Source organism: Streptomyces sp. NPDC041108, assembly GCF_055592645.1.
This window is the reverse complement of sequence record NZ_JBVIYK010000006.1, coordinates 115344-173014: the sequence shown is the minus strand read 5'-3', so window position 1 is coordinate 173014 and position 57671 is coordinate 115344. Positions and strand designations below refer to the sequence as shown.

The following is a 57671-nucleotide window of genomic DNA, read 5'->3' as shown; positions in this document are numbered from 1 at the left end:
CCGTTGTCAGTGGCCGGGGCTAGTCTCCGGGCATCTGACCGTTTGCTCCGCTTCAGGAGCTTCCGAGTCCCTTCAGGAGGTTCTCGTGGTCTCGCGACTCAACCCGTATCTCAGCTTCGACGGCGACGCCCGGCAGGCGCTGGAGTTCTACCAGGAGGTCTTCGGCGGCGATCTGACGCTGAACACCTTCGGTGAGTTCGGCCGGCCGGACGCACCCGGGGCCGACAAGATCATGCACGGCATGCTGGAGACGCCGAGCGGTTTCACCCTCATGGGCGCCGACACCCCGCCCGGCATGGAGTACGCCCCCGGATCCAGCTTCTCCGTCAGCCTCAGCGGCGACGACGACACCGAACTGCGCGGCTACTGGGAGAAGCTCTCCGCCGGCGCCACCGTCTCCGTCCCCCTCGACAAACAGATGTGGGGCGACGTCTTCGGCATGTGCACGGACCGCTTCGGCGTGCCGTGGATGGTGAACATCGGCGAGCCGCGGGGCTGAGCAGGCGTCACAGTGCCGCAGGCGACGCGTGGTCGTTGAAGTCCACAGCACCACCCACCAGTGGACCGACGAACGAGGAGACCGGGCGTGCCAAGGGCCGAGGCGAACGGCGTCGAACTCTTCTACGAGGTGGCCGGGACCGGCGACCCGCTGGTCCTGGTGCACGGCTCCTGGGGCGACCACCACACCTGGCTGCCGGTCCTCCCCGCCCTCACCGGACGCTTCCGTGTCCTGGTCTACGACCGCCGCGGCCACAGCCGCAGCGAACGCCCGCCGGGACAGGGCGCACGGCACGAGGACGAGGAGGATCTGGCGGCCCTGATGGAGACGTTGGGCTTCGCCCCCGCCTACGTCGCCGGCAACTCCTTCGGCGCCTCGACCGCCCTCGGTCTGGCCGCCCGCCGCCCCGACCTCTTCCGGGGCCTCGTCGCGCACGATCCCCCGCTCACGGGCATCGTCCCCGACGACCCCCGCCTACGGCCGCTGATGACGGCGGTCGAGGAGAGGTTCGCATCCGTCCTCGCCCACCTCCGCGCACACGAACCCCTGGCTGCGGCCCGCCGGTTCACCGACGAGATCGCCCTCCGCCCCGGCACCTGGGACCGGTTGCCCGCCCCGGTCCGGCAGACCTTCCTCGCCAACGCCTCCACGTTCCTCGACGAACACGGCGACCCCCACTGGGCGGACCTGGACCTGGCCGGACTGTCCGCCTGCACCGGCCCGGTCCTGCTGACCCGGGGCACGGACAGCCCGCCGTGGTTCGCCGCGATCACCGGCCGCCTCGTCGAGGCCCTCCCCCAGGCCGACACCCTCACCTTCGAGGGCGCGGGCCACATCCCGCACGTGACCCATCCGGAGGCGTACGCGCGGGCGGTGACGGCCTTCGCGGACGGGGCGGGGGCCAGGGCGAGGCGGGGGTGACGACTATCCGAAGGTGACCTTCAGGCTGCCGTCGCCGCCGAGCTTGCGGATTGGTACGTGGGTTGTGTTCACATGGATGAAACGGAGAGAGATGGCGGAGTGACGCCTAGGAGGTGCGGAAATCTGCTGTTCAGGTGGATCGTGGCGGCCGCGGAGAGGGCGGATGCGGGCGTGTTTGAGGTCGCCGAGATGGCGTCGCGAGCAGCCTTCCATCCGAGGTTGTGAACGAGCGAGGCCGCCTTGCTCTCTTCTCAGTGGGTCCGGGGGGGCGGAGTACACCCGGCCCAGGCTGCCGAGATCCAGCACGGGGATGTACGCCTCCGGGCGAAGCGTGAAGGTGGTGACGCGCGCCGGGGGGTGCTTCACGAAGAGCCCGGCCCATACCCCGCTGCGCGTGTGCCCCGAGCTGATCAGATGGAAGTCGCCTCGGACGACCGCGAAGAACACCGGGTCATCGCTGGCTCTGGTGCCCGGGTACAGCAGGGCATGAGCGGCGTCGCGCGTGGTCGCCACGATCCTGATGTCGCGAGGGCTGGGCTCATGACATCGCGTCGCCGACCATGCGCGGATCTCGGCGGCGACTTCACGGAGGACGGGGCCGGGAATGGCGTCCGGCATGCTTGGCGTACTCCCTCGGCCTCCCCGTCGGGGTTCGCCGTCGGGGTTCGCCGTCGGGGTTCGCCGTCGCGCGACTGGCGGACGGGCGCCCTCGCCGTCCGGGCAAAAGCAAAGGCAAGGACGTCACACTCTCCTTGCCACTCTCAACCTATAGCGCACCGGGGGGCTTGCGGCAAGGCCCCCGTGGTGACGCAGAATCTCCGGGCCGAGCCAGTGCCGACGGGAATCGCGGCGCGCCACCCGTCACGTACGACCGAGCGCGCACCGCCGACCGCGCACCATCGACCACGCGGACCCGTCCAGCAGATTCATCCAGCCGATTCATCCAGCAGATTCATCCAGCAGGCCCCGTCCGACATGCGCCACCCAGGAGGACCAGTAACACCGCAGGCAGGACACCCAGCAGAACCCATGGCCGCAAGCGACCCCGCATTCGGAGCGTTCGGAGCGATTGACATGAACCCCCCGACCACCAGCCCCAGCGCGTTCGACCTTCCCGCCCGTCTCTCCGCCAAGGCCGACCCGGCGCTGATCGCGGCCGACGAGCGGTACTTCGAGGCGCTCGCCGCCTGCCTAGCCCAGTCGATCGCCGAGGTGTCCGCCCAGCTGGACGCCGCACGCAGGGCTCCCGGCGGTATGGGCCGGCACGCGATGGACCGGGACACGGAGGTCCACCGTCTGACCGCCCGCCTGCGCACCCTGCGCCGCTTCGGCCTGGACCTGTGCCTCGGCCACATGGTGAACCCGGACGACCCCGACCCCGTCTACATCGGCCGCCTCGGTCTCACGGACAGCGCGACCGGCCGCCGTCTGCTGATCGACTGGCGCTCCCCGGCCGCCGAGCCGTTCTTCGGCGCGACCCACGCCAACCCGATGGGCCTGACGAGCCGCCGCCGCTACCGCTGGACGAACGGCCGGATCAGCGACTACTGGGACGAGGTCTTCTCCCGCGAGGAGCTGGACGGACTCACCGACCACCACGCCGCCGCCCTCGACGACCAGTCGGCCTTCATCGCCAGCCTCGGCACCAACCGGTCGGAGCGCATGCGGGACGTCCTCGGCACCATCCAGGCCGACCAGGACGCCATCATCCGCGCGAGTTCCCGGGGCGCGCTGGTCGTGGACGGCGGCCCCGGCACCGGCAAGACCGTCGTCGCCCTGCACCGCTCGGCGTACCTGCTGCACTCCGACCCCCGGCTGGGCCACCGCCGGGGCGGCGTCCTCTTCGTGGGCCCGCACCGCCCGTACCTCTCCTACGTCGCCGACGTGCTCCCGAGCCTCGGCGAGGAGGGCGTACAGACGTGCATCCTGCGCGACCTGGTCGCCGAGGGGGCGGCGGCCGGTACGGAGAGCGACCCGGAGGTGGCGCGCCTGAAGTCGTCGGCGGCGCTGGTGGGCGGCATCGAGAAGGCCGTCCGCTTCTACGAGGAACCCCCCACCGAGGGCATGACGGTCACCACCCCCTGGTCCGACATCCGGCTGAGCCCCGAGGACTGGACCGCCGCCTTCGACGCGGCGGAACCCGGCACCCCGCACAACGAGGCCCGGCACCAGGTCTGGGAGGAACTCCTGACGATCCTGACGGACAGGCACGAGGCCGAGGCCGACCCCGATCCCGACCCGGAGACCACCGCCGCCCCCTCCCCCGCCCTGCTGCGCCGGGCCCTCCTGCAGAACCGGGACCTGGTCACGACCTTCAACCGTGCCTGGCCCCTGCTGGAAGCGGCGGACCTGGTCGGGGACCTGTGGTCGGTGCCGGCGTACCTCCGGTTGTGCGCGCCCTGGCTGAGCCGCGAGGAGGTGCGGCTTCTCCAGCGCGACGAGCCCCATGCCTGGACGACGTCCGACCTGCCCCTCCTCGACGCGGCCCGTCAGCGCCTCGGCGACCCGGAGACGGCCCGCCGCAAGCGCCGGCAGGCGGCGACCCTCGCCGCGCAGCGCGAGCGCATGAGCCAGGTCGTCGACAACCTGATCGAGGCCGTGGCCAATTCCGGCGCCGACGGGGACGAGGGCATCGGCCTGGTGAACATGCTCCGGGGCGAGGACGCGCAGGTCAGCCTGGTGGACGACGCCGAGCTGGCCGTCGCCGACCCCGACCTGCTCGCGGGGCCGTTCGCCCACGTCGTCGTGGACGAGGCGCAGGAGCTGACGGACGCGGAGTGGCAGATGCTGCTGCGGCGCTGCCCGTCGCGGAGCTTCACGATCGTCGGCGACCGTGCCCAGGCCCGGCACGGGTTCACGGAGTCCTGGCAGGAGCGTCTGAAGCGGGTGGGCCTCGACCGCGTCGACCTGGCGTCCCTGACGATCAACTACCGGACGCCGGAGGAGATCATGACGGAGGCGGAGCCGGTGATCCGGGCGGTGCTTCCGGACGCGAACGTCCCGACCTCGATCCGCAGCGGGGGCGTCCCGGTCGTCCACGGCCCGGTCTCGGCCCTGGACGAGACCCTGCGGACGTGGCTGGCCGCCAACGCCGACGGCATCGCCTGTGTCATCGCGACCGCGGGGCCGCCCCGTACGACCCCTACGACGCCCCGGGTCCGCACCCTGACCCCCGAACTGTCCAAGGGCCTCGAATTCGACCTGGTGGTCCTCATCGACCCGGAGGACTTCGGGGAGGGCATCGAGGGGGCGGTGGACCACTATGTCGCGATGACGCGGGCGACCCAGCGGCTGGTCGTGCTGACGACGAACGCCTGAGCCGTACGCCGGAGCCGTACGCCGGGGCGGTGGTCTCAGGCCACGGTCCTGGCCTCGGCCAGCCGGTGGAACGCCCGGGTGGTACCGGGGTGCACCATCTCGTCCAGCAGATGCCGCCATTCGGGGTCGGTGACGGGAGCGGGGTGCGCCCGGTCCCACGCGGCGAGGAACGGACCGAAACCTCCTTCGTCCCGCGCCTCGCCGGCCTGCGCGTCCGAAGGCCGCGTCGACTTCATGGGGTTCTCCTTCCCGTCCGGGATCCGTGCGCTCGCGGAACCCGCCTCACTCCACGGTCCCGCACGGCCATGCGGTCCGGCGGCACACCTCAGCCGCGTCGGGCGGCCCCGTCCGGCCACACCACGTCCACGGGGACGCCGGCGGCCCGCGCGTCGAGGACGGCGTCGGCGGTGCCGCCGCCGTTGCCGGTGGGCGGTGCGCCGTCCCAGACGGCGACGAGACGATCGGCTCGCTCGACGAGTACCGCGTTGGCGGCCTCGTACGCCTGCCGTCCGGCCGTTTCGTAGGGAAGCGCGACCACCTCCGCGGCGGCCTCGACGAGCCTGTCGTAGGACGGCCTGTGCTCGGCCTCGACGGTGTCGCGACGGTAGTCCCGCGACGGGGTGACGACGACCAGCCGCCCACCGAGCGCGAGCACGGCCTCGGCGAACAGGGTGTCGGCCCCCTTGGCCACGCAGGACACCCCGACGAGCCGCCCGTCGGCGGCGTAGGGCCTGAGCAACGCGTCCAGGGCCGCCCGCACGAGAGGGACGGTGCCGTCGGTCAGGTCCAGGTGGCCGGTCACCGCGATGGTCGTCACAGGGCCCGCATCTCCCTCAAGTCGGCTTCAGGGCGCGGATGTTATCGCGGGTGACGCGTGTGCGTGAGGTACGCGGCCCACTCGACCGAGATCTCGTGGACAGTCTCCCAGCGCACGTCCGGCACGACTCGGGTGACCCGTGCGAGGGCGTGGAGCGGCTGCCCGGTCGCACCACCCCTATGGCGGGCAGTGCGTTGATCTGGCCGGGTGCTGGTGGGTTCCGGACGCGCGAGGTGGGTTGATCAACGGAAGTCCGGCGCATGGAATAGCCCGCCTGTGCTCCGGAAACCGGGCACACGCCGTCCGACTCCCGGGAGGATCCATGCCCGCTGCCCATGCTCGTCGCGCCGTGACCGCCGCTGCCCTGACCGCCGTCTTCGCCCTTTCGTCCGTGTCCGTGTCCGCGCAGGCTGTGGCGGATGCCGGGGACGCGGACATCGTGCGGGTCCAGCTCACGGGGATCGTCTCCGGCGACACACGTCCCTGGTTCGTCCAAGACGGCGACAGCTGGGTCACCTACCTGAATCTGTACGACAAGAAGAAGCGGTTCGCGGGGGACGCCGGCGCGCGGTGCAGCGCCGTCAGGGCGAATCGGCAGCAGGTGACCACACAGTGCACGCGTGTGCTGCGCCTGAAGAAGGGGGAGATCACCCTCCACGACGTGATCACCCGCGTGGGCGACTCACCCATCACCGCCAAGACGGCCATCGCGGGAGGCACCGGCATCTACAACGACGCCGAGGGCGAGGGTTACATCACCCTGGAGCGCGACCGGGTCCACTTCGACCTCCACGTCGATGACTGACGTCGAGTGCGCTCCCTCACCCCATCGCAGGCCGGTCGTCCTCCTGGAGATTCCGTGAGCAGTTCAGTTACCCGTGGCGCCGTCGTCGCCGCCCTCACCACCGTGTTGGCCCTGCTTCCCGCCGCGGCCGCACAGGCCGAGCAGTCCGACAAGGACAACGACATCGAGAAGGTCGTGCTGACCGGCGTCAGCGTGGTGGACACGACCCCCGAACACATCCACACCGGCGACAGCTGGGTGACCCGTCTGAACCTGTACACGGCGAAGGGGAAGACGAAGGGGAAGGGGAAGGGCAGGCCCGCGTTGGCCGGTGACGGCGAGTCGGAGTGCAGCGCGGTAAGGGTGGAGCACGGCGAAGTGACCACCCAGTGCACGCGTGTGCTGCGGCTGAAGAAGGGGACGCTGACCCTCAGCGACATGATCACCTACAGGCCGCACGAGCCGGTGACCTCGAAGACCGGCATCATCGGCGGCACCGGCCACTACCGGTCCGCCTACGGTGACGGCTACATCACCCTGCACGGCCCGCGCACCCACCTGGAACTGAACGTCGACGAGTGAGGGCGGGGGCTCCCGGCGTGGCCACCGTTCACGGTGCCGTGCCGGGAGCCTTTCCATCGCCCTCAATCACTGATGTTCGCGGTCTTCTCGACGAGGCGCGTGAACACGATGAGAACTCCCATGGCGGGAGGGAGACTGGCGAGCGTCCACAGGACGAAGAATCCCGCCACCGCGGCGGCGGTCATGCGAATTTCGTCCGGGGCTTCCTCGGAGACTCCGGCCAGCACCAGCAGTGCGGTCGTGGCAAGGATGCCCATGGCGACGATGGTGAAGAACGGCCACAGGTAGTCGGCCATGGGGAGGATACGCGCCCTCTTCGCTTTCTTCAGGAAAGCCGTGTCACAGGCCCTGGTGATCATCGCCAGCACGGCGAACACGGACCCGACGATGACACCGATCATGGAGGCGGCGACCCCGAGCACCGGCTCCACCGGAAGGTCGTCGTCATGGCCGAGCCAGGCGCCGCCCATGGCGCCCAGGACGGCACCCAGTGGCTCCCCCCACCAAAAACTTCTCAGGCTCACATGCACCAGCCTCGCGAACTCCACGAAGTACTTGTCGCCCAGGGTCCGCCCTCGGGGTTCCTCGGGGTACGCGTCCGACGGCCCCGGCTCCGTGTCGATCACGGCCGCCCCCGCTCAACGGCGGCCACTCTCATCGAGCCGTGGCCCCGCGTCGCCGCACCGGCCGCCTTCACCCTTCCCGCGGGTTGCGCACGAGACCGCCACCGTCATGCCGCCGCCTTCTCTCTCCGACCGCCGATTCGTACCCGTGCATGTCCCGTATCGCGTCGTACAGCGACGCGCGCCGGACAGCCGAACAACGCAGCGGCGTCTTCGCTTTTGACGTCTCGGTGACTCCGTCGAGGTTCGTGAGAATAACTTTCGGACCGCGCTCGATCGCGCGCTTGAGTTCCTGCCCATCGACCTCGTACTCGGCGATCCGTCGAACATGGTCGTCCATCCGGTCGTGCCGCCCTTCATGGTGCGTACCCGACGGTGCCCTCGGGTATTGGACCTGACACATGGGCTCACGGTAAGCCGGTCACGTACACGGGGCCTCTCCTCAGCGACATTCCGGTGAAACGCCGGCCCGCCCGGCCCTGCGCTGACGCCCGGTACGCGACACAGGCCCGCGCGAGGCCGACCCGCATGAGCCGGCCCGGGGCCTCGCAGCAGCGCGGACTCATTCGTCGTTCGAGTCCGAGGAGGTGTCGCCGTTCTTTCCCGTGTCACCCGGACCCTGGAAGTGCAGAAGGGCCCAGAAAGCTCCGCTCACGATCACTGCGGCCAGCAGTACTCCCCAGTCGATCCACTGGACGAGCGCCGTCACGAGGACCAGCCCGACCGCTGCGACGACGAGGCAACCGGCACACCCCTTGGACGCCGTGACGAACCCGGGTTCCTGACTCACCCTGACCCCCTTTACCCGAGGAAGCCCCAGGGTCATCCCTGGGGCTTCCTCGTCGGCCGTGCGGCCTCAGTCGTTCCGTCGGGGACGGATGTCCGCCCCGCGCGCGGCCTGCGTCATGAACCCTTCGCCGACTTCGCGGCCGCGGCCGGCGTCACGTCCGTCAGCTTCCAGCGCTGGTTGGAGCCCGAGTTGGGGATCCACAGGCCCACGCCCGCGCCGTCGTTCGTGGACTGGCCGCCGACGTCGGCGAGCTGCCCGGTGGCCGTGTTGACCAGGGTCCAGGTGGAGTCGCCCGTGGTGGAGAGGATCCACTGGGTGGCGGTGTCGCGGGCGCCCGTGTCCGGCTCGGCGACCAGGGAGCCGCCCCGGACCGCCAGGCGCTTGTGGGAGGCCGCCTCGGTCAGTACGTAGCGGGCGCGGTTGCCCGTCGGGCCGGTGCCGACGCGGTCCAGGGTCCACCGCTGGGCGGCGGTGGCCGCGTTCGGGTTCTTGATGACCAGGCTCTTGCCGTCGGCGGCGAGGGCGAGGTTCTTGCTGCTCTGGACGCCGGTCAGGGTGTAGGTGTGGTCGTCCTGCAGCTCGGCGGCGGAGGCGGCCACACCCGAGACGTGGCTGATCAGGAACGACGTCACCGACTGGGCCGGGACCGTGATCGTGGCCTTCTTGTCCCTGACGTCCACGGCCTTCTGGCGGACCAGCTTGCCGGAGGCGTCCGTCACCACCGGGGTGACCCTCGCATGCTTGCCGACGTCACCGAAGCGGGAGAGGTCGAGCGTCACCGCGCGCGGTGCCGTCGTGCTGTTGACGTGGACGACCGTCGCCTTCTTGCCCTTCTTCGCGACCGCGGCCGTGCTGGAGGTGTCGTCGGTCTTGATGAGGCGGTCGCCCGGCTTGATGTAGTGCGTGAAGTTGCGGGCCGTGTCGAACTTGGTGTTCGTGTAGATGGGGCACGACTTCAGCGTGTCCGACGACTTGCAGGAGAACGACAGCTGGATGGAGCCCCAGTTGCCGCCCTTCGCGGACTCGCCGCCCGGCTTCATGTTGTCGTAGTCCTCGACCGGCTGCCAGAACACCCATGCCTGGGGCTCCAGTTCGCGCAGGTCGTTGACGATCTGCTGGGCGAGGCCCAGGCCGGGGCGCATGTCGGTGAAGCTCTGGCCGTCGCCCCAGTCGCCCTCGACCTCGCTCATCCACAGCGGCTTGTCGGCGGCCTTGGCGAGGTCACGGACCATGGTGCGCTGGCCGGTGCCGTAGGTGTGGACGTTCATCTGGCCGACGAGGTCGCGGACCTCCTGGGGGTAGGAGTTCCAGTTCGTGGCGAAGATGCTCGGGTTGGTCTCGTCCATCGCGGAGATCTCCGCGTCCGAACGGGACTTGTCCAGGACCGGGGCGAGCGCCTTGAGGACCTTCTGCTGCAGCTCCGGGCCGATGTGGGCGCCCTCCTGGCGGCCGCCGGTGGGCTGGCCGTCCGCGCCGAGCTTGGTGCCCCAGTAGGTGGTGTTGGGCTCGTTGAAGGGGTCGAGGGTGTCGACCTTGATGTGGTGCGCCTTCTCCAGGCGCTCGGTGGCTCCGACCAGGTACTTGGCGAAGTCGTCGACCGAGTCGGCCTTCAGCTGGTCCTTGGAGGAGTCGAAGCCGCCGGAGACGTAGCCGCTCTCCGTCATGAACCACGGCGGGGAGTTGCTGAACGTCTCCCAGTGGTCGATGTCGTTCTTGATGCGGTCGACCCACCAGCGCTGGGTGGCGTCGGCGTCGTTGTTCCAGTCGTTCTTGTCGTCGGCGCTCCACCAGTCGACGTCCGTGCGGGTGGTGCCCGCCGGGGCCTTCCACCAGCCCTCGACCGCGCCGCCAGCCCGCAGGTAGTCCTTGACGTCGGGGGCGTTGCCGCCGCCGATGTTGTAGCGGGCGATGTTGAGGTCGAGGCCGTCCTTGCCGAAGAGCAGGTCGGCGAGCTTCTCGCGGACCGCCGGGGGGTAGTCGCCGGTGGCGTTGGCGAACCACACCAGGCTGGTGCCCCAGCCCTCGAAGCCGTCGGCCTTGTAGGAGGGGTCGGGGCGGACCGTGACCGAGGCGACGGCGGCCGACGTGTCGGCGTGCGCCATCGGCAGGGAGGTCGTGGCCATGACCGTTCCGGTGGCCAGGGCCGTGACGCCGATGGCCCCGAAGAGCCGTCTCGTACGGGTGCGGTGTGCCATTCGAGTACTCCAACTCTTCCGTGTGTCACGTCCCGGCGAGACACGGAGAAAGGGGCCGGCGTTCAGCGTGGTGCGGTTCCTGCGACGCGTGGTGGTGCGGTTCGGGCTGGTACGGGTTCAGACTGGTACGGAGCAGTTCGATGCGCTCTCGTAGGGTTTGTCGCGATGCATGTTTACGTAAACATCCACTGAGGCGGATGTCTACACTGTCCGAATCGCGGCGGTCAAGGATTCGTAAGAGATCAACACGTCGTTCCGGAAGTGCCGGAAGTGGCACAAGGGCCGGACCAGCAGGGAGAGTCGGGGGAATCAGGTGGACGCGACCGACGGTCGTAGCACGACGAGGAGACGCTCCGCCCGGCCCCGGCAGGGGCCCTCCATGGGTGACGTCGCACGGCTCGCCGGTGTCTCGTCCCAGACCGTGTCCCGGGTGTCCAACGGGTTCGCCGGGGTCAACGAGGACACCCGGCGCCAGGTCCTGGCCGCCATGCGGGAGCTGGGGTACCGGCCCAACAGTGCGGCTCGGGCGCTGCGGCGCGGGGAGTTCCGGACGCTCGGCGTGATCACCTTCTCCCTCTCCACCCTGGGCAACATCCGCACCCTCGACGCGATCGCCACCTCCGCCGCGCGCGAGGGGTACGCGGTCACGCTGCTGCCCGTCGCCGTGCCGACGCAGGACGAGGTGAACGGGGCGTTCTCACGGCTCGGGGAGCTGGCCGTGGACGCCGTCATCGTCATCATGGAGGTCCATCTGCTCGACGCGGCGACCGTGTCGGTGCCGCCCGGGGTGCAGGTCGTGGTGGCGGACTCGGACGCCGGGGACCGGTACACCGTCGTCGACACCGACCAGGCGGGCGGCGCGCGGGACGCCGTACGGCATCTGCTGGAGCTGGGGCACGGGACGGTGTGGCATCTGGCCGGGCCCGAGGACTCCTTCGCGGCGCAGCGGCGGGCCAACGCCTGGCGCGCCACGCTCGACGAGGCCGGGCGCCCGGCGCCGCCGCTGGTGCGGGGCGACTGGTCGGCGGAGTCGGGGTACCGGGCCGGGCTGCGGATCGCCGAACAGGCGGACTGCACGGCCGTGTTCGTCGCCAACGACCAGATGGCCCTCGGGCTGCTGCGCGCCCTGGACGAGCGCGGGCGCCGGGTCCCCGAGGACGTCAGCGTCGTCGGCTTCGACGACATCCCGGAGGCCGCGTCCTTCCTGCCGCCCCTCACCACCGTCCACCAGGACTTCGCCGAGGTGGGGCGGCTGTGTGTGCGGGGCGTGCTCAGCAAGATGCGGGAGGGCGCGGAGGAAGGGGCGGCCGAGCACGGGACGACGCTCGTGCCCACGCGGCTCGTACGGCGGCGCAGTACGGCACCGGCGCCGGCGTCCGCCTCCTGACCCCGTTCAGCGGCCGCCCGTCACGGTCCGCTGCCGGGGTTCCTGCCGCTGCCCCCGCCGGTGCTGCTCGTTCCAGAGGCGGGCGAGTTCGTCGAGCGCGCGGTGCGTGCGGGCCAGTTCCCAGAGCAGATAGCCGGCGGCGCCGGCGAACGGGAACCAGGCGCCCCGGTGGAAGACGAGCACCGGCATGGTCAGCAGGCCCACCAGGACGACGAACCTGAGCAGCACGGCCGCGTAGGGCTGGTCTCGTTCGACCCTGACGTGCCCTTCCCGGCCGGGGACCCACCGTAAGCGCGACCTCATGCCTACCCCCTCGCCTCATGGGGCCCCCACGGGCTCCTCGGGCTCCGGACCATCCTCGCGTTCGCCGTCGCGGGAGGGCCAGTGCGCGGTTGTACAGGTTTCTTCACACAGCGCGCGCTCCCTGGGGGGAGGCGGCGCCGGCCGGTGCGTCGTGCGTCGGGAGCGCCGTTACGGTGTGGGGTCGTGACGGGGTTACGGGGTGTGCGCGGGGCGCGCGGGTGGTGGGAGCGGGGGCGGGCGCTCGGGGAGACTCACCCGTGGGTGGTCGACGGCGGGGTCACGCTGCTGGTGCAGGCGGCGGTGACGATGCCGTTCGTGGTGCCGCGGGCGAGCGGGCTGCCGGCGCCGACCTGGGCGGCGTACGGGCTGACGACGCTGACGGTGGTGCCGCTGGTGTGGCGGCGGCGGGCCCCACTCGCCGTACTGCTGGCGATCATGGTGACCAGCCTGGTCTACCGGCTGACTCTGGACGGGCCCGGACAGCCGCTGCCGTACAGCGGGCTGGTGATCGTCTACACGGTCGCCGTGCTCTCGCCGCCCTGGAAGCGGCTGGCCACCGGGGTGCTGCTGCTGGTCGCGGTGCCGGTGGGGGTGGGTCTCAACAGCCGCTCGGCGCGTGAACTGACCTTCTCCGCCTTCGTGTTCGCGGCGGCCTATGTCTTCGGACGGCTGACCGACGCCCGTCAGCGGGCGCACCGCGTGGAGGCCGAGCGCGCCGCCGCGCGGGAGCGGGCCCGCATCGCCCGCGAGATGCACGACATCCTGTCCCATGCCGTGAGCCTGATGATCGTGCAGGCGGAGGCCGGGCCGGTGGCGGTGCGGACGGCGCCGGAGCGGGCCGAGGCCGCCTTCGACGCGATCTCCGAGGCCGGCCGGGACGCCATGGTCCAGCTGCGGCGGATGCTGGGCGTGCTGCGCGAGGGGGCCGGGGAGGCGGCCGAGGAGGAGCGCGTGTCCCGTGCGCCGCAGCCGGGAGCCGGGGATCTGGCCGGGCTGCTCGACCGGGTGCGGGGCAGTGGGCTCGACGTCGTGCACGAGGTGGTGGGGCGGGAGCGGCCGCTGCCGGCGGCCGCCGGGGCGTCGGTGTTCCGGATCGTGCAGGAGGCGCTGACGAACACGGTCAGGCACGCGGACGCCCGTACCGTCCGCGTGCGGCTGGCGTACGGGGACGACGAGGTGCGCGTGGAGGTGGCGGACGACGGGCGCGGGCCGCGCGCCGGGCATGTCGGCGGGCACGGGCTCGTCGGCGTGCGGGAGCGGGCGGCCGCGCACGGGGGTACGGCGGAGACCGGGGCGGGGCCCGGCGGGCGGGGGTTCGTGGTGCGGGTGCGGATACCGGTGGCGCCCCTCGCGGGCACGACGGCCAAGGCGGAGGCGGGGAGATGACGATCCGGGTGGTCGTGGCCGACGACCAGGAGCTGGTGCGCAGCGGCTTCGCGCTGATCCTCGACGTCCAGCCGGACATCGAGGTGGTCGCCGAGGTGGGTGACGGGGCGGCGGCGGTGGAGGCGGTGCGGCGGCACCGCGCCGACGTGGCGCTGCTCGACATCCGGATGCCCCGCATGGACGGGATCGAGGCATGCCGGGCGATCAAGGAGAGCGGGGGCGCGGGCGGCGGGGGCGGGGACGGTGGCGCGGGCGGCGGGGACGGTGGCTGCCGGGTCGTGATGCTGACGACCTTCGACTCCGACGAGTACGTGTACGAGGCGCTGCACGCGGGCGCGAGCGGGTTCCTGCTGAAGGACGTCCGGCGGGACGATCTCGTGCACGCCGTACGGGTCGTGGCGCGCGGCGACTCGCTGCTCGCCCCGTCCGTGGCACGGCGGCTGGTGGAGCAGTACACGCGGCCGACCGCCGCCCGGGCCCCGCGGCCCGACCCCAGGCTCGGCCTGCTGACCGGGAGGGAGCGGGAGACGCTGTTGCTGCTGGCGCGGGGGCTGTCGAACGCCGAGATCGCCGCCGAGCTGGTCGTCAGCGACCACACGGTCAAGACGCATGTCGGCAACGTGCTCGCCAAGCTCGGGCTGCGGGACCGCGTCCAGGCGGTGATCTGCGCGTACGAGACGGGTCTGATCGCGGCGGGGGACGCGCGCGCCCAGGTCGCGGGTCCCCCGCCCGGGGGAGTTCTCCGGCCCGGGTCCTCCCCCGCGTCGGCGAGGAGGTGACCGGAACCGCCCCCCGAAGACCCCCGGCGCGGGCGAGGCGCGCAGGGCCGCGGGTCAGCAGGATGGAGCCGTCGAGAGCGACCCGTGCGGTCGCGAACACCGGCTCACATCAACGGAGTTGCTCATGAAGCGCGCCACCCGCACCCTGCTCGTCGCCGCCTGCGTCCTGGGGACGGTGACGGGTCCGGCGGCCCTGCCGGCAGCCGCGTCGCCCTCACCCGGCGGAACGACGAACATGACCGCGCCGCCGCATGGGAACCCCCGCACGGCGCGGATCGACCCCGCGACGACCGCCGCCCTGGAGGCCGCCGTCGCCGGACTGCCCGCCGCCGACGCCACGGCCGCGCTCGTCCGGGTCGGGGGCACCGACGGGGTGTGGCGGGGCAGTTCGGGGGTGCACGACCTGGCGAGCGGGCGCGCGGCCGATCCGCGCGCCCGTTTCCGGGTGGGGTCGGTGACCAAGGTGTTCACGGCGGCCGTGGTGCTGGACCTGGCGGCGGAGGGGAAGGTCGACCTGGACCGGAGCGTGCGCGCCTATCTGCCGGACCTGATGCCGGCGTCGTACGGCGGTGTCACCGTCCGGCAGTTGCTCGACCACACGCACGGGATCCCGGCGGCCGACTTCCCGGGGTCGACGGTCGAGGAGTGGTACGCGAACCGGTTCCTGGTCCACGACCCGGAGGCGATGGTGCGGTCGGCCACGGCGAAGGAGCGGGAGTTCGCGCCGGGTGAGCGGCAGCACTACCTCAACATCGGCTACACGATCGCCGGGCTGCTGGTGGAGCGGGTGACGGGGGACTCCTACGAGCGGCAGCTGGCCCGGCGGGTGCTGGGCCCGCTGAAGCTGCGGGACACGTACGCCCCGGGCACCGACCCGCGGATCGTCGGCCCGCACAACCACGGATACCAGCGGATGACGCTGGACGACGGGACGACCGGGCTGCGGGACGTGACCGTGTGGGGGGTGACCGACGGCTGGGCGGCCGGGGACCTCGTCTCCACCGCGGCGGATCTGGAGCGGTTCACCGACGCGCTGTTCCAGGGGCGGATCGTGCCGCGCGGGCCGCTGCTGGAGGCGATGTTCACGGTGCCGGAGGTGACGGCCTTCCCGAGCGGCAGACCGGCCGAGTACGCCGTCGGGCTCGCCAGGAAGGTGCTCGGCGGGCGGGAGGTGTGGGGCAAGACGGGCGGCCGCTGGGGCTACAACGCGGCCATCGCCTCCACGCGGGACGGCTCCCGCACCCTCGTCTACAGCGTCAACTCCACGGATGCCAAGGGCCGGGACGTGAGCCGGGTGGCCCTCGGTGTGATGGTCGCGGCCTACGGGTCGCCGTCGTGACCGACCTGCCGACCCGCCGCCCCGATCCGTATGCGCCAAATTCCTTGAATACAGGACCAGTTCTGGGCCGGAGATCACGACCGCCACTAGCATCGCCCTCATGCGACTTCGTCGGAGCCATGACAAGAGCATCCTCGATCCGGCCGCCCTGCCCCGTGATCCGCGGGCCGACGAGTATCCGATGCCGAGCGTGCCCCACGGGTGGTACGCGGTGCTGCGCAGCGGGGAGTTGCGGGCGGGGAGGGTCGTCAGCCTGCACTACTTCGGGCGGGCGCTGATCGCGTTCCGCGGGTCGGACGGACGGGCGGCCGTGCGGGACGCGCACTGTCCGCACTACGGCGCGCACCTGGGTGTCGGCGGGAAGGTCGTGGACGGGGCGGTGCAGTGCCCGTTCCACGGGTGGCGGTTCGGGACGGACGGGCGGTGCGTGGAGGCGCCGTTCGCCGCGCGGACGCCCAGGGTGTCGATCGGCGGCTTTCCGGTGCGGGAGCACAGCGGGCTCGTGTTCGTGTACGCCGGGCCGGGCGAGCCTGCGTGGGAGGTGCCGGAGATCGAGGAGACAAGGTCCCGGCGGTTCGCCTCACCGATCGACGACACGTGCCGGGCGCGGATCCATGTCCAGGAGATGCGCGAGAACATCGTCGACGAGTCCCATTTCCACTTCATCCACGGGCAGAGCGAGCCGCCGGTCCAGGAGTGGCGGGAGGACGGGCCGTTCGCCGAGGCGCGGGGGACGATCAGCAGGCGGGTGTTCGGCTGGGACATCAACAACACTTTCGACTCGTACATGTACGGGCCGGGGGTGATGGTCGTGCGGGTCCACGGGCCGGTGCTGTCGGTGACGGCGGTCGCGCTCACCACGCCCGTGGACGACCGCACCAGCGAGCTGCGGATGCTGTACTACCTCCGCAAGCCGGCCTGGCTCCCCTTCCTCACCCCGCTGTTCAAGCTGGTCTTCCGGGCCGAGGCGCTGGGCGAGGTACGGGAGGAGGTCCAGATCTGGGACCACAAGATCCACCAGGCCCGGCCGGTCCTGCTGCCGCACGAGAAGGGCATCAGGGCGCTGCGGCGGTGGTACGCGCAGTTCTATCCGGGGCAGGGGGAAGGGGCGGACGCGGGCTCCGGGGAGGGCGCGATCGGGGGTTCGGGGCAGGGTTCGGCCGAGCACGCGACGGGCGGAACGGACGGCGACACGCCCGCCGAGTCGCCCAGGGGCACGACCGGCGGACCGGCGGACGGCACGGGCGGGGGCCCGGTCGACCACCCGGCCGGGGGCAGCACCGAGGGCCCGGCGGAAGGCGCGTCGCGAGAAGCGGCCTAGCTGAAGCCGGTCGTTTTGGATCATGCCTGGGGCGCGGGCTCACCGGCGGTCGTCAGACGGTCGTGGGCCGACCGGTGTGCCGATGTCCGGGCGGGGACTCAGCAGACATGGCCCGGCACCCCGACTCAGGTCGAGGGGAGGATACGGCGCGTTTCGTAGGCCCACATCGCGATCTCGACCCGGTTGCGGGCGCCGAGTTTGGCCATCAGGCTGGCCAGATGCGTCTTCACCGTGCTGAGGCTGATGTGCAGTGCATCGGCGATCTCGGTGTTGGTCAGCCCGCGAGCGACGGCGAGGAGCACCTGCTCCTCGCGGGCGGTGACGGGGGAGACGGGCTGGGCCACGGGCCGGCCGGCGGGCAGGTCCGCGAACGTCTGGAGCAGGCGGACGGTGACGCTGGGCGCGATGAGCGCCTCACCGTCGGACGCCGACCGTACGGCCTGGGCCAGAAGGTCCGGTCCCGTGTCCTTGAGGAGGAATCCGCGGGCGCCGGCACGCAGTGAGCCGTAGACGTACTCGTCGAGGTCGAACGTGGTGATGACGACCACGACCAGCGGGTCGGCGACGCCCGGGCCGGCGACCAGCCGGGTGGCCTCGAGCCCGTCGAGTTCAGGCATGCGGATGTCGAACAGGCAGACGTCGGGGCGTAGTTCGCGGGCCAGACGTACCGCTTCCCGCCCGTCGGCGGCCTCACCGACCACCTCGATGCCGGGCTGGGCGTTCAGCATGATCCGCAACCCGTAGCGGATGATCGCCTGGTCGTCAGCGACGAGGACGCGAATGGACACCGCTCTCGCTCCTCGCTCTCGGCAGTTCGGCTTCGACATGCCAGCCCCGGTCGGTACCCGGGCCGGCTCGTAGTGTGCCGCCGAGCAGGGTCGCGCGCTCGCGCAGTCCGGTAAGTCCGTATCCGTCGCGACCCCGGCCGGTGCGCCGGCCGTTGTCGCGCACGCTCACCCGCACCGTGTGCCGTTCCGCGGCGACCCGGACGACGAGATCGGTCGCGTCGACCGCATGGCGCAGCGCGTTGGTCACCGACTCCTGCACGATCCGGTAGACGGCCGCGTCCACGGTGGGGGACAGCGCGTCCAGTTCGCCGTCGAGCCCCAGGTCGACCCTGAGGCGGCCACCCGGGGTGCGCACCAGGCGCTCCAGATCCGCGACTCCGGCAGGCGGCGCCAGCTCGGCGCCGACCCCGCGGTCGCGCAGCGCGGCGACCATGGCGCGCATTTCCTCCAGCGTGCGCGCCCCTTCCTCCTCGACCCCCTCCAGCGCCTCGACGGCGGCGGACGGGTCGGCGCCCGCGAGCACCCGGCCCGCCTGAGCGATGATCACCATGGCCGACACGTGGTGGGCCACCGTGTCGTGCAGTTCCCGGGCGAGCTGCTCGCGCTCGCGGGAGCGCACCTGCTCCACCTGCCGCTCGCGAGCGGTCACCCGGAACCGCACGGCAGCGCCGACCACCCCGGGCAGCATCAGGAAGACGAGGCCCACGACCTTTTCGACGACCGAGGTCTCGTCCGCGACGACACACAGCGTGCCGACCGCGAGGATCACCGCGCCGCCCAGCACGGTCTCGCGTCCCGATCCCCACCGGGGCAGCGCGTACACCAGCACGAGCACGACCGCGCCGGTGTAGAGGCCGACGGGCTCGCGCGGTCCGGCGACGAGCCAGGCCACCTGGAGCAGGGCCACCGAGCCGAACGCCAGCGTCACCATCGCCAGCGGGCGGGTCCGGCGCCACAGGGGCAGCAGCCACAGCCATACGGCGAACACCACCGCCACCGGCCGCCACACGACGTCCTCGCGCAGGGTGGCCTCCAGCGCCACACCGGCAAGGCCCGCGGCGAGCAGTGCCCAGTCCCGCCGCACCCGGGCGGGCGCGTCGGGCGGCCGGGGTTCGGTCCACAGGGTTCGCAGGTCGTCTCGGAGCACGGTTCCCAGCCTAGGGACCACGGCGTGCCGCGCATCGGCCGAAAGGACAGGTTGTCACTCCGCCCCGGGGCCGACGGATCCGCGGCCCGCGGGCCGATGCCGCGGAGCGCCGTGGCGACGAGCCTCGGCATCGGCGGCCGTACAAGGACGGCCGACAAGGTGGTTGGAGGACCCGATGCTCTCGAAAGCCCTGTTGCGCCTGGGCGGGGGCGCCGCCCGCCATCCCTGGCGGGTGATCGCGGCATGGCTGGTCGCCGCCACGCTCGTCGTCCTCGCCGCCGTCGCCTTCGGCGGGCGGACCGCGGACTCGATGACCGCTCCGGGACTGGACTCGCAAAGGGCCGCGGAACTGATCGAGCGGGCCCGCACCGGCCAGGAGGGGATGACCGCCCAAGTGGTCGTCACCCCCCTCGACGGCGCTGCGACGTTCTTCGACCGCGGCAGCGCGCGCACCGCTCTCACGCGGCTGCAGACCGAGGTGGAGCGGCTGCCGCACGTGCTCGGCACGAGCGACCCGTCGGGGGCACTCGACGCACGCGGGGACACCGCCGTGCGCGGCGGCCTCGTCTCGGCCGACGGGCGGATCGCAGTCGTCCGGGTGCAGTACCCCGACCGGAGCCGGCTGTCGGCCGAGGACCTCGACGCCCTCGTCGACCTCGGCGACCGGCTGCGCGCCGAACTGCCCCTGCGCATCGAGATGGGCGGGGACCTCTTCTACGCCTTCTCCGACCCCGACGGCGGCGCCAGCGAGCTGATCGGCCTCCTCGCCGCGGCCGCGATCCTGTTCCTGGCGTTCGGTTCGCTCGTCGCCGCCGCGCTGCCGATCGGCATGGCGGTCTTCGGGCTGACCGTCGGGGTCGCCACGATGACGGTACTGGCGGGGGTCACGGACGTTCCCACCTTCGCACCGGTCCTGGGCAGCATGGTCGGGCTCGGAGTGGGCATCGACTACGCGCTGTTCGTGCTCGCCAGGCACCGGGAGTACCTCGCGGGCGGGCTCGATCCGCAGACGGCGGCCGGACGAGCGGTGGCAACGGCGGGACGGCCGGTGGTCTTCGCCGGCGGCACCGTAGTCGTGTCGATCCTCGGCCTGGCGGTCGCGAACGTGCCCTTCATGACGGTGGGCGGGGTTGCCGTCTCGATCGTCGTCCTGACGATGGTGCTCGCGTCGGTGACGCTGCTGCCGGCCTTCCTCGGCGCGGCGGGCCCGCGCCTGGCCCGAGCCGGCCGGATCGGCCGGGCACTGCGGGCCGGGTGGTCGGGCCGCCTCGGCCGACGACGGGACACGGCGGCGGGCACCACCCACGCCGCCGGGTGGCGTCGCTGGATCGGGCACGTCAGCGAGCATCCGGTGCCGTACGCGGTCGGCGCGGCGGGGTTGCTGCTGACCGCGACGCTGCCCGTGCTCGGCCTGCGCGTCGGCCTGCCCGACGACGGCTCACTTCCCCACAGCCGTACCGAGCGCCGGGCCTACGACCTCGTCGCCGAGGGGTTCGGCCCGGGCACCAACGGTCCCCTCGTCATCGCCGCGGACCCCATCGGTGATCCGGGAGTGCTGGACCGACTCGTCGGGGCGGTCGCGGCGGATCCGGGCATCGCATCCGTCGCGCCGACGCACATCGACCGGGCCACCGGCATCGCGACCCTCGTGGTGTTCCCGACCACCGGCCCTCAGGACAAGGCCACGGCCGACACCATCGCCCGGCTGCGCACCGAGGTGCTGCCCACGGCGATCGGGCACGGCCCGGCCAGGGTCCACGTCGGCGGCGCCGCCGCGAGCCTGTCCGATGTGGGCCGACGCACCAGCGAGCGCATGCCGGCGTTCGTCGCCGCCGTGCTGGCGATGTCGTTCCTGCTGCTGATGCTGGTCTTCCGCTCGGTACTCGTACCGCTCAAGGCGGTTCTGCTGAACCTGCTGAGCATCGGCGCGGCCTACGGGATCATGGTCGCGGTCTTCCAGTGGGGCTGGGGAGGCGCACTCATCGGGCTGGAAGCGACGGTTCCGATCGTGTCGTTCATCCCTATGTTCCTCTTCGCCATCCTGTTCGGCCTGTCGATGGACTACGAGGTGTTCCTCCTCTCCCGCGTACGCGAGGAGTACCTGCGCACCGGCGACAACGGCACGGCGATCGTCGAGGGCGTCTCGCGCACCGCCCGGATCATCACCTCGGCCGCCCTCATCATGGTGGCGGTCTTCCTGTCCTTCGCCGTCGCCGACGACCCCTCCACCAAGATGTTCGGGCTCGGCCTGGCCACCGCGATCCTCATCGACGCCACGGTCGTACGCATGGTGCTGGTACCGGCGACCATGACACTCCTCGGCCGGAACAACTGGTGGCTGCCGAAGTGGCTGGACCGGATGCTTCCCCGCGGCCCGGTCGGCACCGACGACACCGACGCGGAATCCACGGGTGAGGCCCCGCGTCCACGGCTGGTCGACCGTTGACACGACTCCTGCCGCCCTTGGCGTCTGGCCCCCTGGGGACAGGTGGGAGGCGATGGCTTTCGAGGTTCAAGGGGAGTCGCGGGGGGGGGGGAGGCTCCCCCCTCCCCCCGTGGAGCAATCCGAGATCATGCGGCGAGTCGTGGGCATCCTCACCGAGGCGATCGAGATGCGGCGGCAGGTCCGCTGGGTCGTGCATGGTCCGGGGAATCCGGTTCATGGCATGGCGCTCGAACTCAACCGACACGGGAACGCTTGACCACATCAATCGCGGGTCAGGGTCAGGGCGTAAGGAAACCCGTGGACGGGCCTGCGGTAGATCACTTAGTGTGTGGCTCCGCGCCCTGAGATGGATGGAAGGAGGCGAGTGCCGTGCGGTTCACACCTTTCCAGCGCTCCCTCTTTCCGCTGTCCCGGCGTGTTCGTGAGTTCTGACCGGGAGCGCTCCAAGCAGCCTGTATCCCGGAGGAATCCATGACCGACGCGGTCATCCGCGCGCTCTCCGCGAGCGACGCTCATCTCTTCGACGCACTCCCCGACCCCCTGGGCGCCCGTGAAGGCCATCGGCGTACCCGGTTCCGTCCCGACTGGAAGCGCGTCGCCCTGCGCGACGGCGAGGTCGTCGCACGCGGCGCGTGGTGGGGCGGCCCCGACGACTCGGAGCCCGTGAACATCAACTGGTTCGACGTGGCCGAGGGCGAGGAGGAGGCCGGGGCCGAGCTCCTGCGCTCCGCTCCCTGGCAGGTCGAACTCGAGATCAACCTGCCCGGCGGCTGGCGGGAAAAGGCCGACCTGCGCGCCGGCGCCGAGGCGCGCTTCGCCGCCGCACGAGCCGCGGGGTACGAACTCCTGGTGGAACGCTTCCTGTACCGGTGGACCCCCGAGCGAGGTCTGCCCGAGCGGCCCGGACGCCTGCGCTTCAGCGCCGAACCCGACGACACCGTGTTCTTCGACGCGTTGCGCCGCATCCACTCCGTCACCCTGGACGCCCACGCGCTCAGGGCCGTCGAGGAGGGCGGCCTCGACCAGGCCGCCCAGGAGGAACTCGACTTCTTCCACTGGTGCCCCTCCCCACGGGAGTGGTGGCAGATCGCGCACACGTCGGAGGGCGACCTGGCCGGCATCCACATACCGGCCCACAACCCCTCCGGCCCGACCATCGGCTTCATCGGAGTCGTCCCCGAACAGCGCGGTCGCGGCTACGCCTACGACCTCCTCGCGGAGTGCACCCACCTCCTCGTCGAGCAGGGCGCGGAGTTCGTCAGCGGAGCGACGGACCAGGGCAACTTCCCCATGGCCGCGAACTTTGCAAAGGCCGGCTTCCCCGTCATCAGTGAACGCATCAACTTCCACCCGGCGGGCCAAGCGGCCTAGCGAGGAGTAGCACGCGCCGAGGGGTCCGGTCAGAGGGCAGGTCCGGACCCCTTGTCAGTGACACCGTGAGTTGTTCGCCTCCCGTCCGGCCGGTCGGCACGGGCCCGACCGGAACGGGAGGCGGGACGTCCACCGGTTACGCCGACTTGGCGCGTCCTGCCTCGTCGGCCGCTCCGGCCGTCTCTACGCCGTCCTCGTCCTCGACGTCCGGCACGGGCAGGCGCAGCCCCCGGGACTCGGCGACGCGCAGGGCGTCGGTCAGGCACTCGGCGAGACGGATGCCCGCGTAGCGGACCTCGGTGTACGGCGAGGTGGGGTCGTCCAGCACCACGCGGGCGAGGCCGAGTACGTCGGTGCCGGTGGCGAGCTGGGTGGCCTCCAGGTCGTCGGCGAGACGGGAGAGGTAGCCACCGTGGTGGTCCGTCACCAGGTAGGAGGGTTTGCCCTCCGGGGACGGCCAGGGCAGGAGTCGGGGCGCGGACGCGCGGCCGGGTACGGGTACGGGTGTGCCGTTGAGGTGGTCCATCAGACCGCCACCTGCCCTACGCCGACCAGGTGCTGGTCGAGGTCGACCCCGAAGTCCGCGGCCAGGACGAGCGCGAGTCGGCGGCGCTGCTGGAGGGCGGCCTCTTCTTCACAGGCGGCGAGGTAGGGGCGGACGAGAGGAGAGGCTGCGCCGTCGATGGGGGCGTGGAGGCCGTACGGGGAGCGGTGACGGGGGAGGCCGGAGGACGCGGGCGCCGGTGCGGGGGTGGAGAGGTGGCGTACGGCGGTGACGTGCAGGCAGAGGTAGGGGCGGTGGCGGGGGAGGCGCCGTTTGCCGGGGCCGGGGGCGAAGAGGAGACGCAGCCATTGGAGGGCGCGGGGGATAAGGTCGGTCATGTCGACGCTCCTTGTAAGCGTGGGCCGTGCCCCGGGAGGTTGCCGCCTCGCCGGGGTCTTTCGTGACCACTTTGCCTTAGGACGCGATAGGTAGCAACCGGAAGCATGAGGTTGCATGCGGACGTTCCCTCATGTGGTGCGCTGCTACCAGTCGCCTTAGCGTGCAGCTATGGCTAACGATCGCGAGTGGAGCCCCGACCCGACGAGCCATGTCTACGTGTATCTCCAGGTGGTGCACCACATCGCCGAGCAGATCCGCACGGGCCGCTTGCCCGTGGGAGCACGCCTTGCCGCTGAGCGCGATCTCGCCGAGCAGTACGGCGTAGCCGTCAACACGATTCGGCGAGCCGTTCGCGAACTCCGCGATCAAGGACTAGTCATCACGGTCCCCATCAAGGGCACGTTCGTACAGGCCGAGCAGCCGGCCGGCGAAGCGTCCGAAGAGAGCGAACCGAACGCCTGAAAAGGCCGTGCGCAGGCATGTTGAGGGGGCGGACCCGGTGCGGGTCCGCCCCAGGTCGGGTACTCAGGGGCGAGTTGGGCCTAGGCTCCCCCCGTGGAGCAATCCGAGATCATGCGGCGAGTCGTGGGCATCCTCACCGAGGCGATCGAGATGCGGCGGCAGGTCCGCGAGCATCCCGGGGACGAGGTGGCGTTGACGGGTGCCGTCTCCGCGTTGCTCACGGAGACCCTGCCCGTGATCAGGCTGCCCGCCGACGCGAGCGCCCAGGAGGCCACCGGCATCATCACCGATGCCCTGGGGCCGGCGATCGTGGGCCTCGTCAACTGTTTCTCCTACGCCTTCGTGCACCTCGCCGAGGTGCACGACGAGGGGCGGGCCGACACCACGACCGCCGACGTCCTGCAGGCCCTCTCCCTGCAGTTCGCCCAACGGGACGGGACGTGACGCGGCCGCCCCTTCCGGGTCAGCCGAACATGCCGACCTGGTAGTCGCCCGCCGGCTGACGCAGGATGACGTTCAGCCGGTTGAAGGTGTTGATGAGGGCGATGAGCGCCACCAGGGCGATGAGCTGGTCCTCCTCGAAGTGCTTGGCCGCGTTCTCCCAGACCTCGTCGGGGACGCCGCCGGCCGCGTCGGCGATGCGGGTGCCCTGCTCGGCCAGCTCCAGCGCGGCACGCTCGGCCTCGGTGAAGACCTGGGCCTCCCGCCAGGTGGCGATCAGGTGCAGCCGCTGGGCGGTCTCCCCGGCGTGCGCGGCCTCCTTGGTGTGCATGTCGAGGCAGTACCCGCAGCCGTTGATCTGGCTGGCGCGGATCCTCACCAGTTCCTGGGTGGTGACCGGCAGCCCCGTCTCGTCGACGGCCTTGCCGGCCGCGACGAGGTGCTTGACGAGCTTTCCGGCGACAGGGCTGGCGAGCAGGTTCAGACGTGCTTCCATGGCGGGCTCCTCGTGCCGTCGTATGCGGTGACAACACGAGGACGGGCCGCACCGGGTCCGATGTGACATCACGGGATGTGACCCCCGTCACGCCCCGGTGACCGTGCCGGTGAGGAGGCCCATGGGGTCGCCCTCGGGCCACCAGGCGGTCCGGCGGCCGTCCTGGACGGTGCCGTACCGCCCATGGGCGGTACGGCAGTACAGCGGGCGGCGGTACGGCGGTGTCAGTAGAGGGCGATCCTCGGGTGGACCGTGCCCTCGGCCGCCGGGTCGGTGACGGTGACGCGGTAGAGCTCCGCGAGGGTCGCACCGGCCCGCAGGGTGCGCCGCGCGGTGCTCAGGTCGGTGAAGAGGGTGCCGGTCCGGCTGCCGAGGACGACCGCCTTCCAGCAGCCCCCGGCGGTGCGGTGCTCGACCTTGACGTCCGCCGGGTCGAGGAACGGGCCGGAGTCCGGGGACTCCAGCAGGAGCTGCGGGGCGACGGTCCGGTCCGCGCCCGAGTCGTTGCGGTAGGCCAGGGTGACCTCGTGGCTCCGGCCGTCCGCCATGAGCGGGGCGGTGGCGAGGTCGGCGAAGGCGACGGGTGCGGCGGGCGCCTGCGAGGACGTGGACACGGTGGAGGCGGCCCGCGGCGCGGCCGCCGCGGCGGGGCCCGCGAGGGCGACACCGGCGGCGGCCACGGCCACGGAGAGGAGGGCGATCCTGAGACGGCTGTTCCTGGATGACACGTGCGCGGATCCTTCGTGCTGGTGAGGGGGGTTCCGGCCGGACCCCGCACGGGGGGCCGGCCAGGCCGGTCCAGGTTACGGAGGGATGACCGGAGACGGTAACTACCGTTGGGTAGTGGAGAGATTGAGTGGAAGGTCGGCCATGAGGGCACCGCTCTGGCCTTTTTGCCGTCTCTTGAGTTAGACATTCTCCGAACTCGCATTGACCAGTGGGTTCTCAGGGGTCTCTACCGCTCAGGGGGAACACGCCCATGACCACGTATCACCACGCCTCCAGACGTTTCTCACGTCTCAGAATCGTCGGCGCCGCACTGACCGCCCTCGTCCTCGCCGGCACGGGGATCGCGACCCAGGCGATGGCCGCGCAGGACACCGCGCAGAAGCCGCAGTCGGCCTACACACCGCCTCCCGTCCCGACGTTGGCCTGGTCCGACTGTCAGGGCGGTTTCGAGTGCGCCAACGCGGACGTGCCGCTGGACTACCGGCAGCCGCAGGGCACCAAGATCACCCTCGCGGTGGTCCGCAAGAAGGCCGCCGACCAGAGCAAGCGCAAGGGCACGCTGTTCATGCAGCCCGGCGGTCCGGGCAACTCCGGCGTGGACTACGTCCGCAACAACTACGCGGGGCTGCCCGCCAAGCTGCGCGAGTCGTTCGACGTCTTCGGCTACGACGTCCGCGGTGTCGGCCGCAGTTCGGCGCTCACCTGCTTCGACGACGCCCGCTACACCAAGGCCGTCACCGACGCCAAGGGCGTCCCCGGCCCGGACGCCTTCGGTCCCGCGCTGAGCGAGGCCGCCGAGTTCGACGCCGCCTGCCAGACCAACTCGGGCGCCCTGCTGCCGTACGTCGGCACCGAGTACGTCGCCCGCGACATCGACCTGCTGCGCCAGGCGCTGGGCGAAGAGCAACTGACGTACTACGGCCGGTCGTTCGGCTCGTACATCGGCACCGTCTACGCCGCCATGTTCCCCAAGCGGGTGCGGGCGCTGACGCTCGACGGCGCGTACGACCCGTACAAGTACGCCTACCGGCCCTACGCCTACGACCGCGACCAGTACCTGGCGCTGGACGGCTCGATGAGCCGCTTCCTCGACTGGTGCGCCTCCGACCAGCCCGTCTGCGGCTTCGGTGACGGCGACCCGCGCGGCGCGTTCGAGCAGCTGAAGAAGGACCTCGACGCCAACCCGGTCACCACCGCGAGCGGCGGCAAGGCCAACGGCTACACCCTGGTCTACCGGCTGATGTTCAACATCAACGAGGGCAAGGTCATCTGGCCCTCGCTCGGCGCGGCCCTGCGCAAGGCACAGCTGCGGGACAACACCTCGTTCCTGCTGCGCCCGCCGTCCCCGGCCAGCTTCGACTTCCTCGGCCCGAACGTGGTCGTCGAGTGCGTCGACAAGGACTACCCCAAGAGCCTGAACAAGCTGGAGTGGAACGTCGAGTCCAACGCGGCGGCCGCGCCGCTGCTGGGCCCGGCCATGGCGTTCGGTCCGCCGACCTACGACCACCAGCACGCCACCGCGTGCGTCCAGTGGCCCGCCGAGAAGGCCAGCCGCTACGACGGCTCCTTCCGCGCCAAGGGCTCGGCACCCATCCTGGTCCTCGGCACCACCGGTGACCCCGACACCCCCTACGAGCACGCGGTCGCGCTGTCCCACCAGCTCGACAACGCCGCGCTGGTGACCTTCGAGGCCGAGGGCCACACCGCGTTCGGCCGCAGCGCCTGCGCGACCACCGCGGTGATCGACTACCTCGTCGACCTGACCGTCCCGGCCCGCGGCACCACCTGCGCGGACGAGACCCAGCCGCCGTCCTCCACCCCGAAGACGGCCCCGCCCGGCACGACGCTCGGCGAACTCCGCAACGGCGTCAACGAGCGCGTCGACAGCCTCGGCAAGATCGGCTGACCGGCCGACCCGTTCGATGAACCGGCCGGTCGACGACCCGACCGGCCGGCACGAACCCCGGGGCGCCCGCCCCTCCACAGCGAGCACCCCGGGGTCTCGTACGTCCGCGGCACATCCAGATCTGGGGGGAGCGGGCCGGTGGCGCTGCGCATCCATTTCACGTACGACGACCTGGCCCGGGTGGTCCTGGCGGAGGAGCCCGACCCGCTGTGGGAGGGGCTGCTCAGCCTGCATCTGCTGCAGAACCGGGACGGCCCCCTGGTGTTCGGCCGCTGGCGGCGGGCCTCCCGCGGCCCCTTCGACCCCGAACTGTCCCGACTGCGCCTGCTCGCCCCGCCGCGCGGCTACTCGGCGGACTTCCTGACGCCGGCCGGGGCCGCCGGCGGCTTCGAGGCGGGCCTGGACGCGCTGCTCGCCACACCCCGCGCCCGGCTGCGGACCGACCTCACGGAACTGTCCCTCCCCCGGTCCCTGCCGAGCTGGTCCCGGCCGCTCGCCGACGGCGACACCCAGGCACTGCGCGGGCTCGGCGGCCTGGTCCGCCGCCATCACGAGCGGTTCGTCGCCCCGTACTGGACCCAGGTCCGCGCCCGCTTCGACGAGGCCCGTTCCGCCGCGGCCAGGGCCCTGCTGCGGTCCGGCTTCGCGGGTCTGGCACAGGGGCTGCACCCCAGCGTGCGCTGGTCCGCGCCGGTCCTGCACATCGCCGGCTCCCATCTGCGCGGCGACCTCCACCTCGACGGGCGGGGCCTGCGGATCATCCCGTCCTTCTTCTGCTGGCCCGGACCGATCGTGCTGCGGGACGGCTCCCTGCCCCCGGTGCTCGTCCACCCCGTGACGCACGACCCCCGCTGGCTGGCACCCCCGCCGCCCGCCGCCGCCGGCACGCACCAGGCCCTCGCCGCGCTGCTCGGCCGGGCCCGGGCGGCCGTGCTGGAGGAGGTGGCCGACGGCCGCACCACGAGCGAGGTGGCGGCCCGGGTCGGGCTCAGCCCGGCGACCGTCAGCCACCATGTGGCCGTGCTCCGGGAGTCCGGGCTCCTCACCAGCCGGCGGATCGGCGGTTTCGTCCTGCACACCCTCACCGCCCTGGGCGCCGACCTCCTCGAAGGCGGCCCGACCTGCGACATTCGACCAGGCTCGAAAGCCGTGGTGCGGGCCGGGAGCCGGCGCTGACCATGGGGAGGCGGGCCGCTCAGGGTCCGTAAGGGCCCACCGCGGTCCCCACCGTCACGACACCCACCGAGGGAGTCCGAACCCATGCGTACCAAGCGCGCACTGCTCGGCGCGGTCGGCACCACGACCCTGCTGCTGGCCTCCGCCCTCGCCTCCGGCACGGCCGGAGCGGCCACCTCCGCCACGACCGCCGCCTCCCCGACCACCTCACCGGCCGTGCGCTCGGAACTGCTGCCCGCCGGCGCCGGCATCACCTGCAACTCGGGCGAGTTCTGTGCCTCCGTCTTCGACCCCGCCGCGGGCCGGTTCCGGGTCTTCCACTTCTACAACTGCGCCCGCTACTCCCTGTCGAACTGGAACGACTGGGGCGAGGCCCAGAACAGCCAGACCGGCAGCGCGGTGGCCCGGATCTACGGATCGGGCGGCAACGAACTGGCCTCCTACCCGGCGACCGGCGACGTCTACGCCGTGAACTGGGGCCCCGTGTACTCCATCCGCAACTGCTGAACCAGGGACAGGACATCATGCGCATCGCGAATCGACTCGGCGTCGTGCTGGCCGGCACCGCGCTCGCCACGAGCGCCGCCCTCCTCACCGCGCCCACCGCGTCCGCCGCGAACCCCTGCTGGCAGAGCGGCGGCAACTGGTGGTGCAACAACGTGTCCGGGGCGCCCGTCTACCGGGACCCGTACACGTTCCAGGTCGTGGGGTACATGCACAGCAACCCCAGCTGGTTCAAGTGCCGTTACGACGCCGGCGCCGACGTGGGCGGACCGCACCCCACCCGCTGGGTCTGGACCCAGGCCGACAACGGCGCCTGGGGCTGGATGAAGGACACGGACATCTACAGCGAGACCGACCCGCTGCCGGCGGCCTCCCCCTCCTGCCCCTGAGGCGACGGCCGGCGGCTACCGGGCGTGCTCCGGGCCCATGTCCAGATCCTCGAAGGACAGCGCGTCCAGGTCCCCGTCGAAGTCGTCCGGGACCAGCGGCGGCCGGCCCGGCGGGGAAGGCGCCGAGGTGCGGTCGGGGCCGGGGAGGGACTGTTCGGTCCAGATGCACTTGCCGGTGGGGGTGTACCGGGTGCCCCAGCGCTGGGAGAGCGCGGCGATCAGCTGCAGGCCCCGGCCGCCCTCGTCGGTGTCGCCGGCCCGCCGGATGCGGGGCATGGTGAGGCTGCCGTCGAAGACCTCGCAGACCAGCGCGGAGCCGTGCAGCAGGCGCAGGCGGACGGGGCCCTTGGCGTGGCGTACGACGTTGCCGACGAGTTCGCTGGCGAGGAGTTCGGTGGTCGGGGCCAGGTCGTCCAGGCCCCAGGCCGCGAGCTGGTCGCGGACGTGGCGGCGGGCCTGTCCGGCGGCCCTCGGGTCGTCGAGGAGGGACCAGGAGGCCATCCGGTCGCCGGTCAGGGCGTGCAGGCGGGCGACGAGGAGGGCCGCGTCGTCCGCCGCCGCGTGCTCGGCGGGCAGCAGGCCGTGCGTGAGGGTGTCGCAGAGGCGTTCCAGGTCGGCGGCGGTGCCGTCCTCGTGGGCGGTGCGCAGGAGACGGGCCAGGTCGGCCATGCCCTCGTCGATGCCGCGTTTCGCCGACTCGACCAGGCCGTCGGTGTAGAGCACGAGCAGGCTGCCCTCGGGCACGCTCAGCTCCACCGTCTCGAACGGCGGCTCGGCCGCGCCGAGCGGCGGATCGGCGGTCCACTCCGGGAAGCGCACGGTCCCGTCCGGGCACACCAGCGCCGGCGGCGGGTGCCCGGCGCGGACCATCGAACAGACCTGCGTGGTGGAGTCGTAGAGGGCGTACAGGCAGGTGACGTACGACTCCTCGCCCATGGTGCCGACGATGTCGTTGAGGTGGCTCATGATCTCGTCGGGGGGCAGTTCGAGGTCGGCGAGCGTGTGCACGGCCGTGCGCAGGCGCCCCATCGTGGCGGCCTCGGACAGGCCGTGGCCCATGACGTCGCCGACGACGAGGGCGACCTGGCCGCTGGAGAGCGGGATGACGTCGTACCAGTCGCCGCCGACGTCCATGCCCTGCCCGGCCGGCAGGTAGCGGGCGGCCGACTCGCAGGCGGCGAGCGCCGGCAGGTCCTTCGGGAGCAGGGCACGCTGGAGTTCACGGGACCGGGTGTGTTCGAGGTCGTAGAGGCGGGCGCGTTCCAGGGCCTGGGCGAGGAGCGCGCTGATCGCGGTCAGCAGGGTGCGTTCCTCGTCGGTGAGGCGGCGCGGCCGGTCGAAGGAGACGACGCACACGCCGAAGGTGTGGTCGGAGGCGGTCAACGGCAGGAAGGCCCACGCCTGTTTGCCCGCGCGGTCGGGCATGTCGGCGTGCCGGGGGGCGTACTCGGCGTACTCCCGCGGTGAGGAGAGGAAGACCGGGGTGCCGGTGTCGATGGCGTCCCAGGCCGGGCCGTACGGCGTTCTGGGGCGGCGGTTGACGAGGCGGACGAAGTCGTCGGTGTAGCCGACGGCACCCACGTTGTGCAGGCGGCCGTTCTCCACGGTCTGGACGAGCAGGCCGGTGGCGGCGAACGGCGGCAGGACCCGGAGCGCGACCGCGTCGACGACGTCCTGCGAGGTGGTCGCCTTGGCGAGGGCGGTGGTCAACGCGGCGATGCGGTGGGCCCGTTCGGAGGCAGCGCGCTCGGACTCGCGGCGCTCCTCCTCGTGCCGTCGCTTCTCGGTGACGTCACTGAAGTAGATGGTGCGGCCGTCGGGGCCGGGGACCAGCCGCACGTGGTGGATGTCGCCGGTGTCCGGTACGTGGACGTCGAACCCGGCGGGCTTCTCCTCGGCGGCGGCCTCCCGGCAGCGGCTCTCCAGGCAGGGGGTCGCGCGCACGGAGGGCAGGTCCCACAGCAGCCGCCCGCACAGTTCCTCCGCGGAGAGGCCGAGGGTGCGTTCCGCCTCCAGGTTGGCGAAGGTGATCCGCCAGGCGTCGTCGACGGCGAGGAAGCCGTCGCTCATGTGCCGCAGGGCCCGGTCGAGCGCGTCCCGCGCGGACCGAGACTCGTCGCTCTCCCAGCCGATGCCGATCATCCGGTGGGGCCGGCCGTGCTCGTCGTAGGTCGCCCGGCCACGGGCCCGCGTCCAGCCCCAGGTGCCGTCGAGGCGTCGTACGCGGTACTCCGCCTCGTACACGCCGTGTTCGCGGATCGCCCGTTCCGCCGCGGCGAGGGTCGGGGCGAGGTCGTCCGGGTGGACGATCCGCATCCAGTTCTCTATCTGGCCGGTGAACTCGGCCGGTCTGGTGCCGTAGAGCTCCAGGGCCGCCTCGTCCCAGATCAGGTCGCCGGTGCGGATGTCCCAGTCCCAGGAGCCGAGACTGACCTCCTTGAGCGCCTGCCGCAGCCGGTCGGCGCCCGGCTCGGGCTGCGCGGGGCCCGTCGGCGGGGGCGCCTGCGCCATGCGGTCCTCGGTCCAGTCGACGACCGCCCGCAGGAAGTCCCATTCCAGACCGGTGGGTTCGCCCCGGTCGCCGGTCAGGACGGTGAGCGCGCCTATCGTGCGGTCACAGCCCGAGACGGGTAACGCGGCGAGACCGGTGCCGGGGCAGGCGGGGGCCGTGGAACCCAGCGGCGACCACACTCCGCCGCCCTGGTGCAGCGCGCGGGCCGGGGGCAGCGGGCCCTCCTGGTCGATGATCTCCCAGGGACGGGTGAGCGCGGACGGCAGGCCGCAGGCCGACACCAGACGCAGGGCCGACATCGGCCCCCGCAGATGGACCATGCCCCCGAGCGCGTCGAGTTCCCCGACCGCGTGCTGGAGCGCCAGCCGGAAGACCTCGCTCTCCGCGACGCCGGGGTCCACCGTGCTGAGCAGGGCCAGCCGTGCGTTCATACGGCAGACCCTAATGCTCTACCCACACGTAGGGCAGCCCGCCACAGGAATTCCACAACGACTGCCCGGTCCGCGAGCTCGCTCCAACAGAGCGTGTGGCAGGGCGAGTTGACCGGCCGGCCCGCCGCCGGGCGTGACCAAGATCCGCCGACGGTCGTTGGGCCGCTGCGACACAGGATGTGGCGACACCCAGATCTCCGGCCCGACCTCAGCAGGCGGCATGTTCAAGGCATTGAAGACGTTGGTCAAGACGTTCGTCGAGCAGTACGCGAGGAACCAGCAGCTCGAACGGGAGCTGCGGGCGCAGCGCGGTGAGCAGGAGCGACGCTGGCGGGAGGAGGACCGGGTGGTCCTGCGGGCCGCCCTCGCCGCGAACCGGGTCGCCCTCGAACAGCACAACGCCACGCTCCGGCAGGCGGCCGGCGTCTCGTACCTCACCCTGCGCTGCCACGAGGACACCTGGACCTTCCTGGCCCGTACGGCGTTCGGCGCCTGGGAGCCCGGCTGGACGCAGAGCACGCGCGACCCGTACGACCGGGTCGGGCCGACCGCGACCGGGGCGGCCCGCCTCACCACCGATCCCAACCTGCCGCCGGGCCGCATCACCAAGGCGGACGGCGGCATGCAGGACGTCCAGCTCTCCGGCCACAACCTGGTGCTGGTCCTCGACTCCCTCCGCGCGGCCACGGCCTCGGACCTCACCGCCACCGGGGCCCGCGCCAGGACGCTCTACGACCGGCTGGCCTCCTTCACCGCCAAGCTCGACCCGGCGGCGCCCACGGGCCGCACCACGGGCATCCTCTGGCGGATCGACGACAGTCTGCACAGCCAGTACGTGAGCCGTCCGCCCGGCACCGGGCGCCCCACCGCCGCGCCCCTCCTCCGCAAGGTCCCCTCCCCCGCCCCGGCGGTCCGCCGCCATCCGGAGCGCAACGGCTCCCCCGTGGCGCGACAGTAGGCGGCGGGCGTCGCCGGGAACGGGAGGGTTCCGGCGAGGGTCAGGCGCACTCGCCTCCGGCCGGGCGGTCCTTCTTCCGGAACGTCATCAGCGGAGTTCCGTGGTTCTCGAGTTCGTCGGCGACACCGTCGACGTACCGGTCCTCGTAGCCGGTCCCGCCGTCGGCGCCGCAGACCCGCGCCATCATCTCGTCGGTGGTCCAGGGCTTCTGGCCCCGGATGTTCACGGCGCCGTTCGGGCCGGCCGCGAGCCGCTGTTACGTTCCTGGGACACTTCCGCGGCCCCGGAGCACAACCTTCCGCCGGATCCGGTCGTCCCCTCCGACGACAGCACCAACTCGGCGTGGCGTCACACAGGGGGACAGCATGCGACGAACCGGAGCCATGGTCATGGCACTCGCGCTCGCGGGGACCGCGATCGCGACGGCCGCGGTCACCGCCAGCGCCGCGCCGGGTGGCGCCGGGCGGCGCGCCGCGGCCTGCCCGACGGGCTGGGGCAGCGGCCTCAAGGGCAGCCCCGACAGCGGCACGGTGCCACTGGCGGACATCAGGACCGGCCGCCACGACTGCTACGACCGCATCGTGTTCGACGTCCCCGACGGCGGCGACCACCTCGGCCACTGGGTGCAGTACGTCGACCGGCTCCACCAGACCGCCTCCGGCGACGTCATCCCGGTGGACGGCGGGGCCGTCCTGGAGATCCGGATCGCCGCCCCCAGCTACGACCCCGAGACCGGCGGGGTGGCCTACCCCGGGGACGTCGCCGAGCCCCTGCCCGGCGTGGACATCTCCGGCTACCGCACCTTCCGCGACACCCGCTTCGCCGGCAGCTTCGAGGGCGAGACCCAGATCGGCCTCGGCGTCCGCGCCCGCCTGCCGTTCCGGGTGCTCCAGTTCCCCGGCCGCCTGGTGGTGGACGTGGCCCACAGCTGGACGTAGGGCGCGCGAGGAGATCCCACCGGCGCCGCTACCGGCCTGGCGCCCGGCGGCGCGGACACGCGGGGCCCGGCGGCGTCGCTCCGGACGGGGCGACTTGTAGGGTCCGGACGGTGGAGAGATCGAACGACAATGTGACCGGCGGGGCCGCGTCGACGCTGCTGGACGTACTGCTCGGGGCCGCGCGGGAGACCCCCGGCCAGACCGTCGTCCACGTCCGGGGGGACGGCCGCGAGCACACGGTCACCTTCGCCGAACTCCGCGACGACGCCCTGCGCGTGGCGGGCGGACTGAGGGCGGCGGGCGTCACGCCCGGCACCCCGTTGCCGCTGGTCGCCGGCCGGGGCGACGCCTTCCAGCCGATGTTCTGGGGCGCGCTGGCGGCGGGGGCCGTACCCGTGCCGCTCGCCCCGGAGCCGCGCCGGATCGGCCCGGTGTGGGACCTCCTCGGCAGGCCGCCCGTGGTGGTGGACGAGACCACGGCCGCCGTCGTGACGGCGATGGGCGACGGAAGCGACGCGCCCGACACCCAACTCCAGTTCCCCATAAGAACGTTGCGGCTCGACGCGCTCCGTCGCGGCCGTCCGCCGCGGCACCTGCCCCGGCCGGCCCCCCGTGATGTCGCCTTCCTCCAGTTCTCCTCCGGCAGCACCGGCGCCCCCAAGGGCGTGGAACTGACCCACGCCGGCGTCCTCGCCAACATCCGCCAGATCCGTACCGCGATGGCGATCGGCCCGGACGACGTGCTCGCGACCTGGATGCCGTACTTCCACGACATGGGTCTCATCGGCACCCACCTCGTCCCCATGGCCGCGCGCCTGAAGCAGATACGGATCGAGCCGCTGTCCTTCGCGAAGCGGCCCGCCCTGTGGTTCGAGGCCGTCCACCGCCACCGCGCGACCCTGCTGTCGGCCGCGAACTTCGCCCTGGCGCTCGCGGTACGCCGCGTCCCCGCCACCGCGCTCAGCGGCCTCGACCTCGGCTGCGTACGCCTGCTGCTCGTCGGCGCCGAACCCATCGCGCCGCGCGTCTGGCGGGAGTTCACCGCCCTCACCGCCCCGGCGGGACTGGACCCGCGCGCCCCGCTGCCGGTGTACGGCCTGGCCGAGGCGACCCTCGCGGTGACCGTACCGCCGCTCGGTGAGACCGCGACACCGCTGGTGCTGGACCGGGCCGCGCTCGGTCGCGGCCGGGTGGTGACGGCCGAACCCGGGCCGCACGCCGTGGAGTTGATGGACCTGGGTCGGCCGGTGGCGGGCTGCGAGGTACGGATCACCGGTGGTTCCGGGGACTCGCTGGGTGAGCTGCGGGTCGGGCACGTGGAGGTACGGGGGCCGCAGCTGGGGCGCGGGTACCACCGGGCGCCCGAGGCGAGCGCGGAGGCGTTCGGGGACGACGGCTGGCTGCGTACCGGGGACCTCGGCTTCCTGCGGGACGGGCGGCTGTGCGTCACCGGGCGCCACAAGGACGTGGTGTTCGTCAACGGCCGTACGTTCCACGCCTCCGACCTGGAGGAGACGGTGGCCGCGACTCCGGGGCTGCCGCCGGGTGCCGTGGCCGTCGTGGGGTCCACCGACCCGGACGGCGGCGGCGAGCGGGCCGTCGCCTTCGTGCAGTGGGCCCGGCCCGCTCCCTCGGCCGCCGCACCGGTGCTCCGCGCCGCGACCGCCCGGCTGCGGGAGGTCCTCGGCCATGACGACGTCCGGGTACTGCCGCTGCCGCCGGGGGCGTTCGCCCGGACCACCAGCGGGAAACTGCGCCGCGGGGTGCTCCGGACGCGCTACGAGGGCGGCGCGTACGCGGAGGTCGAGACGCGCTGGACGGAGGCGGCGCAGGCGCCGGGGGCCGCGGCTCACGCGACGAGGGGCGCGGCTCACGCGACGGGGGGCGCGGCGACTTACGCGGCGGAGGACGCGGCCCACGTGGCGGCGAAGGCGGTCACGGCGGTGGGCCGGAAGGCCGGGGCGACGAGCCGGACGGCCGGAGCCGCAGGGGGCGTTCCCCGATCGCCGCGGGAGGTCCGGGAGGCGGTACGGGAGGTGTGGGCGCGGGCGCTGGAGGTGCCCGTGTCCGACGTGGGGGCGCGGGAGCGCTTCTTCGACCTCGGGGGGTCCTCGCTGCGCGCGATGGCCGTACTGGCCGGGCTGGAGGACGTGTTCGGGGTGACGGTGGAGCCCGGCGCGCTGCGGGACCACGACACGGTGGCGGGGCTGTCCGGCCATGTGCTGCGTCTGCTGGAGGAGGAGGGCGCGACGGGGCGCCCGACGGGTGGGGAGCCGTCCGGTGAGGTGACCCCCGGCGCTCCCGGCTCCGGTCCGGCCGGTGCGGTCGCCGTTCTCTCCGTCGCCTGCCGCTTCCCCGGGGCCGAGACGCCGGAAGCCTTCTGGGAGCTGCTCGCGGGCGGCGGTGACACGGTCGGCGGCCTGCCCGAGGGCCGGTCGGAGGACGGGCCCCGCGCGGGCTCCTTCCTCGCCGAGCCCGCCGCCTTCGACGCCGGCTTCTTCGGCATGGACGACGCGGAGGCCCGTGCCACCGACCCCCAGGCACGGATCTTCCTGGAACTGGCCCACGAGGCACTGGAACGCGCCGGGTACGCGGGACCCCGCCGGGCGGGCCGCCGGATCGGGGTGTTCGCGGCGGCCGGTGACAGCGGGTACCGCGAGGTCCTGGCCGAGGCGGCCGACGGGGATCTCGCCCGCCACCCGGCCGCCCTCACCGGCAACCTCCCCAACCTGGTCGCCGCCCGCGTCTCGCAGGTGCTGGACCTGAACGGCCCCGCCCTCGCCGTCGACACGGCCTGCTCCTCCGCGCTCGTCGCCCTGCACCTCGCCCGGCGCAGTCTCCTGGCCGGCGAGTGCGACCTCGCCGTCGTCGGTGGCGTCAACCTGGGCCTGACCCCGACCGGCCACCGCCTCCTCGAAGCGACGGGCGCGCTGTCGCCGAGCGGCCGGTGCCGCGCGTTCGCCGCCGACGCGGACGGCTTCGTCCCCGGAGAGGGCGGCGCCACACTCGTCCTCGCCCGCCCGGCCGACGCCCACGCCGCCCAGGACCCGGTCCTCGCCCTCGTACGCGGTACGGCGGTCAACAACGACGGCCGCTCGCTCGGCCTGCTCGCCCCCACCCCGCGCGGCCAGCGCGAGGTGATCGGCCAGGCGTACGAGGAGTGCGGTGTCGATCCGGCCGACGTGTCGTACGTGGAGGCCCACGGCACGGGGACGCCGATCGGAGACCCCGTCGAGGCGCGGTCGCTCGGCCAGGCGTTCCCGCCCCGCGCCGACGGCGTCCCGCGCGGGCTCGGCTCGGTCAAGGCGAACCTCGGGCACCTCCTGAACGCGGCCGGTATGCCCGCGCTCGTCAAGGTCGTCCTCGCCCTCTCCCACCGCCGCCTCCCGCCCTCGCCCCACTCCACCCCGCCGGCCCCCTTCCTCGCCCACGCCGCGCCCGGCTTCCGGCTGGTCACCGAGAACGAGGAATGGACGGGCCCCGGCAGTGCGGAGGGCCGCCCGCTGCTGGCCGGCGTGAACTCCTTCGGCTTCGGCGGCACCAACGCGCACGCGGTGCTGGAGGAGGCGCCGGGGCAGGTGACCGACGCGGTGTCCTCCGTGGCCTGCGACGGTCCGCTTCTGCTGACCCTGTCCGCCCGTTCCGCCGGCGGACTGCGCTCCGCCGCCGCGGAGTTGGCCGCGTATCTGCGGGCCCACCCCGGAGTCGACGAGGGTGAGGTGTGCCGAAGCGTCAACACGGCCCGGGACGAGGGGCCGTACCGGCTGGCCGTGGTGGCGGAGGCCGGTGACCTCGCGGAGCGACTGGAAGCGGCCGGGGAGCCGGGCACGGCCGATACGGCGAGTACTGCGGATACGGCGAGTACGGCGAGTACGGCCCGGCCCCGGACGGTGTTCGTCCTTCCGGGGCAGGGCACCCAACGGGTCGGTCTCGGGCGGGAGTTGTACCGCACGGCACCCGTGTTCCGGGACGTCCTGGACGAGGTCTCCTCGCTCACCGGGCCGGTGCTCGGCCGCTCGCTGGCCGCCTGGTGTCTGGACGAGGACGCCGACCCCGCCGACCTGGCCCGCACCGAGGTGACGCAGCCGCTGCTGGTCGGGTTCGGGGTGGCGCTGGCCGGGCAGCTGGCCGCGTGGGGGGTGACGCCGGACGCGGTCGTGGGGCACAGCGTCGGGGAGATCACCGCCGCGTGCGTCGCCGGGGCCCTGTCCCCGGCCGAGGCCGTCGGTTTCGCCGCCGAACGCGGGCGCCTGATGGGCCGGCTCGCCGCACCGGGTGCCATGGCGGCCGTACGGGGGGACGAGGAGACCGTCGCCGCCGTGCTCGCCGAGTCGGACGGCGCGCTCTGCGTGGCCGCCGTCAACTCACCGGCGCAAGTGGTGCTGGCGGGCGCCGCGGAAGCCGTCGACCGGGCGGTGGCGGTCCTCACGGCCCGTGGCGTGGCCGCCCGCCGCCTCCGCGTCTCGCACGCCTTCCACTCGCCGCTGCTGACCCCCGTGCTCGACCCGCTCCACAACGCGGCGAAGGCCCTGACCGTCCACCGGGCCACCGTTCCGCTGCTGAGCACGGTCACCGGCCGCTGGAACCCCGACCTCACCCCCGACTCCGGCTCCGGCTCCAACTCCGGTTCCGGGTCCGGCTACTGGCGCGAGCACGCGATCCGCCCCGTCCGCTTCGGCGCCGCCGTCGCCCGGCTCCTCGACGAGGGCTACGACACGTTCGTCGAACTCGGCGCCGGTGCGACCCTGTGCACGCCGGTCCGCGCGACCGCCGCCACCCGGCCCGGTGTCACGCCCTCCGACGTGACGGTCCTGCCCGCGCTGCCCGCCACGGCGGGGGCGGGGGCGAGCGCCCTGCTGGAGACGGTCGGCCGGCTCTGGGCCCGTGGGGCTCCGCTGGACCCGACGGCTCCGACGTCCCCGGCCCGGCGCACGGCACGACGGGTGCCCGTGCCCACGTACCCCTTCCAGCGCGCCCACCACTGGCCGCAACGCCTCGTCACGCCGCCCGCGCCCGGTACGGCCACCCCCGCGACGGTGCCCCTGGCCCGGCCCCTCCTGTGGCGGGACGCCCCGCTCACCGCCGCTCCCGGCCCCACCCCCCGGGTCCGCCTGACCGGCGCAGACACCCCTCTCCGCCGGGCCCTCACCGCCCGGCTCACCGCGTGCGGAACGACCGTGCCGGGATCCGCGGAGGGCGAGGAGACGGCCGCCGCCCCGGAGACCGTGCTGTGGTTCGCCTCCGCCGAGGGGGCCGCAGCGGAGGCCGGCAGCGCCGTCCCCGCCCTGCGCGAGATGCTGTCCTCGCTCGGCACGGGCCCCGGCCGCCTGCTGCTGATCACGGAGAACGCGTACACGACCGGCGACACCGACACCGACACCGAGGCCGGCACCGCCGCCACCACCCACCACTGCCCCGGCCCCCGCCCCGCACAGGCCCTCCTGCACGGCTTCGCCCTGGCCCTGCCCGAGGAACATCGCGGGCTCTCCTCCCTGGGCGTCGACCTGTGCGCCGCAGACCCGCTCGACTCTCGACTCGCCGCACTGGAAGAGGAGTTGAGCGCCACCGCCACCCCCGGCGCGGGCGGTACCGTCGCCCGGCGCGCGGGCCGCCGACTCGCCCGTACGGCCGTCGCCCCCGCCGCCCCGGCGTCCCCCGCACCGCTCCCCCCGGACGGCACCTACCTGATCACCGGCGGCGCGGGCGGTCTCGGCTCCGCGCTCGCCCGTGACCTGGCAGAACGCGGCGCCCCCACCCTGGTCCTCACCGGCCGCACGACCACCCCGCCCCACGCCCTGCTCACCGACCTGCGCGCCCTCGGCGCCGACGCCCGCTACCGGGCCGCCGACATCACCGACGCGGCCGCCGTCGACGCGCTCGTCGCCGGACTGCCGTCCCTGGACGCGGTGTTCCACGCGGCGGGTACGGCCCGTCCCGGCAGCCTGTGCGGCAAGCCCGACGACGAGATCGAGGCCGTCCTCGCCGCGAAGGTGCGCGGTACGGCGCTCCTCGCCGAGGCACTGCGCCGCCACGGCCGGGAGGGCGCCGTGTGCGTCGTCCTCTCCTCCGTCTCCGCCGTACTGCCCGGACTCGCGGGCGCCCTCGGCGACTACGCCGCCGCCAACTCCTTCCTCGACGCCTTCGCCGGCGCCGAACGCGCCGCGGGCCGCCCCTGGCAGAGCATCGCCCTCGGCCCCGTCGCCGACACGGGCCTGGCGAGCGGCCCGCCCCCGCACACCCGGCTCCGCCACGACGGACCCGCGCCGATGACCGTAGGCGCCGCCCTGGCGGGTCTCCGCTCGGCGGTCGCCCTGGACGCGGCCCACGTCCTGGTGACGGCCCCCGGACCTGACGAGGGCCGTAGGCCCGCCAGGGGCGCGGGCAACGGCACGGCCGGCCACGACGCGCCCACGGCCGCACCCACGGCCGCGGCCGCCGACGAACAGCCCCTGCCGACCCCGCACACACCCACCAGCACGCGCACCGGCACCGGCACCGGCACCCCCGCAACGTCCCAGGTCACCACCCTCATACGCCGCCTCCTCGCAGAGGCCCTGCACCGCCCCCCGCAGGAGATCGGCGACGACGCCCAGTTCCTCACCCTCGGCCTGGACTCCCTCACCGCCGTCGACCTCGCCCGCCGTCTGGAACGCGAACTCGGCCGCCCCCTCCCGGCCACCCTCCTCTTCGAGCACCGCACCCTCGGCGAACTGGCCACCCACCTGGCCACCACCCCACCGCCGCACACGACGACGCCCACACCGACACGCACACCGTCCTCGGCACCCCCTCCGGCACCCGCCCCGGCTCCGGACGCGGCGCCGAGCGTCGCCCCGTACGCCCCCCTCCCCCTCACGCCCCTCCAACTCGCCTTCCACACCACCGAGACCCTCCATGAGGGCATCACCGCCTACGGCTACCTCCGCCAGAGCGTCCGCGGCCCGCTCGACCCCGCGCTCCTCGGCCGGGCGCTCGCTCTCCTCGCCGCCCGCCAGCCCATGCTGCGGCTGCGGTTCACCGGAGACGACGGCGCGCGCCCCCGCCAGTACGCCGCCCCCGCCGGGCCCGTGGACACGGCCCCCGGCTGGTTCGAGATACGGGAACCGCTCGACCTGCGGCAGCTGGAACACGACCTGTGCAACCGCCCGTTCGACCTGACGACACAGGACCCGGTCCGGGCCGTCCTCGTCCCCGACCGCGCCGACGCGCACCTCGCCCACCTGCTGCTGGTCGTCCACCACGCCGCCGCCGACGGCTTCAGCCTCAAACTGCTCGCCGAGGAGCTCTGGTCGCTCTACGCGGCCCTGGAACGCGGGGACGACCTCTCCCAACTCCCGCCTCCACAGGCCCGGTTCGCCGACTATGCGACCGCAGTGGACGCCGAGCGCCGGTCGCCGGCGTACGCGCGGGACCAGCGGTACTGGCGCGACCGCCTGGCCGCCCACACCGTCCCCTCCCCCGCCCTCCCGTACGACGGCGACCCCGAGGCTCCTCCCGCGCCGCCCCTCACCCATCACCGCACCGGCATCGACGAGGCGCTGACCGCCGCGCTCCGCGAGAGGGCCGCACGGCACGGGGTCTCGTTGTTCCATCTGCTGCTTGCGGTGTACGGGCGCTGTCTGGCGCGGTGGAGCGGGCGGCGGGCCGTCGCGGTGAACGTGGCGCGGGCCCGGCGGGAGCTGCCGGTGCCCGGCATCGACGCTCTGGTGGGGCCGCTGGCCGACACCCTGCCGGTCTTCGTGGACGTCGACCCCGACGAGCCGGTCACCGCGCTCGCCGACCGGCTGCGGCGGATCTGGGCCGAGGCCGAGGCGCACGCGACCCCGAGCAGCACCGACCTGGCCCGGCTGCTGTCCGGGCTGCGGCCCGCCACGGGCCCGGCACCTCGCACGGCGGCCGAGGCGGGCTTCAGCTTCGCCCGCTTCCCGGTGGTCCACGGCCCCGACTGGCCCGTCACCGTCACCCCGACGGCCGCGGCCACCGCCTCCGCCGCCACCCGGCTCGGCCTCCTGTGCTGGGAGGCCGACTCGGCTCTGTGCCTGTCGTGGAACTACCCGGCCCGCCTCTTCCGCCCCGAGACCGTACGCCGCCTCGCCGACGAGTACCTCGCCGAGCTGCGCGCCGCCGTCACGGGCCCCACCGCCACCCCGGCCGCGGTGGCCGGGGACGGCATCGTGGACCGCCTGCGTGCCCGCTTCCGCGCCACACCCCTGTCTCTCGCCGTCGACGCCGGTGACGGGACCACCCTCACCTACGCGGCCCTCGACGCCGCCTCCGCCGCTCTGGCCGCCCGGCTGCGCGCCCACGGCGTACGCCCCGGCGACCTGGTCGGGCTCCTCACCGAACCGGGCGGCACGGACACGGTCACCGGAGTCGTCGGCATCCTGCGCGCGGGCGCCGGCTGGGTACCGCTGGACGCGACCCACCCGAGTGCCCGGCACCGGGACCAGCTGTCCCGTACGGGCGTACGCGTCCTGGTCCACGACCGGGCGACCCGGGAGGCGGCCGCCGCCCTGGACGGCGTCACGGCGGTCCCGGCGGTGCCCGAGCCGTCACCGCCCGGCACCACCCTCCCGACGGCCGACGTCCCCTCCCCCTCCCCCGAGGCCATCGCGTACGTCATCTTCACCTCGGGCTCGACGGGCCGCCCCAAGGCCGTCCCCATCACCCACCGGTCGATGACGAACTACCTCGACTGGTCCCTGGCCACGTTCGGCTACGGCCCCGGCGACCGGCTCGCGCAGACGGCGTCGGTCTGTTTCGACGCCTCCGTACGGCAGTTGCTGGCCCCGCTGCTGGCCGGCGCCACCGTGCACCCCCTCTCCCGTGACCTGCTGCGCGACCCCGAGGCCCTCCTCGACCGCGTCGTGGCGGACCGGATCACGGTGTGGAGTTCGGTCCCCACCCTGTGGGAACGCCTGCTGACCGCCGCCGAGGACCGCCTCCGGCGGCACGGCACGGCCCCCGACCTCTCCGCCCTGCGCTGGGTCCACGTGGGCGGCGAGGCGCTGCCCGCGGCCCATGTGCGCCGCTGGTTCGACCTCCTGGGCGCCCCCGCCGGCGACGGCCCGCGCCCGGCGCCTGCCCACCGGATCGCCAACCTGTACGGACCCACCGAGGCCACCGTCAACGCCACCTGCCATCTCATCGACACCCGCCCCGGCGACGACGTACGCCACCTCCCCATCGGCGGCCCGATCGCCGGCACCGAACTCGCCGTGATCGGCGAGGACGGACACGAAAGCGCCCCCGGCGAGCCCGGCGAGCTGCTCATCGCCGGCATCGGCCTCACCCCCGGCTACCTGGGCGACCCCCACCTCACGGCCGCCGCCTTCACCGAACGGGACGGCCGCCGCTGGTACCGCAGCGGCGACCGTGTCCGCCGCGGGGCCGACGGGGTGCTGGAGTTCCTGGGCCGGCTCGACGACCAGGTCAAGGTCCGCGGCCACCGCGTCGAACTCGGTGAGATCGAGGCCGCCCTGCTCACCCACCCGGGCACGGCCCGCGCGGCCGTGCTGCTGCGGGACGGACGGCTGGAGGCATACGTCGAGCCCAGGACCGGCACCTCCCCCCTCGACCCCCGCGAGGTGCGCGCCTTCCTCTCCCGCACCCTGCCCCCGTACATGCTCCCCGCCCGCGTCCACTCCCTCCCGGTCCTGCCCCTGACCGGCACGGGCAAGATCGACCGCAACCGCCTCGCTCCCCGAGACGCGGCAGCCGCGGAACCCGCCCGCGCGGAACCCGAGTCGCCGCCCACGGCCCCGACGGCCCCCACGGCCCCCTCGACCCCCACCGAACAGCTGCTGGCGCGCACCTGGTCCGCGCTGCTGGACGTGCCGGAGTCCCTGATATCCGGGCAGGACGACTTCTTCGCGCTCGGCGGTGACTCCCTCACCGTGCTGGAACTGTTCTCCCGCCTACGGCGCGAACGCCCCGCCCTGCCACGCCCGACCGCCGTCTACACCCACCGCACCCTGACCGCCCTGGCGGCGGCCATCGACGCCACCGCCCCCGGCGCCCGCACCCCCGACGCCCCCGAGAACCGGCGGCCCGCGCACGACCTCACCCCCTATCCCCTCACCCCCTCCCAACAGGGCTTCCTCCTCGCCGACGCCCTCGCGTCCGGGACGCCGGGCGCCAACCCCGCCTGGCTGGCCCGTTTCCGTGTCCGCGGTCCGCTGGACCCGGACCTCCTCCAGCGGTGCGTCGACGTGCTCGTGGCCCGCCACCCCATGCTCCGCACGGTCTTCCCGGCCGGCGCCCGCCCGCCCGTGCAGCAGGAACTCCCGTCCTCGCTACGGCTCCCCGTGCAGACGGAGACCCTGGCCCACCCGGATCTCCTGGAGGAACGGGCCGCCGAGGAGGCCCGCCGCCGGTTCGAGACCTGGGCCTGGCCCCTGCTGCGCCTGCGCCTGCTCACCGCCGCTCCGGACGAGCACGTGCTCCTCGTCCACGCCCACCACCTCATCGGCGACGGCTACAGCGCGGCCCTCCTGACCCGCGAACTCCTCACCGTGTACGACCGGTTCGCGCGCGGCCTCCCCCACGGCCTGGAGCCCCTGGAGTCCACCTTCCGCGACCACGCCCTGCACCGCGCGGCGCCCCGGCCGCCCCTGACCCCGGAGGGGGAGGCGTACCGCGCCCGCCACCTCGCCCCCTACTCCCCGCCGGTCCTGCGCGCGCCGCACCAGGACGGCACCGCTCCCGCCTTCCACACCGCCACCTTCGACCTCGACGCCGCCCGCACCCACGCCCTGCGCCGCCTCGCCGAGGCCGCGGGCACGACCCTCCACGCCCCGGTCCTCACCGGGTACTACCGCGCCCTCGCCACCCTCACCGGCCGCCGCGACCTGGTCCTCGGTCTGGCCGTCACCGGCAGGGACGAGAGCACACGGGACGCGCACCGCGTCTTCGGCCCGTTCGCCGAGGCGGTGTCCGTGCGCCCGGCGCCCCCGTCCGACGACCGCGCCCCCGCCGGCGGCTTCGACGAGGACCTCCGCCGGGTCGCCGCGGAGTCGGTCGCGGCCCGTACCGCAGGCCCGCTGGATCTGCGTACGCCCCAGGGCCTGCCCCGTACCGCCCAGTTCTTCTTCACCTTCCTCGACTTCACCGCCCTCGGCGCACCGCCCGGCACCGCCCTGACCCTGCGGGCCGACGACACCGACACGGCACTCGCGCCGCCGCCCGTGGGCACCGACGTCTTCCTGGCCGTACGCCCCGCACCGACCGGCGACGCCGCCGACGGCGACGGCGGCGGCTTGCGCGTCACGGCCCGTGTGTCGGCGACCGCCCTCTCGCGCGAGCAACTGAGCGCTTTCACAAGGGAGTTGCGCCGCCAATTGGAGCAGGCACCGCGTACCGAGACCACCGCGGCCACCAGAACCGCCATCGCCACCGTCGCCGCTCCGCCCCTCGACGCGGCCCTCGTCGGCTACCTCCCCGCCCCGCGGCAGTTGGCCGCCTACGCCGGGCTCGCCCCGGAGACCGCGCCCGGCCGTGAGGCGATCCGCGCCCTGCTCTTCCCGGACGGCCGCGCCAGGCTGCTGGAGAGCGTCACCACGCCCCTCGGCAGATCCGGCTTCGTCGCGCTGCCCCTCTTCGCCGACGAACTGACCGGCCCGCCGCCCGCCGGCGGCCCGGCCACCCTCGCCGCCCTGACCGCACGCGCCGTGGACCACGCCGCGTCCCTCGGCGCCCGCTGCGTCTCCCTGGCCGGCATGATCCCGGCCCTCACCGGCTACGGCTACGACGTCCTGCGCGAGACCTCCCCGGCCACCGGCGCCGCGCTCACCACCGGCCACGCCACCACGACCGTCGCCGTCGTCAGGACCGTCCGCGCCGCGCTCGCCGCGACCGGACGGGACCTGGCCGGACTCACCCTCGCCGTCGTCGGCTGCGGCTCCATCGGTACGTCGTCCCTGCGGCTGCTCCTCACCCTGAGCCCCCGCCCGCCGGCCCGGCTCCTGCTCTGTGACGTGCCGGGCAGCGCCCCCCGCCTGCGGCGGCTCGCCGCCGAACTTCTCGCCGGCCACCCCGCCCTGTCCGTCCAGGTCGTCGAGCCGGCCGGCCCGACCGCCCTCCCGGCCGAGGTCTACGGGACGGCCGACGTCGTCGTCACGGCCGTCAGCGGCGGCCCGACGGCCCTGCTGGACATCGACCGGCTGCGCCCCGGCACGATCGTCGTGGACGACTCCTTCCCGCACTGCTTCGACACCGGGCGGGCCCTGGGCCGGATGCGTGACGAGCGGGACGTCCTGGTCGTCGGGGGCGGTCTGCTGGCTCTGGACTCCACCGAGACCCACCTGGCACCGGACCTCCCGGCCGCCGCCCTCACCGCCCTCACCGGAGCCACCGGCCGGGCGGGACAGCACCTCGCGCTCCACCTGCCCGGCACCCTCGCCTCCTGCCGCCTGGAGTCGCTGCTCCACGCCCACCTCGCCGGCCCGGCCCCCGGCACGCGACTGCCCCTGGTCCACGGCCTGGTCGACCTCCCCCACGCCCTCGCCCACTGGGACGCCGCCGAGGCCGCCGGCGTCCGCGCGGCCCCCCTCCACCTCCTCGACCACACCGTCCCGCCGGAGGCCCTGAGCGCCCTGCCCCCGCCCCCGCCCCGCTGAGCGCGGCGAGGCGCACGCGGCGAACTCCGGGCGCCTCCGTCGCGAGGCTCCCGGTCAGGCGCCCAACTGCCGTACCAGTTCCCGTGCGAACGCCTCCGTCGCCGGCGCCGTCCAGCGTCTGCGGTGCCGGGCCAGCCGCACGGGGACATCGGCGAAGCCGGGGCCCGGCACCCTCGTCAGCCGCCCCTGCTCCAGATACTCCTCCACGGTCGTCAGCGGCAGCAGGGTCAGCCCCAGCCCGGCGGCGGCGCAGGACCGTGCCGCGTCCACGCTGCCGAACCGGGTGAGCCGGGGACCGGCCCCGGGCAGGGCGAGCAGCCGCCGCTCCAGCGCGTCGCTGTACGAACAGCCCTGCTCCAGCAGGAAGAAGCTCTCCGTCGCCAGCCGCGCCCAGCCGGCCGGGCGCTTGCGGGCCGCGAGCGGATGACGGGGCCCGCACACGAGGGCGAGCGGCTCGCGCGCGACCGGCTCGGCGGTGATCTCCGGGAAGTCGGCCTCGTCCTCCAGCAGCAGCGCCAGATCCAGCCGTCCGGCCCGCAGCCCCGCGACGCACTCCGCCGTACCGGCCGCGTGCAGGTCGACGTCCACCTCGGGGTGGCGGGTGCGCAGGGCCGCGATCACACCCGGCAGCCGGGTCGCGCACAGGGACTCCGGGGTGCCGACCCGCACCCTCCCCCGCACGGCACCGTCGCCCTCCCGGCCGCCGGCCCGCAGCCGTGCCACGGCGTCGAGGACCTCCTCCGCCCCTTCCAGCAGACGCCGGCCCGACTCGGTGAGCAGCGTGCCCGTGGGCAGGCGGTCGAAGAGCCGGGTGCCCAGCTCCCGTTCCAGGGTGCGGATGTGCACGGTGACCGTGGACTGGGCGAGGTGCAGTTCGGCGGCGGCCGAGGTGAACCCGCCGGTCCGGGCGAGGGTGGTGAAGGTGCGCAGCAGTCTGGTGTCCACGACGTCAGCCTAGGCCGCCCATCGGTTTTCTCGATGGACTGGATCGAAACTGATCGTTGGACGCGATCCCGGCCCGGTGACAGCGTGGAGCCATGACCCACGACGCGAACGTGACGAGCCCGCTGTCCCGCCCCGAGCCGTCGGCCAGCGTGCCGCGCTCGGGGGACCCGCTGCCCGCGATCCTGCGCTACTCGGCCTTCACCGACGACCCGGCGGGCGGCAACCCGGCCGGGGTGGTGCTCGACGCCTCCGGGCTGGACGACGCGGCGATGCTCGCGATCGCCGCCGAGGTGGGCTACTCGGAGACGGCCTTCGTCACCGCCGCCGACGAGGCCGCGCGCCGGTTCCGGGTGCGGTACTTCAGTCCGCTCGCCGAGGTGGCGTTCTGCGGGCACGCGACCGTCGCCCTGGCCGTGGCGCTCGCCGAGCGGCTGGGCCCCGGCGAGGTCCTGTTCGACACCCTCGCGGGCGAGATCCCGGTCGCCACCTCGGTCGACGCCTCCGACGGCACGGCCCGTGCCACCCTCACCAGCGTGCCGGCCCGCTCCCGTCCCGCCACGGCCGCCGAACGGGACGCGACCCTGAAGGCCCTCGGCTGGTCCGACGGCGACCTCGACCCGGCGCTGCCGCCGCACGTGGCCTTCGGCGGCGTCCGGCACCTGGTCCTGGCGGCCGGTTCCCGCCCCCGTCTCGCGGACCTCGCCTACGACTTCGACGCCCTCGCGGACGTCATGCGGCGGCACGACTGGACGACCGTGCACCTGGTGTGGCGCGAGTCGCCGGACCGCTTCCACGCCCGGGACCCGTTCCCCGTGGGCGGGGTCGTCGAGGACCCGGCGACGGGCGCGGCGGCGGCTGCCTTCGGCGGCTACCTCCGCACCCTCGGCCTGGTCACCGCGCCGGCCACCGTCACGATCCGGCAGGGGGAGGACATGGGCCGCCCCAGCGATCTGCGCCTCGACGTCTCCCCCGAGGACCCCCGCTCGCGGGTGACGGGCCAGGCGGTCCCGATCGGCTGAGTCCCGGGGCAGAGGCAGGGCAGGAGCGGGCGGAGACCGCCGGAGCGAGCCGGGCCTGACCCCCGGCCGGCCCTCCCCACGGCGACGCCCCCCGGGCCCGAGGGCCTGGGGGGCGTCACTGCCTGCGGCGATACCCGTGTCGCTACGACTCGTGTGTCAGCGCGCGTTGATCAGGTGGTGCGGCGGCACCTTCACCGTGCGGGCGCCCGGGGTGCCACCCAGGATCACCTTGCGCAGGGCGATGTTGTTCTTGTGGTTGGTCTCCTGGAGACGGTTCTCCGGGTTGGCGATGACCTGGATGTAGTACGTGCCGTTCGGCAGGTCCGTGATGTCGAAGGACTGGCCGGGACGGTACTGGGTGTAGGTGTCGCCGGAGCCGACGTCGAGGACCTCACGCACGGAGATGGCGTCCTCCGAGCCGCACGCGGTGGACAGGTCGGTGTTCTCCGGGTGCCAGTTGGCGTTCTTCACCGTGTAGTTGATCGCGTCGGTGTTGGCCAGGCAGAACGCCTCCTTGCCGGAGCGCACCTGCTTGGACTGGTCCGCGCTGAGCAGGCGGTAGCTGGCGAAGTCCGTGAAGTGCCAGTGCTCGTGGCCCTCGCGCGGGTCCCACTCCATGGTGCCGGTGGGGGCGTAGCCGATCTGCTTGCCCTTGGCGTCGTAGAAGTACTGGTAGGCGTCCATCAGGTCGGCGCCGGGCTTGCGGAAGCCGTCGACGACGAGGGGCGCGGGGCCCGCGTTCCAGACGTTGGCGCTGAAGGCGAGGTAGTCCTTGCCGGGCACGTCGCCGTCCTCGCCGTCGGTGATGGCGATGTCCCACGCGGGCAGCGACCGCAGGTCCGGCTTGGGAACGCTCTTGGCGACGCCCGCCTTGCCGGTGGGCCGCTTGGCGTTGGCCTTCAGCGCGGGAGCGATGCGGGAGCCGTCGGTGTGGCCGGCGCCGTCGCCCAGGTGCTTGGCGATGCCCCGGTCGACGAGGGCGAACGGAAGCTGGGGCGGGGTGGGGGCGTCGGCGCCGCGCGGGCCGTAGTGGTGGCCGTCCAGGGCCGGCTGTCCGGCCGGGGCCGACTGCGCGGAGTGGCCGCCGCCGTGGCCGCCGTGGTGGGACGAGGAGGACTTCGACGCCGTCAGGCCCTCACCCCCCTCCTCGTCCTCGCGGACCGTCACCTTGATGGTCGGCTTGCTGTCGGGGATGCCGAACAGGTCGCGGTACTTCTTCGCCACCCGCACCTGGGCGGTGTACTCACCGGCGGGCAGGTCCACCGACTTGTCGTAGTCGTAGCCGGTGGTGTTGGTGGCCCACCCCTTCTCCACACCCCACACCGAGCCCAGCGTCCACGGGTTGGTGGAGCAGCTCTGCGGATAGTGGTTGGTCGAGGGGGCGTCCGGACGGATCCGGCCCGAGGCGTTGTTCGGGCAGAAGTTCCCCTTGGTCTTCACCACCTGCTTGCCGGTCGCGTCCTTGACCGAGATCTCCAGGAAGCCGGTCAGTCCGGAGAAGTCGTCGACCGTGCCGGCGGGCAGGGTGCGCGTCTTCACGGTCTTGCCGTTGCGGAGGATCTGCTTGGCGACGATCGGGTCCTTGTACGACTTGCGCGTCACCTGGAACTCCAGGGGCGCGTTGTCGACCGAGAGGTACGTGCCGAGCTGGAGGTTGACGCCCTCGGACCACTCGTAGCGGGTGAGGGTCACGGACTTCGACGCCGCGATCAGCTTGATCTGCGGCGTCCCGGGCTTCGCGGCGGGCGCGGCACCGGCGCCGGGCGCGGCTCCGGCCACGGCCGCCACCACGGTGAGGGAGGCCAGGGCGGCGAGGCCGGGGCGCTTCAGGCGGCTGCGGCGGTCCTGGCCGGCGCCGGGCGCCCCTTCCGCGGCTCCGCCGCTCCCCGGGCTGTTCGGGCTGTTCGTCGGGCTGGTCATCTGGCTGGTCATCGGTTCCTCGTCTGCGAGTGCCATGGTCGGTGGCATCGGACTGGACAACCCACGGACGACGGCCGGCCGCCTTGCCGGACGCACCCCAACACGTCCCGGCCGACCGGACTCGAACCCTCCGCCCTGTGAGCAACCTGTGAGACCGGTAAATCAGGTGTGGGGGTTGCCTGTTGTCGCGGATTTCGACGAAAAGCGCGGTGGACACAGGTCGGACACATGCCGGTGCGTCCCTGCGGGACGGTCTCCAAGTCCACGGCGAATCCCCTCAGGAGCGTCACACAGCCTGCACACAGCTCTGAGAATGCCTCGTTAGCGTTGCTGACCACTCGATCCGCTCGATCCCACGTGCGAACGTGACGTGGCCGGGCCGCGGCCCGGCGGGTCGACGGCGTGTCAACACAGGAAGACCTCGATGGACTACTGCTCCTCATGTCGCCGACATCTCAATGGTGCCCTCGTGTGCCCCGGCTGCGGTGCCTACGCGCCCGACATCGCCCCGGCCGCGATCGACAGCCGTGTGGCCCCGGCCGGCCCGGCGACCGGATCGGTGATGGTCCCGGCGGCGACCTGGGGTCACGGGGCGGCGGACGGCGGGCCGCACGGCGACCCCGCGGAGGGGTTCCCGGTGGACGGGCCCGCGTCCGGCACCGGTGACGCGGCCGCGGACGCCGATGTCGACATGGAGGGCGTTCCGGAGCCGCCGCGCGGGCGGGCCGCGCGGCGGCGTCAGCTGGCCCGGTGGAAGAAGAACCAGCGCCGGGCCGTGGTCGCGACCACGGTCGCGCTGGTCGGCGGCGGTCTGACCGTGCTGGGGATGGACCGGCAGTCCACCGACCGCACCCAGGCGGCCACGGCGCCGGACGCGGGGAGCCTGGGCTCCGTCGAGGAGCAGGGCTCGCAGCGCGGCCGTACGCCGGAGACGGAGACCGACGACGCCCGGCGCACCGCGGACGCCCCCACCCGGTGGACCCCGTCGGGCGACACCCCCCGCGACCGCTCCGCCGCGAGCCGGTCCGGCTCCCGCGCGAGCCACCCCGACGCCCCGCACACCGCGTCGGCCACACCGTCCGCCGAGCGCGCCAGGACCGGTTCCCCCGCCACCGGCGGGACGGCCACCGACACCGGCGGCGGCGCCCCCACGGACGGGGCGACCACGCCTCCGGCCACCGACGACCCCGGCTCCTCGGCCGACACCGGTACGGGTTCGGGCACGGGCGCGGACACGGGAAGCGGCGGCGACACCGGCTCGTCCAATGACAACGACAACGGCACGGGCACGGGCGGCGGCAACGGCACCGGCGCGGCCGACGGTTCGGGTTCCGACACGGCGACGACGTCGCCCTCGGGGCTGTGCCTGCTCGGGATCGTGTGCGTGAACTGACGTACGGCGAGCGGCGGCAAGGACGACATCGTCGTCGTCCTCCTCACCCCGGCCCCCGCCGCACCGCACCACCCGGCCGTCCGCGAGGCGGCGGCCGTCTGCCCGGCGGCGGCGATCACCCTCGACGAGGAGACGTGGCGCCGCCGGACACGGCCCGTGCCCGGGTCAGCCGCCGACGGTGACGGCTCGCTCCTCGGCGGGGGCCCGACGGCCGGCCGGACGGTCGAGGTGGGTCACGACCGAGGCGTAGAACCGGTGCACGGCGTCGTCGACGCTGCGGATGAAACCCGACTCGGCGTTGCCCCGGGTACTGCCCATGCCCTTGAACAGGGACAGCCGGAAGCCGGTGATCTGCGCCCCGTTCACCGGGAGCAGGTCCGCCGGTTCGGGACGCAGCCGCTCCAGGGTGCCCCGCGGCCCGACGGTCTCCCCCTCGACGAGGGTCTCGACATGGAGGTCCGCCGGCGCCTCGGCCAGCCGTTTGACCAGGCGCTTGGCCCAGTTGAGCGGGTAGCCCTGCTCGGGCGCCGGGATCTCGATGGACGTCCGCAGCTTGCCGGTCCGCAGATCGGCGCTGAGCGCGAGGACGCCCGGGGTGCCCTCGATGCGCACCTCCGACTGCAGCGTCCCCCGCAGGCACAGCTCGTCGGCCATCCGCGCGCGCCGGGCCCCGGGGTCGGTGCCGCGCCGGGCCCGGCGGACCGGGAGCACCTTCTGGCCCAGTTCACCGCCGAGGCCGAGACAGACCTGGCGGATGAGCCGCTCCCAGCTCTCGACGACCTCCAGCGTGCGCGGGTCGCCCTGGCAGAGCGTCTCGTCGTCGATGCCGTTGCGGACGGGGACCCAGGCCGCGCCCATGTTCTGGAAGCCGTGGCAGCCGGAGTTCTCGTGCTGGAGGTAGTGCAGAAGCTCCTGGAGCAGCCAGGCGTGCGCGCTGTTGCCGACGCCCTCGTGCCGGATGAGCATCTGGGCCTGGTGGGTGACCTCGGCCCAGGACAGGTGCCAGAGGGCAACCTTGTGCTTGCGGCGCCTGTCGATCTTGACCTCGACGAGCGGGCTGCCCTCCAGCGCGACGTCGTTGGACAGCGTGATCACGGCCTCGTAGCCGCGGCGCGCGGCGATGTCCATGTACGCCTGCACCTGTTCGGCCTTGAGGGCGTTGCCGTTGGTCTTGGTCTCCACCAGCGCCGTCCACAGCTTGCCGGCCCGCTCGACCCGGATCACCCCGTCCGGGCGCCTCGGCGTATCGCCGTGCGGCAGGGACACCTCCGTGAACGTCTCCGTCCGGCCCGCCGGCGCCCCGAACGCGGCGGTGAGCCTCCTGCCGAACTCCGGCACCTGCGCCATCACCGACAGCAGCACCGAGGTGGCCCGCATCTCACGGTCGCGGTCGCTCTTCAGCGCGGAGACCGGGAAGAGCCGGGCCTCCCGCCAGGAGTCGTTCTCCGCCAGGGACTTCTTCACCGCCTTGGGCAGCGTGACCTTCTTCTTGGCGGTACGGGGACGCGCGGACGCCTTCTTCGGCCCGGCCGGCTCCGGCTCCTCGCCGAGCTGCCGGGGCTGCCGGGGCGCGGGGACGCCGGGAAGGCCCGCCGCCGGGGACGCCTGCTCGACGGCCGCCGCGGCGGCCGTCGTCGCCACAGCCTGGGCCGCGGCGCCGGATGCCGCGCCGCCAGGTGCCGCGCCGCCCGCTTCCGCGCGCCCGCCCGTCCCGCCGGCCGGGTCGTCGGCCCGGTCCCGGGCGTCCGCCAGGGCCGCACCCTCGGCGCCGTCGTCTCCCGCCTCGTCATCCGCATCCGCATCCGCGTCGTCGTCGATGTCGACGCCGAAGTCCGTCGCGAGGCCCGCCAGTCCGGTGTCGTACCCCTGGCCGACGGCCCGGAACTTCCACTCGCCCGCCCGGCGGTACAGCTCGCCGAAGATGAACGCGCTCACCGATCCGGCGTCGTCGATCGCGAACCGGAGCAGCCCCTCGCCGGAGCCGTCCGCCAACGTCACCCGCAGGTCGTCGAGTTCACCGAAGCGCGCGCCCTCGTAGCGGCTCGCGGCGACGACGATGCGCTCGACGTCGGCGGGAATCGCCGTCAGGTCGAAGACGATCTGGTCCTCGCTGCCCTCCCCGGCGGGCTTCTTGCCCAGGAGCTGCACACTGCCGTCGGCGGCCACCGGGTTGTTGTAGAAGTAGAAGTCGCCGTCGCCGCGCACCTTCCCGTGCTCGCCGAGCAGCATGACCGAGACGTCCGCGTCGCCCTCGCCGGTCGAACTGGCCCATCCCAGCGTCACGCTCACCGAGTCGACGTTGTCGCTCAGCCCCGCCAACCCCACGTTGGCGCCCTTGGTCATCTCGTGCATGAAAGCCCCCAATCCCCGCACACGGGCATGCCGGGCCCCCTGCGCCCGCCACCCACTCCCCATGTGACATGCCGCACATTCGACGCAGGCGAAACTCTAGTGCGCCACGGGCCGACATACGCCGATCCGCCGGAAACCGTCCGATCCGGCACCCCGGTGATCAACCCGCGTGCCCGCCGGAGGAAGCTGGGGGCCGGTGTCGTTACCCCCCAACTTCCAAGGAGACGACCGGAGATGACGAAGCGTCTGGCGCGTAGAGCGGTGTTGCGTGGTGGGCTGGGCGGAGGGCTGGTGCTCGCCGGGATCGGGGCCGGGGGCGGACATGCCTCGGCCGCCGGGGGCCGGGGCGGTGAGGTGTACGTGCCGATCGCGGTCGGGGCCGGGGGCGGGCCCGCCGGGAGCGACCGGGTGCATGTGCTGAAGGTGGGGCCGCGGGACGCGGGGACCGTGGTGGTGCTGGTGCCGGGGATGTTCGGGGCGGCGAACGACTTCCGGCTGATGGCCCGGGACCTGGTGGCCTCGGTGCCCGGGATCCAGGTGTGGGCCGTCGACCGGCGCGAGGAGAGCCTCGCCGACCGGAGCGGGTTCGAGGGCGGGGACCCGGCCGGCTACTACCTCGACGGGCGGTACCGTGCGCTGGAGCCCGCCGCCGCCGGGTACTTCGGCCGATGGGGGCTGGAGCGGACCCTCGACGACCTGCGGTGCGTCGTGCGCGCCGCTCGCGCGGGCGGGCGGCGGCGGGTCGTGCTCGGCGGCCACTCCTGGGGTGCGACCACCGCGATGGCGTACGCGGCCTGGGACTTCGGCGGGCGGCCCGGCTACCGGGATCTCGCCGGGCTCGCGGTCCTCGACGGGGGCGTGCGCGGGGCGTTCGAGGGGAGCGGGGCGCCCGTGCACGACTCGCCGGAGGAGGTGCGCGAGCGGCTCGCGGCGATCGCCGGCGGGCAGGTCTTCGACATGACGCTCAGTGCGGTCGGACTCGGCGACCGGGCGGAGAGCACCCAGATCTGGTACCAGCTCGCCGGCTGGTACGCCCGGCACGACCCCGAGGGACGGTCCGTCCTCCAGGACCGGGTGCCCGAGGCGCTGCGGGTGCCGTTCCCGGTGACGAACGCCGCGCTGCTCGGCACCTTCGTGGACGCCGGCTTCGGCTGGCCGAACGACATCAGCGTCCACTCCGGACACCTGGCCGCCGAGGCCGATGCCGACGCCGCGGGCGTACGGGGATGGGTCGACGCCGGGATCACACCGATCGGGCGGGTCGCCGAGGCGTACGCGGGCCCCGTGCCCGGCGTGTGGGAGTGGTACTGGCCCGCCCGTCTCTCCGTCGACCTGGACGTGAGCGACGCCTACGCCGACACCGACCTCGCCCGTTCCCTCGGCCTGCGCCTGCGCCACGCCTCCGGGCTCGACATACCCCTCTACGCCTTCCAGACCAGCGCCTACCGGGGCACCGCCGTGGAGAGCGCCCGCCGCGTCGTCGCCGAGTCCCGCATCCCGTACGCCGTCCACGAGTCCGACGAGGGCATGAACCACCTCGACCCGCTCTTCGCGGCCACGGCCCACAACACGGCCACGCACACGCTGGCGGCTTTCCTGGGGAGGGTGACGGGCGGACGGTGACGGGCGGACGGTGACGGGCGGACGGTGACGGGCGGACGGTGACGGGCGGACGGTGACGGGCGGACGGTGACGGGCGGACGGTGACGGCGGACGGTGACGGGCGGACGGTGACAGCCGCCCGGGGACCGGCCGCGGGGCCGCGCGCGACGCATGCCGCCGGCGTGCACGGCCCCGTTCCGTACCCCGTCACCCGCCCGGCGTCGGCGGCGGCGTCTGCGATGGCAGCGGCGGCGGCAGCGGTGGCAGCGGCAGCGGTGGCAGCGGCGTCAGGAGAAAACCATCGGGCAGCCGCGTCGTAGCGCGTGCTGGGCGGCGCGCAGGTACAGGGCCACGTAGAAGGACGTGTCGAGGTCGTCGGCCCACGGGCCCGGCCGGCGCGCGGCCAGGCGCTCGGCCGATCCGTCGAGGAACCACGTGGTCAGGTCGAGGTTGCCGCCCATCTCCGGTGTCTCGGGCGGCAGTCGGACGACCCCGGCCAGGCGCTCGGCGAGGGTCAGCACCTGGGGAGCGCCGGCGACCACGGTCGCGTCGGTGTAGCCGGACCCGACGTCCTCCAGCCGGATGCCCTCCTCCAGCGACATCGGCACCAGCACCGTCCACCCGAAGAAGGTCTCCGCCTCCTCGCGCGTGAGATGCGCCTCGCCCAGCCTGAGGAACCCGTCCATCGGCGGAACGAGCTTCTCCTCGAAGGCCGGCCCCGAGCCCCTGAGGAAGCCGGCCTCCTCTGGCATCGACTCGAAGGCCGGCAGCCCCCGCCGCCGCAGCTCGTCGTTCAGCGCGCGAGCGACCCGCCCCCAGCCGTCCTCGGGCTCCTCCCCCTCCTCGAACCACCCCTGCCTGCCGACACTCACCAGGTACATGCCCATGCCCGGAACGTACCGCCCCCCACCGACACTCCGGGGGCGCGGCCGGGAAGGGACGGCCCGGGCGGAACCCGTCCCCCGCCCGCACACGTCTCCCCTGTCGTACAACTGACCGAGACATGCGGGATCGCCGACGCCACGACCCCCACCCCCACCCCCACCACAGAGAGCGATGACCACCGTGCTCGTACTCTTCCTGTCCGTCCTGCTCCTGCTCGCCATCGGCGGCGGCATCTGCATCTACTGGACGGCGCGGGGCGACGCTCCCCGCTGGGCCCGCGGTGTGGCGGTGGCGACCGAGGTGATGAGCGAGATGGT

The 57671-nt window shown here is 73.4% G+C and carries 46 protein-coding genes (1 of these 46 only partly in view); 26 read left to right on the top strand and 20 right to left on the bottom strand.

From position 1 onward, the window contains the following. Nucleotides 1-85: 85 nt before the first annotated feature. Together ACZ6BB_RS18875 and ACZ6BB_RS18870 are read left to right on the top strand one after the other, a co-directional pair. Nucleotides 86-499 (top strand): VOC family protein, encoded by a 414-nt coding sequence (locus tag ACZ6BB_RS18875; protein WP_471616299.1) that lies wholly within the window; start codon nucleotides 86-88, stop codon nucleotides 497-499. Between the two features lie 87 nt (nucleotides 500-586). After that, nucleotides 587-1420, top strand: coding sequence for an alpha/beta fold hydrolase (locus ACZ6BB_RS18870; RefSeq protein ID WP_471616298.1), 834 nt, complete (start codon nucleotides 587-589; stop codon nucleotides 1418-1420). Between the two features lie 3 nt (nucleotides 1421-1423). Here the strand turns inward: ACZ6BB_RS18870 and ACZ6BB_RS18865 are convergent, their stop codons facing one another. Then, the gene (locus ACZ6BB_RS18865; RefSeq protein ID WP_471616297.1) at nucleotides 1424-2038 is read right to left on the bottom strand and encodes a hypothetical protein; all 615 of its coding nucleotides are present in this window, start codon (nucleotides 2036-2038) and stop codon (nucleotides 1424-1426) included. Between the two features lie 456 nt (nucleotides 2039-2494). Between ACZ6BB_RS18865 and helR the strand changes: the two genes are divergently transcribed. Then, the gene (gene helR / locus ACZ6BB_RS18860; RefSeq protein ID WP_471616296.1) at nucleotides 2495-4738 is read left to right on the top strand and encodes an RNA polymerase recycling motor ATPase HelR; all 2244 of its coding nucleotides are present in this window, start codon (nucleotides 2495-2497) and stop codon (nucleotides 4736-4738) included. A 35-nt stretch (nucleotides 4739-4773) separates the two neighbouring features. Here the strand turns inward: helR and ACZ6BB_RS18855 are convergent, their stop codons facing one another. Both ACZ6BB_RS18855 and ACZ6BB_RS18850 read right to left on the bottom strand, forming a co-directional pair. Then, nucleotides 4774-4974, bottom strand: a complete 201-nt coding sequence (locus tag ACZ6BB_RS18855) for a hypothetical protein (protein ID WP_471616295.1) — start codon at nucleotides 4972-4974, stop codon at nucleotides 4774-4776. An 89-nt stretch (nucleotides 4975-5063) separates the two neighbouring features. Next, on the bottom strand, nucleotides 5064-5555 hold the full coding sequence (locus tag ACZ6BB_RS18850; protein ID WP_471616294.1) for a hypothetical protein: 492 nt from the start codon (nucleotides 5553-5555) through the stop codon (nucleotides 5064-5066). Between the two features lie 322 nt (nucleotides 5556-5877). Between ACZ6BB_RS18850 and ACZ6BB_RS18845 the strand changes: the two genes are divergently transcribed. Both ACZ6BB_RS18845 and ACZ6BB_RS18840 read left to right on the top strand, forming a co-directional pair. After that, the gene (locus tag ACZ6BB_RS18845; RefSeq protein ID WP_471616293.1) at nucleotides 5878-6360 is read left to right on the top strand and encodes a hypothetical protein; all 483 of its coding nucleotides are present in this window, start codon (nucleotides 5878-5880) and stop codon (nucleotides 6358-6360) included. Nucleotides 6361-6414: 54 nt separating this feature from the next. Further along, entirely contained in the window at nucleotides 6415-6921 is a 507-nt protein-coding gene (locus ACZ6BB_RS18840; RefSeq protein WP_471616292.1) for a hypothetical protein, read from the top strand. A 62-nt stretch (nucleotides 6922-6983) separates the two neighbouring features. On the opposite strand, the gene ACZ6BB_RS18835 is transcribed toward ACZ6BB_RS18840, so the two are convergent. The 4 genes from ACZ6BB_RS18835 to ACZ6BB_RS18820 form a co-directional block, all read right to left on the bottom strand. Then, entirely contained in the window at nucleotides 6984-7547 is a 564-nt protein-coding gene (locus ACZ6BB_RS18835; RefSeq protein WP_471616291.1) for a hypothetical protein, read from the bottom strand. Nucleotides 7548-7614: 67 nt separating this feature from the next. Next, a complete protein-coding gene (locus tag ACZ6BB_RS18830) occupies nucleotides 7615-7884 on the bottom strand; it encodes a hypothetical protein (RefSeq protein WP_471616290.1) in 270 nt (89 codons plus the stop codon). Nucleotides 7885-8106: 222 nt separating this feature from the next. Next, on the bottom strand, nucleotides 8107-8334 hold the full coding sequence (locus ACZ6BB_RS18825) for a hypothetical protein (protein ID WP_471616289.1): 228 nt from the start codon (nucleotides 8332-8334) through the stop codon (nucleotides 8107-8109). 113 nt (nucleotides 8335-8447) lie between these two features. After that, nucleotides 8448-10529: an RICIN domain-containing protein gene (locus tag ACZ6BB_RS18820; protein WP_471616288.1), complete on the bottom strand. Its 2082-nt coding sequence runs from the start codon at nucleotides 10527-10529 to the stop codon at nucleotides 8448-8450. Nucleotides 10530-10908: 379 nt separating this feature from the next. On the opposite strand from ACZ6BB_RS18820, the gene ACZ6BB_RS18815 reads away from it, so the two are divergent. Next, nucleotides 10909-11916: a LacI family DNA-binding transcriptional regulator gene (locus ACZ6BB_RS18815; protein ID WP_471616287.1), complete on the top strand. Its 1008-nt coding sequence runs from the start codon at nucleotides 10909-10911 to the stop codon at nucleotides 11914-11916. Nucleotides 11917-11922: 6 nt separating this feature from the next. Here the strand turns inward: ACZ6BB_RS18815 and ACZ6BB_RS18810 are convergent, their stop codons facing one another. Then, nucleotides 11923-12219, bottom strand: coding sequence for a hypothetical protein (locus tag ACZ6BB_RS18810; protein WP_471616286.1), 297 nt, complete (start codon nucleotides 12217-12219; stop codon nucleotides 11923-11925). Nucleotides 12220-12402: 183 nt separating this feature from the next. Between ACZ6BB_RS18810 and ACZ6BB_RS18805 the strand changes: the two genes are divergently transcribed. The 4 genes from ACZ6BB_RS18805 (at nucleotide 12403) to ACZ6BB_RS18790 (ending at nucleotide 17044) form a co-directional block, all read left to right on the top strand. After that, the gene (locus tag ACZ6BB_RS18805; RefSeq protein WP_471616285.1) at nucleotides 12403-13605 is read left to right on the top strand and encodes a sensor histidine kinase; all 1203 of its coding nucleotides are present in this window, start codon (nucleotides 12403-12405) and stop codon (nucleotides 13603-13605) included. Then, on the top strand, nucleotides 13602-14384 hold the full coding sequence (locus ACZ6BB_RS18800; RefSeq protein ID WP_471616284.1) for a response regulator: 783 nt from the start codon (nucleotides 13602-13604) through the stop codon (nucleotides 14382-14384). The genes ACZ6BB_RS18805 and ACZ6BB_RS18800 overlap by 4 nt, the downstream gene beginning before the upstream one ends. A 124-nt stretch (nucleotides 14385-14508) precedes the next feature. After that, a complete protein-coding gene (locus tag ACZ6BB_RS18795; RefSeq protein ID WP_471616283.1) occupies nucleotides 14509-15723 on the top strand; it encodes a serine hydrolase domain-containing protein in 1215 nt (404 codons plus the stop codon). 100 nt (nucleotides 15724-15823) lie between these two features. Beyond that, nucleotides 15824-17044, top strand: a complete 1221-nt coding sequence (locus ACZ6BB_RS18790) for a Rieske 2Fe-2S domain-containing protein (RefSeq protein WP_471616282.1) — start codon at nucleotides 15824-15826, stop codon at nucleotides 17042-17044. A gap of 125 nt (nucleotides 17045-17169) precedes the next feature. Here the strand turns inward: ACZ6BB_RS18790 and ACZ6BB_RS18785 are convergent, their stop codons facing one another. Both ACZ6BB_RS18785 and ACZ6BB_RS18780 read right to left on the bottom strand, forming a co-directional pair. Next, entirely contained in the window at nucleotides 17170-17832 is a 663-nt protein-coding gene (locus ACZ6BB_RS18785) for a response regulator (protein WP_471616281.1), read from the bottom strand. Further along, nucleotides 17807-18979 carry a sensor histidine kinase gene (locus ACZ6BB_RS18780; RefSeq protein WP_471616280.1) on the bottom strand — a complete coding sequence of 391 codons (1173 nt, stop codon included), beginning with the start codon at nucleotides 18977-18979 and terminating at the stop codon, nucleotides 17807-17809. The genes ACZ6BB_RS18785 and ACZ6BB_RS18780 overlap by 26 nt, the downstream gene beginning before the upstream one ends. Nucleotides 18980-19154: 175 nt before the next feature. Here ACZ6BB_RS18780 and ACZ6BB_RS18775 point away from each other — a divergent pair, with 175 nt between their 5' ends. From ACZ6BB_RS18775 to ACZ6BB_RS18765, 3 genes are all read left to right on the top strand, one after another. Beyond that, nucleotides 19155-21425 carry an MMPL family transporter gene (locus ACZ6BB_RS18775; RefSeq protein WP_471616279.1) on the top strand — a complete coding sequence of 757 codons (2271 nt, stop codon included), beginning with the start codon at nucleotides 19155-19157 and terminating at the stop codon, nucleotides 21423-21425. 109 nt (nucleotides 21426-21534) lie between these two features. Then, nucleotides 21535-21681 carry a hypothetical protein gene (locus ACZ6BB_RS18770; protein ID WP_390803137.1) on the top strand — a complete coding sequence of 49 codons (147 nt, stop codon included), beginning with the start codon at nucleotides 21535-21537 and terminating at the stop codon, nucleotides 21679-21681. Nucleotides 21682-21896: 215 nt separating this feature from the next. Then, nucleotides 21897-22796 (top strand): GNAT family N-acetyltransferase, encoded by a 900-nt coding sequence (locus ACZ6BB_RS18765; protein WP_471616278.1) that lies wholly within the window; start codon nucleotides 21897-21899, stop codon nucleotides 22794-22796. 136 nt (nucleotides 22797-22932) lie between these two features. Here ACZ6BB_RS18765 and ACZ6BB_RS18760 read toward each other — a convergent pair whose 3' ends face one another. Continuing rightward, a complete protein-coding gene (locus ACZ6BB_RS18760) occupies nucleotides 22933-23322 on the bottom strand; it encodes a hypothetical protein (RefSeq protein ID WP_471616277.1) in 390 nt (129 codons plus the stop codon). Next, nucleotides 23322-23678 carry a hypothetical protein gene (locus ACZ6BB_RS18755; RefSeq protein WP_471616276.1) on the bottom strand — a complete coding sequence of 119 codons (357 nt, stop codon included), beginning with the start codon at nucleotides 23676-23678 and terminating at the stop codon, nucleotides 23322-23324. The genes ACZ6BB_RS18760 and ACZ6BB_RS18755 overlap by 1 nt, the downstream gene beginning before the upstream one ends. Nucleotides 23679-23847: 169 nt before the next feature. Here ACZ6BB_RS18755 and ACZ6BB_RS18750 point away from each other — a divergent pair, with 169 nt between their 5' ends. Beyond that, complete coding sequence (locus ACZ6BB_RS18750; RefSeq protein WP_471616275.1) at nucleotides 23848-24141, top strand: GntR family transcriptional regulator; 294 nt, start codon at nucleotides 23848-23850, stop codon at nucleotides 24139-24141. Between the two features lie 93 nt (nucleotides 24142-24234). Beyond that, nucleotides 24235-24585 (top strand): hypothetical protein, encoded by a 351-nt coding sequence (locus tag ACZ6BB_RS18745; protein ID WP_471616274.1) that lies wholly within the window; start codon nucleotides 24235-24237, stop codon nucleotides 24583-24585. Between the two features lie 19 nt (nucleotides 24586-24604). Here the strand turns inward: ACZ6BB_RS18745 and ACZ6BB_RS18740 are convergent, their stop codons facing one another. Together ACZ6BB_RS18740 and ACZ6BB_RS18735 are read right to left on the bottom strand one after the other, a co-directional pair. Beyond that, nucleotides 24605-25078 (bottom strand): carboxymuconolactone decarboxylase family protein, encoded by a 474-nt coding sequence (locus tag ACZ6BB_RS18740; RefSeq protein ID WP_471616273.1) that lies wholly within the window; start codon nucleotides 25076-25078, stop codon nucleotides 24605-24607. 224 nt (nucleotides 25079-25302) lie between these two features. Next, nucleotides 25303-25806 carry a signal peptide protein gene (locus tag ACZ6BB_RS18735; RefSeq protein ID WP_471616272.1) on the bottom strand — a complete coding sequence of 168 codons (504 nt, stop codon included), beginning with the start codon at nucleotides 25804-25806 and terminating at the stop codon, nucleotides 25303-25305. A gap of 251 nt (nucleotides 25807-26057) precedes the next feature. Here ACZ6BB_RS18735 and ACZ6BB_RS18730 point away from each other — a divergent pair, with 251 nt between their 5' ends. The 4 genes from ACZ6BB_RS18730 (at nucleotide 26058) to ACZ6BB_RS18715 (ending at nucleotide 29782) form a co-directional block, all read left to right on the top strand. Then, complete coding sequence (locus tag ACZ6BB_RS18730; RefSeq protein WP_471616271.1) at nucleotides 26058-27713, top strand: alpha/beta hydrolase; 1656 nt, start codon at nucleotides 26058-26060, stop codon at nucleotides 27711-27713. Nucleotides 27714-27851: 138 nt separating this feature from the next. Next, a complete protein-coding gene (locus ACZ6BB_RS18725; RefSeq protein ID WP_471616270.1) occupies nucleotides 27852-28889 on the top strand; it encodes an ArsR/SmtB family transcription factor in 1038 nt (345 codons plus the stop codon). Nucleotides 28890-28973: 84 nt separating this feature from the next. Further along, a complete protein-coding gene (locus ACZ6BB_RS18720; protein WP_471616269.1) occupies nucleotides 28974-29396 on the top strand; it encodes a hypothetical protein in 423 nt (140 codons plus the stop codon). Nucleotides 29397-29413: 17 nt separating this feature from the next. Further along, nucleotides 29414-29782: a hypothetical protein gene (locus tag ACZ6BB_RS18715; protein ID WP_471616268.1), complete on the top strand. Its 369-nt coding sequence runs from the start codon at nucleotides 29414-29416 to the stop codon at nucleotides 29780-29782. A gap of 15 nt (nucleotides 29783-29797) precedes the next feature. Here ACZ6BB_RS18715 and ACZ6BB_RS18710 read toward each other — a convergent pair whose 3' ends face one another. Then, a complete protein-coding gene (locus ACZ6BB_RS18710; RefSeq protein ID WP_471616267.1) occupies nucleotides 29798-32725 on the bottom strand; it encodes a SpoIIE family protein phosphatase in 2928 nt (975 codons plus the stop codon). 220 nt (nucleotides 32726-32945) lie between these two features. On the opposite strand from ACZ6BB_RS18710, the gene ACZ6BB_RS18705 reads away from it, so the two are divergent. Beyond that, the gene (locus ACZ6BB_RS18705; protein WP_471616266.1) at nucleotides 32946-33683 is read left to right on the top strand and encodes a hypothetical protein; all 738 of its coding nucleotides are present in this window, start codon (nucleotides 32946-32948) and stop codon (nucleotides 33681-33683) included. Between the two features lie 40 nt (nucleotides 33684-33723). Here ACZ6BB_RS18705 and ACZ6BB_RS18700 read toward each other — a convergent pair whose 3' ends face one another. Beyond that, entirely contained in the window at nucleotides 33724-33909 is a 186-nt protein-coding gene (locus tag ACZ6BB_RS18700) for a hypothetical protein (RefSeq protein WP_471616265.1), read from the bottom strand. A gap of 139 nt (nucleotides 33910-34048) precedes the next feature. Here ACZ6BB_RS18700 and ACZ6BB_RS18695 point away from each other — a divergent pair, with 139 nt between their 5' ends. Further along, a complete protein-coding gene (locus tag ACZ6BB_RS18695) occupies nucleotides 34049-34621 on the top strand; it encodes an AMIN-like domain-containing (lipo)protein (protein WP_471616264.1) in 573 nt (190 codons plus the stop codon). Nucleotides 34622-34731: 110 nt separating this feature from the next. Then, on the top strand, nucleotides 34732-47238 hold the full coding sequence (locus ACZ6BB_RS18690) for an amino acid adenylation domain-containing protein (RefSeq protein ID WP_471616263.1): 12507 nt from the start codon (nucleotides 34732-34734) through the stop codon (nucleotides 47236-47238). Nucleotides 47239-47292: 54 nt separating this feature from the next. Here the strand turns inward: ACZ6BB_RS18690 and ACZ6BB_RS18685 are convergent, their stop codons facing one another. After that, nucleotides 47293-48183, bottom strand: coding sequence for a LysR family transcriptional regulator (locus tag ACZ6BB_RS18685; RefSeq protein ID WP_471616262.1), 891 nt, complete (start codon nucleotides 48181-48183; stop codon nucleotides 47293-47295). Between the two features lie 92 nt (nucleotides 48184-48275). Here ACZ6BB_RS18685 and ACZ6BB_RS18680 point away from each other — a divergent pair, with 92 nt between their 5' ends. After that, nucleotides 48276-49202: a PhzF family phenazine biosynthesis isomerase gene (locus ACZ6BB_RS18680; protein ID WP_471616261.1), complete on the top strand. Its 927-nt coding sequence runs from the start codon at nucleotides 48276-48278 to the stop codon at nucleotides 49200-49202. A gap of 156 nt (nucleotides 49203-49358) precedes the next feature. Here the strand turns inward: ACZ6BB_RS18680 and ACZ6BB_RS18675 are convergent, their stop codons facing one another. Then, nucleotides 49359-51158, bottom strand: coding sequence for a lysyl oxidase family protein (locus ACZ6BB_RS18675; protein WP_471616260.1), 1800 nt, complete (start codon nucleotides 51156-51158; stop codon nucleotides 49359-49361). Nucleotides 51159-51591: 433 nt separating this feature from the next. On the opposite strand from ACZ6BB_RS18675, the gene ACZ6BB_RS18670 reads away from it, so the two are divergent. Further along, nucleotides 51592-52515: an SCO2400 family protein gene (locus ACZ6BB_RS18670; RefSeq protein ID WP_471616259.1), complete on the top strand. Its 924-nt coding sequence runs from the start codon at nucleotides 51592-51594 to the stop codon at nucleotides 52513-52515. 165 nt (nucleotides 52516-52680) lie between these two features. Here ACZ6BB_RS18670 and ACZ6BB_RS18665 read toward each other — a convergent pair whose 3' ends face one another. Further along, nucleotides 52681-54867, bottom strand: a complete 2187-nt coding sequence (locus ACZ6BB_RS18665) for a TerD family protein (protein ID WP_471616258.1) — start codon at nucleotides 54865-54867, stop codon at nucleotides 52681-52683. 234 nt (nucleotides 54868-55101) lie between these two features. Here ACZ6BB_RS18665 and ACZ6BB_RS18660 point away from each other — a divergent pair, with 234 nt between their 5' ends. After that, on the top strand, nucleotides 55102-56490 hold the full coding sequence (locus ACZ6BB_RS18660) for an alpha/beta fold hydrolase (protein ID WP_471616257.1): 1389 nt from the start codon (nucleotides 55102-55104) through the stop codon (nucleotides 56488-56490). Nucleotides 56491-56756: 266 nt separating this feature from the next. Here ACZ6BB_RS18660 and ACZ6BB_RS18655 read toward each other — a convergent pair whose 3' ends face one another. After that, nucleotides 56757-57356, bottom strand: a complete 600-nt coding sequence (locus ACZ6BB_RS18655; protein ID WP_471616256.1) for a hypothetical protein — start codon at nucleotides 57354-57356, stop codon at nucleotides 56757-56759. A gap of 169 nt (nucleotides 57357-57525) precedes the next feature. On the opposite strand from ACZ6BB_RS18655, the gene ACZ6BB_RS18650 reads away from it, so the two are divergent. Then, nucleotides 57526-57671: the 5' portion of a hypothetical protein gene (locus ACZ6BB_RS18650; RefSeq protein ID WP_471616255.1), read on the top strand. Its footprint extends 49 nt past the window's final position; only the first 146 of its 195 coding nucleotides appear in the window; the start codon lies at nucleotides 57526-57528; the stop codon falls past the right edge of the window.

What these genes read in the sequence shown, in the direction of transcription:
- ACZ6BB_RS18855 (WP_471616295.1), bottom strand. Translation starts at nt 4,974, where the DNA reads ATGAAGTCGACGCGGCCTTCGGACGCGCAGGCCGGCGAGGCGCGGGAC.
- ACZ6BB_RS18800 (WP_471616284.1), top strand. Translation starts at nt 13,602, where the DNA reads ATGACGATCCGGGTGGTCGTGGCCGACGACCAGGAGCTGGTGCGCAGC.
- ACZ6BB_RS18665 (WP_471616258.1), bottom strand. Translation starts at nt 54,867, where the DNA reads ATGCACGAGATGACCAAGGGCGCCAACGTGGGGTTGGCGGGGCTGAGC.
- ACZ6BB_RS18760 (WP_471616277.1), bottom strand. Translation starts at nt 23,322, where the DNA reads ATGGACCACCTCAACGGCACACCCGTACCCGTACCCGGCCGCGCGTCC.
- ACZ6BB_RS18695 (WP_471616264.1), top strand. Translation starts at nt 34,049, where the DNA reads ATGCGACGAACCGGAGCCATGGTCATGGCACTCGCGCTCGCGGGGACC.
- ACZ6BB_RS18820 (WP_471616288.1), bottom strand. Translation starts at nt 10,529, where the DNA reads ATGGCACACCGCACCCGTACGAGACGGCTCTTCGGGGCCATCGGCGTC.
- helR (WP_471616296.1), top strand. Translation starts at nt 2,495, where the DNA reads ATGAACCCCCCGACCACCAGCCCCAGCGCGTTCGACCTTCCCGCCCGT.
- ACZ6BB_RS18655 (WP_471616256.1), bottom strand. Translation starts at nt 57,356, where the DNA reads ATGGGCATGTACCTGGTGAGTGTCGGCAGGCAGGGGTGGTTCGAGGAG.
- ACZ6BB_RS18710 (WP_471616267.1), bottom strand. Translation starts at nt 32,725, where the DNA reads ATGAACGCACGGCTGGCCCTGCTCAGCACGGTGGACCCCGGCGTCGCG.
- ACZ6BB_RS18755 (WP_471616276.1), bottom strand. Translation starts at nt 23,678, where the DNA reads ATGACCGACCTTATCCCCCGCGCCCTCCAATGGCTGCGTCTCCTCTTC.
- ACZ6BB_RS18730 (WP_471616271.1), top strand. Translation starts at nt 26,058, where the DNA reads ATGACCACGTATCACCACGCCTCCAGACGTTTCTCACGTCTCAGAATC.
- ACZ6BB_RS18765 (WP_471616278.1), top strand. Translation starts at nt 21,897, where the DNA reads ATGACCGACGCGGTCATCCGCGCGCTCTCCGCGAGCGACGCTCATCTC.
- ACZ6BB_RS18815 (WP_471616287.1), top strand. Translation starts at nt 10,909, where the DNA reads ATGGGTGACGTCGCACGGCTCGCCGGTGTCTCGTCCCAGACCGTGTCC.
- ACZ6BB_RS18845 (WP_471616293.1), top strand. Translation starts at nt 5,878, where the DNA reads ATGCCCGCTGCCCATGCTCGTCGCGCCGTGACCGCCGCTGCCCTGACC.
- ACZ6BB_RS18865 (WP_471616297.1), bottom strand. Translation starts at nt 2,038, where the DNA reads ATGCCGGACGCCATTCCCGGCCCCGTCCTCCGTGAAGTCGCCGCCGAG.
- ACZ6BB_RS18830 (WP_471616290.1), bottom strand. Translation starts at nt 7,884, where the DNA reads ATGGACGACCATGTTCGACGGATCGCCGAGTACGAGGTCGATGGGCAG.
- ACZ6BB_RS18705 (WP_471616266.1), top strand. Translation starts at nt 32,946, where the DNA reads ATGTTCAAGGCATTGAAGACGTTGGTCAAGACGTTCGTCGAGCAGTAC.
- ACZ6BB_RS18810 (WP_471616286.1), bottom strand. Translation starts at nt 12,219, where the DNA reads ATGAGGTCGCGCTTACGGTGGGTCCCCGGCCGGGAAGGGCACGTCAGG.
- ACZ6BB_RS18720 (WP_471616269.1), top strand. Translation starts at nt 28,974, where the DNA reads ATGCGTACCAAGCGCGCACTGCTCGGCGCGGTCGGCACCACGACCCTG.
- ACZ6BB_RS18795 (WP_471616283.1), top strand. Translation starts at nt 14,509, where the DNA reads ATGAAGCGCGCCACCCGCACCCTGCTCGTCGCCGCCTGCGTCCTGGGG.
- ACZ6BB_RS18790 (WP_471616282.1), top strand. Translation starts at nt 15,824, where the DNA reads ATGCGACTTCGTCGGAGCCATGACAAGAGCATCCTCGATCCGGCCGCC.
- ACZ6BB_RS18740 (WP_471616273.1), bottom strand. Translation starts at nt 25,078, where the DNA reads ATGGAAGCACGTCTGAACCTGCTCGCCAGCCCTGTCGCCGGAAAGCTC.
- ACZ6BB_RS18660 (WP_471616257.1), top strand. Translation starts at nt 55,102, where the DNA reads ATGACGAAGCGTCTGGCGCGTAGAGCGGTGTTGCGTGGTGGGCTGGGC.
- ACZ6BB_RS18680 (WP_471616261.1), top strand. Translation starts at nt 48,276, where the DNA reads ATGACCCACGACGCGAACGTGACGAGCCCGCTGTCCCGCCCCGAGCCG.
- ACZ6BB_RS18775 (WP_471616279.1), top strand. Translation starts at nt 19,155, where the DNA reads ATGCTCTCGAAAGCCCTGTTGCGCCTGGGCGGGGGCGCCGCCCGCCAT.
- ACZ6BB_RS18715 (WP_471616268.1), top strand. Translation starts at nt 29,414, where the DNA reads ATGCGCATCGCGAATCGACTCGGCGTCGTGCTGGCCGGCACCGCGCTC.
- ACZ6BB_RS18750 (WP_471616275.1), top strand. Translation starts at nt 23,848, where the DNA reads ATGGCTAACGATCGCGAGTGGAGCCCCGACCCGACGAGCCATGTCTAC.
- ACZ6BB_RS18675 (WP_471616260.1), bottom strand. Translation starts at nt 51,158, where the DNA reads ATGGCACTCGCAGACGAGGAACCGATGACCAGCCAGATGACCAGCCCG.